This is a genomic window from Mannheimia glucosida, from assembly GCF_046267875.1.
GTDB classification, from domain to species: Bacteria; Pseudomonadota; Gammaproteobacteria; order Enterobacterales; family Pasteurellaceae; genus Mannheimia; species Mannheimia glucosida.
Window position 1 is genome coordinate 2,243,208 of record NZ_CP176502.1, and the last position, 57,671, is coordinate 2,300,878.

General features: G+C 40.4%; 57 protein-coding genes and 1 riboswitch (2 of these 58 cut by a window edge). Of the genes, 37 read left to right on the forward strand and 20 right to left on the reverse strand.

Translation table 11 applies throughout. The features are described 5' to 3' along the window. On the reverse strand, positions 1–164 hold the start of the coding sequence (gene rnt / locus ACJ7Z2_RS10795) for a ribonuclease T (RefSeq protein WP_409500296.1). It extends 484 nt beyond the left edge of the window; 164 of the gene's 648 nt are visible here — the first part of the coding sequence; the start codon lies at positions 162–164; the stop codon falls past the left edge of the window. Positions 165–248: 84 nt separating this feature from the next. Further along, positions 249–656 (reverse strand): lactoylglutathione lyase, encoded by a 408-nt coding sequence (gloA, locus tag ACJ7Z2_RS10800; RefSeq protein ID WP_006247971.1) that lies wholly within the window; start codon positions 654–656, stop codon positions 249–251. Positions 657–745: 89 nt separating this feature from the next. Here gloA and ACJ7Z2_RS10805 point away from each other — a divergent pair, with 89 nt between their 5' ends. From ACJ7Z2_RS10805 to ACJ7Z2_RS10815, 3 genes are read left to right on the forward strand one after another with little or no spacing between them, the layout of a single operon-like run. Next, positions 746–1,561 (forward strand): hypothetical protein, encoded by an 816-nt coding sequence (locus ACJ7Z2_RS10805; protein WP_126302582.1) that lies wholly within the window; start codon positions 746–748, stop codon positions 1,559–1,561. A 3-nt stretch (positions 1,562–1,564) separates the two neighbouring features. Next, positions 1,565–4,273 (forward strand): YdbH family protein, encoded by a 2,709-nt coding sequence (locus tag ACJ7Z2_RS10810; RefSeq protein ID WP_409500297.1) that lies wholly within the window; start codon positions 1,565–1,567, stop codon positions 4,271–4,273. A gap of 20 nt (positions 4,274–4,293) precedes the next feature. Then, on the forward strand, positions 4,294–4,488 hold the full coding sequence (locus ACJ7Z2_RS10815) for a YnbE family lipoprotein (RefSeq protein ID WP_154704634.1): 195 nt from the start codon (positions 4,294–4,296) through the stop codon (positions 4,486–4,488). Here ACJ7Z2_RS10815 and folK read toward each other — a convergent pair. The 4 genes from folK to thiB all read right to left on the reverse strand — a co-directional run bounded on the left by folK (position 4,485) and on the right by thiB (position 8,263). Further along, on the reverse strand, positions 4,485–4,958 hold the full coding sequence (gene folK / locus ACJ7Z2_RS10820; RefSeq protein WP_154704797.1) for a 2-amino-4-hydroxy-6-hydroxymethyldihydropteridine diphosphokinase: 474 nt from the start codon (positions 4,956–4,958) through the stop codon (positions 4,485–4,487). The two genes, ACJ7Z2_RS10815 and folK, sit on opposite strands and share 4 nt — an antisense overlap. A gap of 90 nt (positions 4,959–5,048) precedes the next feature. After that, the gene (gene pcnB / locus ACJ7Z2_RS10825; protein WP_409501146.1) at positions 5,049–6,446 is read right to left on the reverse strand and encodes a polynucleotide adenylyltransferase PcnB; all 1,398 of its coding nucleotides are present in this window, start codon (positions 6,444–6,446) and stop codon (positions 5,049–5,051) included. 178 nt (positions 6,447–6,624) lie between these two features. Further along, a complete protein-coding gene (gene dksA / locus ACJ7Z2_RS10830; RefSeq protein WP_126302583.1) occupies positions 6,625–7,074 on the reverse strand; it encodes an RNA polymerase-binding protein DksA in 450 nt (149 codons plus the stop codon). Positions 7,075–7,309: 235 nt separating this feature from the next. Continuing rightward, positions 7,310–8,263 (reverse strand): thiamine ABC transporter substrate binding subunit, encoded by a 954-nt coding sequence (gene thiB / locus ACJ7Z2_RS10835; protein ID WP_409500298.1) that lies wholly within the window; start codon positions 8,261–8,263, stop codon positions 7,310–7,312. Positions 8,264–8,307: 44 nt separating this feature from the next. Then, positions 8,308–8,451, reverse strand: a riboswitch (TPP riboswitch). Between the two features lie 265 nt (positions 8,452–8,716). On the opposite strand from thiB, the gene ACJ7Z2_RS10840 reads away from it, so the two are divergent. Then, entirely contained in the window at positions 8,717–9,703 is a 987-nt protein-coding gene (locus ACJ7Z2_RS10840) for an amidohydrolase family protein (protein WP_409500299.1), read from the forward strand. 54 nt (positions 9,704–9,757) lie between these two features. Here ACJ7Z2_RS10840 and ACJ7Z2_RS10845 read toward each other — a convergent pair whose 3' ends face one another. From ACJ7Z2_RS10845 to trxB, 3 genes are all read right to left on the reverse strand, one after another. Beyond that, entirely contained in the window at positions 9,758–10,177 is a 420-nt protein-coding gene (locus ACJ7Z2_RS10845; RefSeq protein WP_154704637.1) for a YidB family protein, read from the reverse strand. Between the two features lie 77 nt (positions 10,178–10,254). After that, positions 10,255–11,010: a 3-deoxy-manno-octulosonate cytidylyltransferase gene (kdsB, locus tag ACJ7Z2_RS10850; protein WP_409500300.1), complete on the reverse strand. Its 756-nt coding sequence runs from the start codon at positions 11,008–11,010 to the stop codon at positions 10,255–10,257. A 9-nt stretch (positions 11,011–11,019) separates the two neighbouring features. Further along, positions 11,020–11,973: a thioredoxin-disulfide reductase gene (trxB, locus tag ACJ7Z2_RS10855; RefSeq protein ID WP_409500301.1), complete on the reverse strand. Its 954-nt coding sequence runs from the start codon at positions 11,971–11,973 to the stop codon at positions 11,020–11,022. 166 nt (positions 11,974–12,139) lie between these two features. On the opposite strand from trxB, the gene dhaK reads away from it, so the two are divergent. Genes dhaK through dhaM form a run of 3 tightly spaced genes read left to right on the forward strand, consistent with a single transcriptional unit; the run spans position 12,140 to position 14,274 of the window. Beyond that, the gene (gene dhaK / locus ACJ7Z2_RS10860; RefSeq protein ID WP_409500302.1) at positions 12,140–13,210 is read left to right on the forward strand and encodes a dihydroxyacetone kinase subunit DhaK; all 1,071 of its coding nucleotides are present in this window, start codon (positions 12,140–12,142) and stop codon (positions 13,208–13,210) included. Between the two features lie 20 nt (positions 13,211–13,230). Further along, positions 13,231–13,857, forward strand: a complete 627-nt coding sequence (gene dhaL / locus ACJ7Z2_RS10865; RefSeq protein ID WP_409500303.1) for a dihydroxyacetone kinase subunit DhaL — start codon at positions 13,231–13,233, stop codon at positions 13,855–13,857. A gap of 9 nt (positions 13,858–13,866) precedes the next feature. Then, positions 13,867–14,274, forward strand: a complete 408-nt coding sequence (gene dhaM / locus ACJ7Z2_RS10870) for a dihydroxyacetone kinase phosphoryl donor subunit DhaM (protein WP_409500304.1) — start codon at positions 13,867–13,869, stop codon at positions 14,272–14,274. Positions 14,275–14,313: 39 nt separating this feature from the next. Here the strand turns inward: dhaM and ACJ7Z2_RS10875 are convergent, their stop codons facing one another. Beyond that, entirely contained in the window at positions 14,314–15,159 is an 846-nt protein-coding gene (locus tag ACJ7Z2_RS10875; RefSeq protein WP_006247986.1) for a co-chaperone YbbN, read from the reverse strand. A gap of 43 nt (positions 15,160–15,202) precedes the next feature. Beyond that, a complete protein-coding gene (gene glpE / locus ACJ7Z2_RS10880) occupies positions 15,203–15,529 on the reverse strand; it encodes a thiosulfate sulfurtransferase GlpE (protein ID WP_126302592.1) in 327 nt (108 codons plus the stop codon). A 150-nt stretch (positions 15,530–15,679) separates the two neighbouring features. Here glpE and exbB point away from each other — a divergent pair, with 150 nt between their 5' ends. The 3 genes from exbB to ACJ7Z2_RS10895 are packed head-to-tail and all read left to right on the forward strand — an operon-like array spanning position 15,680 to position 17,527. Further along, positions 15,680–16,138 (forward strand): TonB-system energizer ExbB, encoded by a 459-nt coding sequence (gene exbB / locus ACJ7Z2_RS10885; protein WP_126302593.1) that lies wholly within the window; start codon positions 15,680–15,682, stop codon positions 16,136–16,138. 36 nt (positions 16,139–16,174) lie between these two features. After that, on the forward strand, positions 16,175–16,612 hold the full coding sequence (exbD, locus tag ACJ7Z2_RS10890; RefSeq protein WP_409500305.1) for a TonB system transport protein ExbD: 438 nt from the start codon (positions 16,175–16,177) through the stop codon (positions 16,610–16,612). Between the two features lie 15 nt (positions 16,613–16,627). Then, positions 16,628–17,527: a TonB family protein gene (locus tag ACJ7Z2_RS10895; protein WP_409500306.1), complete on the forward strand. Its 900-nt coding sequence runs from the start codon at positions 16,628–16,630 to the stop codon at positions 17,525–17,527. Between the two features lie 68 nt (positions 17,528–17,595). Here ACJ7Z2_RS10895 and cysZ read toward each other — a convergent pair whose 3' ends face one another. Then, positions 17,596–18,477, reverse strand: coding sequence for a sulfate transporter CysZ (gene cysZ, locus ACJ7Z2_RS10900; protein WP_409500307.1), 882 nt, complete (start codon positions 18,475–18,477; stop codon positions 17,596–17,598). 111 nt (positions 18,478–18,588) lie between these two features. On the opposite strand from cysZ, the gene zipA reads away from it, so the two are divergent. After that, entirely contained in the window at positions 18,589–19,491 is a 903-nt protein-coding gene (zipA, locus tag ACJ7Z2_RS10905; RefSeq protein WP_409500308.1) for a cell division protein ZipA, read from the forward strand. Between the two features lie 64 nt (positions 19,492–19,555). Next, positions 19,556–21,613, forward strand: a complete 2,058-nt coding sequence (ligA, locus tag ACJ7Z2_RS10910; RefSeq protein ID WP_409500309.1) for an NAD-dependent DNA ligase LigA — start codon at positions 19,556–19,558, stop codon at positions 21,611–21,613. Between the two features lie 62 nt (positions 21,614–21,675). Here the strand turns inward: ligA and ACJ7Z2_RS10915 are convergent, their stop codons facing one another. From ACJ7Z2_RS10915 to fabB, 3 genes are all read right to left on the reverse strand, one after another. Further along, positions 21,676–22,944, reverse strand: coding sequence for an NRAMP family divalent metal transporter (locus ACJ7Z2_RS10915; protein WP_154704649.1), 1,269 nt, complete (start codon positions 22,942–22,944; stop codon positions 21,676–21,678). 323 nt (positions 22,945–23,267) lie between these two features. After that, complete coding sequence (locus ACJ7Z2_RS10920; RefSeq protein ID WP_232019673.1) at positions 23,268–24,158, reverse strand: DUF4189 domain-containing protein; 891 nt, start codon at positions 24,156–24,158, stop codon at positions 23,268–23,270. Between the two features lie 53 nt (positions 24,159–24,211). Next, positions 24,212–25,429, reverse strand: coding sequence for a beta-ketoacyl-ACP synthase I (gene fabB, locus ACJ7Z2_RS10925; protein WP_006247997.1), 1,218 nt, complete (start codon positions 25,427–25,429; stop codon positions 24,212–24,214). Between the two features lie 260 nt (positions 25,430–25,689). On the opposite strand from fabB, the gene ACJ7Z2_RS10930 reads away from it, so the two are divergent. After that, a complete protein-coding gene (locus ACJ7Z2_RS10930; RefSeq protein ID WP_154704651.1) occupies positions 25,690–28,227 on the forward strand; it encodes a class I adenylate cyclase in 2,538 nt (845 codons plus the stop codon). 33 nt (positions 28,228–28,260) lie between these two features. After that, positions 28,261–30,129 carry a monovalent cation:proton antiporter-2 (CPA2) family protein gene (locus ACJ7Z2_RS10935; protein WP_126302601.1) on the forward strand — a complete coding sequence of 623 codons (1,869 nt, stop codon included), beginning with the start codon at positions 28,261–28,263 and terminating at the stop codon, positions 30,127–30,129. Between the two features lie 319 nt (positions 30,130–30,448). On the opposite strand, the gene ACJ7Z2_RS10940 is transcribed toward ACJ7Z2_RS10935, so the two are convergent. After that, a complete protein-coding gene (locus ACJ7Z2_RS10940) occupies positions 30,449–32,110 on the reverse strand; it encodes a putative transporter (RefSeq protein WP_409500310.1) in 1,662 nt (553 codons plus the stop codon). Positions 32,111–32,327: 217 nt separating this feature from the next. Between ACJ7Z2_RS10940 and ACJ7Z2_RS10945 the strand changes: the two genes are divergently transcribed. From ACJ7Z2_RS10945 to ACJ7Z2_RS10990, 10 genes are all read left to right on the forward strand, one after another. Further along, positions 32,328–33,704: a Na+/H+ antiporter family protein gene (locus tag ACJ7Z2_RS10945; RefSeq protein ID WP_409500311.1), complete on the forward strand. Its 1,377-nt coding sequence runs from the start codon at positions 32,328–32,330 to the stop codon at positions 33,702–33,704. Between the two features lie 96 nt (positions 33,705–33,800). Further along, positions 33,801–34,604 (forward strand): exodeoxyribonuclease III, encoded by an 804-nt coding sequence (xthA, locus tag ACJ7Z2_RS10950; RefSeq protein ID WP_409500312.1) that lies wholly within the window; start codon positions 33,801–33,803, stop codon positions 34,602–34,604. Positions 34,605–34,757: 153 nt separating this feature from the next. After that, positions 34,758–35,342, forward strand: a complete 585-nt coding sequence (gene lptC, locus ACJ7Z2_RS10955) for an LPS export ABC transporter periplasmic protein LptC (protein WP_126302612.1) — start codon at positions 34,758–34,760, stop codon at positions 35,340–35,342. A 23-nt stretch (positions 35,343–35,365) separates the two neighbouring features. Next, positions 35,366–35,872 carry a lipopolysaccharide transport periplasmic protein LptA gene (lptA, locus tag ACJ7Z2_RS10960; RefSeq protein ID WP_006252151.1) on the forward strand — a complete coding sequence of 169 codons (507 nt, stop codon included), beginning with the start codon at positions 35,366–35,368 and terminating at the stop codon, positions 35,870–35,872. A gap of 11 nt (positions 35,873–35,883) precedes the next feature. Beyond that, positions 35,884–36,609 carry an LPS export ABC transporter ATP-binding protein gene (gene lptB, locus ACJ7Z2_RS10965; RefSeq protein WP_409500313.1) on the forward strand — a complete coding sequence of 242 codons (726 nt, stop codon included), beginning with the start codon at positions 35,884–35,886 and terminating at the stop codon, positions 36,607–36,609. Between the two features lie 41 nt (positions 36,610–36,650). After that, entirely contained in the window at positions 36,651–37,163 is a 513-nt protein-coding gene (locus ACJ7Z2_RS10970; protein ID WP_006249939.1) for a PTS sugar transporter subunit IIA, read from the forward strand. Between the two features lie 12 nt (positions 37,164–37,175). Beyond that, positions 37,176–38,042 carry an RNase adapter RapZ gene (gene rapZ, locus ACJ7Z2_RS10975; protein ID WP_154704665.1) on the forward strand — a complete coding sequence of 289 codons (867 nt, stop codon included), beginning with the start codon at positions 37,176–37,178 and terminating at the stop codon, positions 38,040–38,042. A gap of 86 nt (positions 38,043–38,128) precedes the next feature. Continuing rightward, on the forward strand, positions 38,129–39,313 hold the full coding sequence (locus tag ACJ7Z2_RS10980; RefSeq protein WP_409500314.1) for an FAD-dependent monooxygenase: 1,185 nt from the start codon (positions 38,129–38,131) through the stop codon (positions 39,311–39,313). 130 nt (positions 39,314–39,443) lie between these two features. Next, a complete protein-coding gene (locus tag ACJ7Z2_RS10985; RefSeq protein ID WP_006249936.1) occupies positions 39,444–40,028 on the forward strand; it encodes a hypothetical protein in 585 nt (194 codons plus the stop codon). A gap of 65 nt (positions 40,029–40,093) precedes the next feature. Beyond that, positions 40,094–40,672, forward strand: coding sequence for a lipoprotein Hlp (locus ACJ7Z2_RS10990; protein WP_409500315.1), 579 nt, complete (start codon positions 40,094–40,096; stop codon positions 40,670–40,672). A gap of 82 nt (positions 40,673–40,754) precedes the next feature. Here the strand turns inward: ACJ7Z2_RS10990 and ftsX are convergent, their stop codons facing one another. From ftsX to ftsY, 3 genes are read right to left on the reverse strand one after another with little or no spacing between them, the layout of a single operon-like run. Beyond that, entirely contained in the window at positions 40,755–41,690 is a 936-nt protein-coding gene (ftsX, locus tag ACJ7Z2_RS10995) for a permease-like cell division protein FtsX (protein ID WP_409500316.1), read from the reverse strand. 9 nt (positions 41,691–41,699) lie between these two features. Further along, a complete protein-coding gene (gene ftsE / locus ACJ7Z2_RS11000; protein WP_409500317.1) occupies positions 41,700–42,353 on the reverse strand; it encodes a cell division ATP-binding protein FtsE in 654 nt (217 codons plus the stop codon). Position 42,354: 1 nt separating this feature from the next. Next, entirely contained in the window at positions 42,355–43,872 is a 1,518-nt protein-coding gene (gene ftsY, locus ACJ7Z2_RS11005; protein WP_409500318.1) for a signal recognition particle-docking protein FtsY, read from the reverse strand. A 78-nt stretch (positions 43,873–43,950) separates the two neighbouring features. On the opposite strand from ftsY, the gene rsmD reads away from it, so the two are divergent. The 7 genes from rsmD (at position 43,951) to aspA (ending at position 49,561) form a co-directional block, all read left to right on the forward strand. Beyond that, entirely contained in the window at positions 43,951–44,541 is a 591-nt protein-coding gene (gene rsmD / locus ACJ7Z2_RS11010; RefSeq protein ID WP_409500319.1) for a 16S rRNA (guanine(966)-N(2))-methyltransferase RsmD, read from the forward strand. A gap of 83 nt (positions 44,542–44,624) precedes the next feature. Then, positions 44,625–44,936, forward strand: a complete 312-nt coding sequence (locus ACJ7Z2_RS11015; protein ID WP_409500320.1) for an HI1450 family dsDNA-mimic protein — start codon at positions 44,625–44,627, stop codon at positions 44,934–44,936. Between the two features lie 20 nt (positions 44,937–44,956). Then, positions 44,957–45,469, forward strand: a complete 513-nt coding sequence (gene hpaC, locus ACJ7Z2_RS11020; RefSeq protein WP_409500321.1) for a 4-hydroxyphenylacetate 3-monooxygenase, reductase component — start codon at positions 44,957–44,959, stop codon at positions 45,467–45,469. A 117-nt stretch (positions 45,470–45,586) separates the two neighbouring features. Beyond that, entirely contained in the window at positions 45,587–46,459 is an 873-nt protein-coding gene (gene tehB / locus ACJ7Z2_RS11025; RefSeq protein WP_409500322.1) for an SAM-dependent methyltransferase TehB, read from the forward strand. Between the two features lie 138 nt (positions 46,460–46,597). After that, positions 46,598–47,635, forward strand: a complete 1,038-nt coding sequence (gene purM, locus ACJ7Z2_RS11030; RefSeq protein WP_409500323.1) for a phosphoribosylformylglycinamidine cyclo-ligase — start codon at positions 46,598–46,600, stop codon at positions 47,633–47,635. A 77-nt stretch (positions 47,636–47,712) separates the two neighbouring features. Then, complete coding sequence (locus ACJ7Z2_RS11035) at positions 47,713–47,991, forward strand: DUF1294 domain-containing protein (protein ID WP_409500324.1); 279 nt, start codon at positions 47,713–47,715, stop codon at positions 47,989–47,991. Positions 47,992–48,133: 142 nt separating this feature from the next. Continuing rightward, a complete protein-coding gene (gene aspA, locus ACJ7Z2_RS11040) occupies positions 48,134–49,561 on the forward strand; it encodes an aspartate ammonia-lyase (protein WP_409500325.1) in 1,428 nt (475 codons plus the stop codon). 74 nt (positions 49,562–49,635) lie between these two features. On the opposite strand, the gene rep is transcribed toward aspA, so the two are convergent. After that, positions 49,636–51,654, reverse strand: coding sequence for a DNA helicase Rep (gene rep / locus ACJ7Z2_RS11045; RefSeq protein WP_409500326.1), 2,019 nt, complete (start codon positions 51,652–51,654; stop codon positions 49,636–49,638). 247 nt (positions 51,655–51,901) lie between these two features. On the opposite strand from rep, the gene potA reads away from it, so the two are divergent. From potA to ACJ7Z2_RS11075, 6 genes are all read left to right on the forward strand, one after another. Beyond that, positions 51,902–53,017: a spermidine/putrescine ABC transporter ATP-binding protein PotA gene (potA, locus tag ACJ7Z2_RS11050; RefSeq protein WP_154704676.1), complete on the forward strand. Its 1,116-nt coding sequence runs from the start codon at positions 51,902–51,904 to the stop codon at positions 53,015–53,017. After that, on the forward strand, positions 53,004–53,867 hold the full coding sequence (gene potB, locus ACJ7Z2_RS11055) for a spermidine/putrescine ABC transporter permease PotB (RefSeq protein ID WP_409500327.1): 864 nt from the start codon (positions 53,004–53,006) through the stop codon (positions 53,865–53,867). The genes potA and potB overlap by 14 nt, the downstream gene beginning before the upstream one ends. Beyond that, positions 53,867–54,634: a spermidine/putrescine ABC transporter permease PotC gene (potC, locus tag ACJ7Z2_RS11060; protein ID WP_126302623.1), complete on the forward strand. Its 768-nt coding sequence runs from the start codon at positions 53,867–53,869 to the stop codon at positions 54,632–54,634. The genes potB and potC overlap by 1 nt, the downstream gene beginning before the upstream one ends. A 197-nt stretch (positions 54,635–54,831) precedes the next feature. Next, on the forward strand, positions 54,832–55,755 hold the full coding sequence (oppB, locus tag ACJ7Z2_RS11065; protein ID WP_126302624.1) for an oligopeptide ABC transporter permease OppB: 924 nt from the start codon (positions 54,832–54,834) through the stop codon (positions 55,753–55,755). 14 nt (positions 55,756–55,769) lie between these two features. After that, the gene (oppC, locus tag ACJ7Z2_RS11070; protein WP_409500328.1) at positions 55,770–56,669 is read left to right on the forward strand and encodes an oligopeptide ABC transporter permease OppC; all 900 of its coding nucleotides are present in this window, start codon (positions 55,770–55,772) and stop codon (positions 56,667–56,669) included. A 9-nt stretch (positions 56,670–56,678) separates the two neighbouring features. Further along, positions 56,679–57,671, forward strand: partial view of an ABC transporter ATP-binding protein gene (locus ACJ7Z2_RS11075; RefSeq protein WP_409500329.1) — the 5' portion only. 603 nt of this gene lie beyond the right edge of the window; the window shows 993 of its 1,596 coding nt (coding positions 1–993); it begins with the start codon at positions 56,679–56,681; its stop codon lies off the right edge, out of view.

The window sequence follows — 57,671 nt, forward strand, 5'->3', positions numbered from 1 at the left end:
AGATAACCTTGCTCGTCCATTTTTAAAGTAATTGCCGCCAATTCCAATAAGGCATCAGTTTGGGCATTTAAGCCTGCTGTTTCCACATCAATCACAACCGGTAAATAGCCACGAAAACGATGCTTTAATAATTTATAATCTATTTGTTCCGTTGTCTGTTCCATTTATCTATCAACCTAAAATACAAGCGGTCTGATTTGCAAAATTTTTTACAAATCCGACCGCTTGAATATTCATATTCGCAAAAATTAGTTTCCTAACGCTGCTTTCGCATCTTTATTCTCAATAAATTCGATTTTATAACCGTCCGGATCTTCAGCAAAGGCAATCACAGTTGTTCCACCCAATACCGGGCCCGGCTCACGGGTAATTTTACCGCCGGCTGCACGCACGTCTTCAATGGTTTTGTAAATATCATCAACGCCTAACGCAATATGCCCATAAGCCGTACCGAGTTCATATTTATCCACACCCCAGTTATAAGTCAGCTCAATCACCGCACTTTCGCTTTCATCAGCATAGCCTAAAAAAGCGAGCGAGTATTTATACTGTTCGTTCTCACTTCTACGCAATAAGCGCATACCTAACACATCGGTATAAAACTTAATTGAGCGCTCTAAATCTCCAACTCGTAACATTGTATGTAAAATTCGCATATTTTCTTCCCCCTGAAGTTAAAAAACGACCCCTATTATGGCATAATCTTGGCTTAAAATCATTTTCTTTACACCTTTTGGGATTATTTATGGCTCACGATCACGATTCGCCGTCAAAACTTGAAATTTCAACCCACGCTGCACTGCCAATGGTATTAATGCTGTTTATTGAAATGGCTCTTAACTTCTACTCTGCACCGAAAAATTCAATTTTTATTTCTCCTTACTTATTGGCGTTTTTCGTGACCTCATTAATCAGCTTTTTAGTGCTATGGAAAGGCGAAATCTGCCGAGGACAAGCCAGCCGTTTAAGCTTTATTTTACCCTTTTTACTTATTTTCGCCGTAGGGAATTTCCTTTATTCCATAGGCTTTACGCCAAAGCATAACCCAATGGCGGTGGCAAGCATTGCTGCAGTTTTTGCCTGCTTAATCTACTTCCGCCTGCCGGAAGATCAAACCTTATATAACACATTGATGTATTGTGGTTTGGCTATATCAAGTATTGGTATTATCCAATATTTAGCCATTTATTGGTTTGAACTGCCTTCATTGTTTAACGGGATTCGAGCCAACAATTTCGCCCAAGTGCTGTTAGGCATTTTATTAGCCGGCTGGTATTTAATGTTAGCGAAAAGCCGTTTAGATGTTTTCCTCAAGCTATTAGTCAAAGCAGCCCTTGTAGTGCTAATCCTCAATTATTGCTGGACAGCTTTTGTGCTTTATCAACATCTACAAATTATGCCTGATATGCCATTGCTTTCATTTAGCATCTATTTTGCAGCACAATTTGTGATTTTATTGATGTTGGCGTGGTTATTACTTGGAAAAAACATCAAAAATCCGACCGCTTGGACAGTTGCTACGCTGTTAGCGATTTTATACCCTTTCGCTAATGTAGTCTGATTTATGAAACGGGCATTAAAATTTTTCGGCATTGCAACCGTTCTATCTGTTGCGGCAATCTACTATTTTTTAATGCCCAGCCACTATCTTGCCACGCCGATTAACTGGATTTTGCCGAAAGCGTGGAAAGTTCAACTCCCACAAGGCTTAAACCTGAATTGGCAAGGCTCATCACTTGCTCAATTTCAACTCTCTTATCGAGATTGCCCGCTACTAAGTGCCGATAAAACCGATTTGGGTTGGATTGAGAAAAACCATCTTTCTGTCGATAAATTGGATATTGATTACCGCTGCCTTGCCTTGTTTCCACAAAATGAACACAGCAATTCCGACACTTCACTCAACGCATTGCTGGCGGTCATTCCTGATGGCGAAGCGACTATCCACTCCCTTAACTGGAAAAATTTGCCTACCGATTTCAACCCAAGACTTCAGCGGCTTTTTGAGCAAACAGCTATTAAACTCTCACTTTCAAAAGGTGAAATTCAGGCAACTGCCGCTCAACAAGCGGTCAAATTTGCAGCAAATTTTGCAAATGGGCGGTTGAATGCCGATTTATCATATCAACCGAATGAAAAAGAACAGCATAATCTTAGGCTTTCAGCAGAAATTGAGGACAATTTTACCCAACTGCCGCCCACTATTTCCGCTGAATATGATTGGCAATTATCTGATGAAATCATCGCCAATAAAGCCTTGCAAAAAGGGCGTTCCACTCTCAATTGGCACAAAAATGCCGAACACAAATTGCAAGGCAGCTGGCAGGTTGAACTTGCCGAAAGTGAAAACAATAAACTGGATTTTCCGTTTCTGTTTGATCGCAAAAGCCTAGAAATTCAGCAAGGGTGGTTTGATTGGCACTTAACCAAACAATTTCCGCTTCACGGATTTGTTACAGCCAAATTAACGCCGCAGTCCTTTACCGATAAGCTGTTTTTTCCGCTCAAAACCGATATTCGTATCAGTTTGCTTTCCCAAAACAGTTGGGGTAAAGGCAATATTGTGATCTCTAATTCAGAGGGAGAAATCAGCGAAAAAGGGTTAAATTTACCGCTTCGTTTGACGGGTAATATTAAGCACGGCAATTTTATTCTTTACAGCAGTATTCCGCTGGATTTTCAAGGTAATTTTGACGATTTAAGCGTAAAATTTTTACCTAGCTCCCTACTTCGTTTGACAGGAAAAGAACGGTATTTAACTATTGAAGATTTACGTTTTCCGCTTGCCGGAATTAAAATCGACAAGCACGGAATTCACGGGCGATTACACGCTATTCTTCGAGGGCAAAGCCCAGATTTTAACAATATAGAGTTCCACTTAGACGGACAAGCACAAAATTTTAAAGCCGGGGCGTTAGATTTTTTCCAAGATCCGAAAGAGCCTAATGCAGTAAAAGACAGTTGGAAATGGCGAATTTGGGGAAGCTCCAATCTTAAAGCTTTTAACAGCAAGGTCAATTTAAGCGGACGGGGGCAATGGCATAAACATACCGTGCAACTTAACGAATTGAGGGGCGAGTTATCCTCGGTTCGGCTTGATGGCACAACCATTCCCAAAACAGAGCTAACCAACACCCAAGCAATTCAATTTAATATCAAAAAATTCACGCTTGCCGGAGCGATTCAGCTCAAATCCCCTGAAATTAAGTTTGATTACGGCGGGCTACTGCCAAAACCACAAGTAAAACTGGCTTTTAACGGCGAGTTAGAGAACCTGAATTTCAAAGGGACGGTGAATACTTCCGAACTCGGCCCGCTTAGATTATTTGCCCGCCGACAATTAACCGCAAATGCCAGCCAAATTATCGGCAAACTCTATTGGCTAGAGCAGTCTGCACAAGGCTTTCAGCCACTTTTTCCATTCCGTAGCCAATGGATAATTAATAACGGCACAATTCGTGGCGAAACGGCATTTACCGCCAGTGCAGAAAAAGGCTTAATTGCGGGAGGACATTTAGCCATTCGCAACGGCGGCTTATCCTTACCTAATGGCGAGGCAAAAGGGATTGAATTTTCGCTTCCCTACCGCTACCAAAACGGACGCTTTCATTTCGGAGCCAAAAAACCGCTTGATGTAAAAATTGCCCAAATCAAACTGGGGGATTTAGCATTAGATAACGCTTCAATGAAACTCAACGGTTACTACCCTTATACCAAGGCGAAGCCATTGAATTTAAATCAATTATCCTTTGATTTGTTTGGCGGTAAACTGAATGTAAAACGCTTTGCCTTACCACAAACCGAACTGGCTTACCTGAATTTAGAGCGGATTGACTTTGAGCAAATTTTGCAATTTATGCAATATCAGCAAATTGATCTCAAAGGCAAAGCCAACGCTATCTTGCCGTTTTGGTTAAGCGGAAAACCTTGCTATATTTGCGATGGCTTACTGACACAGGCGGAAACTTCCTATTTAACCTTTACCCCTGAATTGTTGTCAGAAATGCAGAAAAGTGGTTACACCGAGCAAATTTTGTTACATTTGGTAGATAAAAGCACGATTAATGATTTTCGCAGTCTGATTAATGTCGGGCCGAAAGGCGATTTAGTATTAGACGGAAAATTAAAATTATCTTCCAATCAAAATAAATCAAAAGTGAATTTAAACTATAATCACCGAGAAAATATGTTTGATTTGTGGCACTTAATTAACTATGGCTCACAATTTGAACAAAAATTAGAAAATTACCTCTATCAAAAACTGGATCGATAGCGATAAAGAATGGAATAAATATGAAACCGTCCACATTTTATTTTGCAATATTTTTACTGAATTTGACCGCTTGTACGCCGAAAGTACAGCTTGAAACGCCAAGTGAAGGCATTACGATTAATATGAATGTGGTCGTTGATCACCGCATTGATGTGAAGATGGACGAGAAATCCCGAGCGGTGATCACCAAAAGTGAAAACAAAACGAAGAATTAGCTGAAAATGACCATTTGATGATCTTTAAATTGTTGATAAATATCGGCTAATTTTTCCCCTGTCGGTAGTACTAAATCAGGCGTTAAATCAAACATTGGCACAATCACAAATTCCCGATTTTTCATCTCGATATGCGGCACGGTTAAACGCTCGGTTTGAATTTGCTGGTTGCCGTATAAAATAATATCCAGATCTAAGGTTCGCTCTCCCCAACGGCGTACACGCACCCTGCCCTGTTCGTTTTCAATGCTTTGCAATTTATCCAGTAATGCTGTGGGCGATAAGTCGGTGCTAAATTTCGCTACCGCATTGACATAATCAGGCTGATCTTGCGGCCCGACAGGCTTTGAGCCGTAAAATGGGCTGATTTCAAACTCATTTGCAAATTTTTTCAATTTTTCGACCGCTTGTTTAAGCTGTTCAAGCGGATTATCAAGGTTTGATCCTAAGGCGATATAGACTGTTTCCATCATTTTCCTTTCCTAAAAAGTAGGGGCTAAAAATCTTTCACCCTAAATAATATTTAAAATAAGGGCGAAAAATTTTTCGCCCCTACCATATTATTCTGCTTTCGCAGATTTTGATTTTTTCTTAAAGGTTCTGCGGCGACGTTTTTTCTTCGCTTCAGGTTGAACATTCGGTAAATGACGAACCGATTTCAGCAATTCAGTACGCTGACCGTCATTGCTAAATTGGTATTCGTGCCACCAAGCGGAAAGTTCGACCAAATCGCCGCCTTCAATTTCTGCACGCATCACTAATAAATCAAACCCTGCACGGAATTTGACGTGTTCAAGGGTTTGTTGCGGTCGGTTGCCACTTCGTTTCATCATCTGAAATTGCAATGCCCAAATATCTCGAATGACTGAAGTGTGTCTGCGGTGCAACGCAATCGCCTTGCAACTTTCCGCCAGCACATCATTTGCTGCCAGCATCATTGCATCGTGGCTGTTGAAGCCACCTTCGTTTTTAAGCTGCTCCATTTTCTCCCGGAGCGGATACCAAAGTAGTGCAGCAAATAAAAACGCAGGATTTACCGGTAATTTATCGGCAATTCGCTCATCAGTTGAATTTAACGCTTTGGTAATCATTCTTTCGGCATAGGAATCACCTTTGGCAGTAAAAAATGCCGGCAATACCGGAAACAAGAATTGCCATAGTTCATATTCACGCAAAAGCTGATAAGTTTTCAGCCCTGCACCGGTTTGTAATAATTTGAGTGATTCATCAAACAAACGGGCTGCCGGAATGTTGGTTAACAACACAGCCATATCCCGAATTGGGGAGGCAGTGGCTTTATCCAAGAACATATCCAACTTCGCCATAAAACGAACGGCTCGCAACATTCTCACCGGATCTTCTTGGTAACGAATAGTAGGCTCTCCGATAAGCGAAAGTTTACCTGCTCGTAAGTCTTCAATGCCGTTGAAGAAATCAAAAATAAGATTGCGTTTTATATCGTAATATAAGGCGTTTACGGTGAAATCACGGCGCTCTGCATCTTCACGGAGCGTACCGTAAACATTATCACGCAGTAGCATTCCTTCATCGCTGACTTTAGAAATTTTGTCATTGCGATGAGATTCGTGTCCAGCACGGAAAGTCGCCACTTCAAAAATTTCACGACCATACACAATATGTGCTAAGCGGAAACGACGACCAATTAAACGGCATTGTCTGCCAAAAATACGCTGAATTTCTTCAGGTCTCGCATTAGTCGCAATATCGAAATCTTTAGGCTTTTTCTCCAAGAGTAGATCTCGAATACAGCCACCTACAATATAAGCTTCATAACCGGCAATCTGCAATTTATCGACAATCGAAATTGCATTTTTAGGAAAATCCTTCGGGCTAATTCCATATTGGCTGGCATTTACTGCAAATTTCTTGTGTAACAAATGAGAAGGAGGATTATCTTGTTGTTTCTTCCCACTCTTGTGAAGTTTATTCTCTGTGATTTTAGGCTCTGAGCGTTTAGGACGATGATTTTTTAGCTCAGTCCTTTTTTCACTCACTACTTTTTCATTTTTCTGAGCCGACTTTTTAGGCTTCGAAAATAATGATTTAATATAATTAAAAATAATACACCTCTAAATAGTAAATGCCTCTTAAAAAAGAGGCACCCTGTAAAGTTGATTATAAGCCTAGCTGCTTTTCTCGAATTTCAGCTAAAGTTTTACAGTCAATACATAAATCAGCTGTTGGGCGTGCTTCTAAACGTTTAATCCCAATTTCTACACCACAAGTTTCGCAAAAACCGTAGTCATCTTCTTGAATTTTGTATAATGTTTGCTCAATCTTTTTCAGTAACTTACGCTCACGATCTCGATTACGTAGCTCTAAGCTAAATTCTTCTTCTTGGCTTGCGCGGTCATTTGGATCAGCAAAATTAGTCATATCTTCTTGAAGTTGGCTTTTTGTACGCTCCGCTTCTTCCATAATTTGGCTATGCCACGCTTTCAGAATTTTAGTGAAATGCTCACGTTGGGCTTCATTCATATATTCTTCATCTTTTTTCGGCTCATAAGGCTCAACGCCAGCTAATGCCAATAAACCAAGAGATGTGGTTTTAGCCACTTGAGTCATAGATCTACTCCTTGTTTGGAATTTTCATCGTTAAAATTATATCCGAATAAAACTAGCTTACTTTTAACTTACTTTTTTCGGGCTTTTTTGTAATGGCGGCTATAAATAACACGAAATGGAGTAACTAAGCAAATAAATTTGCAAAAATTTTGCATGCGAGTTGATTTATTTCGCAAAAAACAATAGCCAAATTAAGATTCGGCTATTTTTACAATGCTTTCTTTCTCCTTTATATCTACCAACTATTTGCCCAAGTAGCGAGCCATTTCTGAATAGTGTCGGAAGAAGGCGGATCAAAGCTTAATATTTTATAAGTAGGCATTTGGCTAAACGCAGGATCTGTCCCCTCAAGTAGCACAGGGTTCATCACATTATGGTATGAAATAATGTGCTGAGATTCAGGCTCGTGCAAAAATGCCAAAAATTGATTTGCTAGTACCTTTTGTTTGCTTGTTTTGAGAATAGCTGCATTTTCAACTTGGGTAAGATGCCCCTCCTCAAATGCTGCTGCCACATATTTATCGGTCTTATCATACCATTGATGATATAAAGGGGAAGTAGTATAACTTAGCACTACATCTGACTCCCCTTTTAAAAAGGCACCATAAGTTTCAGACCAGCCCTTTCCAACCGTTACCGTATGTTTAGCCAATGTTTTCCAAGCATTTTCTGCCTCATTACCATACACTTGATTCACCCATAATAGAAAACCTCGTCCAACACTACTGGTTCTCGGATCTTGATAAATCACTTTTAAATCTTGGCGTTCTACCAACTCTTTTAGGCTTTTAGGTGGATTAGCCAACTTTTCTTTATCATAAATAAAAGCATAAGATCCCATATCATACGGGAAGAAAATCTTATCTTTAATTTCCAATTTGGTTTTTGCCTCAAATTCGCTAAATAAACCTGATTTTTCAGCTTCCGGCTGTAAGAAATTATCAATACCGACCACGACATCGGCTTTTGTTTTTTTCCCTTCTAAACGTAAGCGGTTAAACATCGTCACACTATCGTCAAACGGCATAAATTTAAGATCACAGCCACACACCTTCTCAAAATTCTGTTCTAATTTAGCTGCCGGGCCATATTCCGATGCAAAAGAGCTATAGGTATAAACCGTTAAAGTTGGCTGATTAGCGAATGCGACTGTGCTTAATAAAGCAAATGAAGATAAAATGAATTTCATAAAGCGTCCTTCTAAATTAAATGAATAGAAGGATTTAAGAGTGGCAAATTTGCTATCTCAAATCCCTACGCTGATATTAATCAGATCAGGTTCTATGGGTATCTCTCAGCAACAAGCGGTTTGATTTGGTGAAAAATTTGCAAAGTTTCAATCAAAAACAACCGCTTGTAGCACCCCAATGAGAACGCTGTATTGTAGAAAGTTTACCTCTGAATTTCAACCATAAGCAAACGTTTGCTATTAAACCTGAAAATCATTATACTATCGCCCTAGTCCAAATAAGGAACTAGAAATGAATTGCACAACATCACATATCTCAAATTCCCAACAGCTACGCATCTTTGTTTGAGGCGTAGCTGTTTTTTTATTCATTTCTTAAGTTAATCACACAACGCCTCTCTAAAACATAGGCGTTTGTTGCATAAATTCACCATATCGAAAGGAACAGCATAAATGAGCCAACTGATTCGTACCCTAAAAGGTCATATCCGTGATGAAATCATCAAACAAGGCGGCTGGGTAAATGCACATGCACACGCAGACCGAGCCTTTACTATGACACCGGAAAAAATCACTGTTTACCAAAATGCGAATCTGCAACAAAAATGGGATTTAGTCGATGAAGTGAAACGTAATTCTACGGTGGAAGACTACTACCGCCGCTTTTCACAAGCGATTGAGTTAATGATTTCTCAAGGCGTGACTGCCTTCGGAACCTTTGTCGATATTGACCAAGTATGCGAAGACCGAGCCATCATTGCCGCACATAAAGCTCGTGAAGTCTATAAAAACGATATTATTCTGAAATTTGCCAACCAAACATTAAAAGGCGTGATTGAGCCAAATGCAAAAAAATGGTTTAATATTGGATCTGAAATGGTGGATATGATTGGTGGCTTGCCTTACCGTGACGAACTGGATTACGGCAAAGGCTTGGAAGCAATGGATATTTTAATGGATAAAGCCAAATCGCTCGGCAAAATGCTCCACGTCCACGTTGATCAATTTAACTCACCTAAAGAAAAAGAGACCGAACAACTGTGTGATAAATCGATTGAGCATGGTATGCAAGGGCGAGTGGTTGCCATTCACGGGATTTCCATTGGTTCGCACCCGAAAGAATATCGAAAAATGCTTTACCAAAAAATGCGTGATAGCCAAATGATGGTCATTGCCTGTCCGATGGCGTGGATTGATAGCGGACGTAAGGAAGATTTACAACCCTTCCATAACGCTTTAACCCCTGCTGATGAACTCATTCCTGAAGGCATTACCGTTGCTATCGGCACAGATAATATCTGTGATTATATGGTACCACTTTGCGAGGGCGATATGTGGCAAGAACTCAGCCTTTTATCAGCAGGCTGTCGTTTTACTAACCTAGAAGAAATGGCAAATATTGCCAGCATCAATGGTCGAAAAGTACTGGGTTTAGTCTAACCGAATAAATGAAAGGCGAACCCTTAGGTTCGCCTTTAATAACAGCATAACCGATTATTTAAACAAGTTACCCAAAATCCCTTTTGCCGCTTGAGCTAATAAGTCATTTGCATCAAAGTTTTTTAAGTCTTCAACATTACCATTCGGGGTTAGAGTATCCACGATTTTTGGCAAGAACTGGGCTAATAAATCGCTCGCATCAGCAGCATCAACACCCGCTTCCTGAGCGGCATTTTGAATGTTTTCTTGCCCGAACACATCACTGATTTGTTCGCCCGAAACAGGTGCATTATCTTCATCGCTGCTGATCCAAGTGCGTAACACATCATCTAATCCGCCTTGTTGGAATTTGGCAATCAGCCCTTCAATCCCACCTTGTGAGGCGAGTAAATTTTGAATTAATTGAGTTGCAGTTGATTGGTTATTGCCACTCAATACTGAAGAAGCCAATGAACCTAAAATATTTCCTAACATAATTTCTCCTATGCAAGCGGTACAATTTTGCGAAAATTTTGCAAAAAAACGGCAAAATTCAACCGCTTGTAATCACTTTAACGAGCTAAAATGGCTCGCACTCTTTCCAAATCTTCCGGCGTATCCACCCCCACTTGCGGGGCTTCTTTCGCCGGTTCGATATGAATTTTTTCACCGTACCATAAGGCTCTTAATTGCTCAAGAGACTCAAGCTGTTCTAATTGTGTCGGCTGCCACGCCACATATTGCTTCACAAAGCCGGCTCGATAAGCGTAAATGCCGATATGACGTAAATAACCTTGAGCGGCAACAAAATTGTCATCGCAATCAGGGAAACTGTCTCTGGCAAACGGAATACTGGCTCGGGAAAAATAGAGAGCCATTCCGTTTTTGTCTGCCACCGCTTTCACCGCATTGGGGTTAAATAGTTCTTCTCGGGTCTCTAATTTCACACCAAGGGTTGCCATATTGACTTGATAAGTGTCTAAATTGCGAGCAACTTGCTCAACAATTACCGGTGGAATCAGCGGTTCATCACCCTGAATATTCACAATAATTTCGCTGTCGGCAATCTGCATTTTTTCGATCACTTCCGCCAAACGTTCAGTGCCGGAATTGTGTTTCTCCGAAGTCATACACACTTCTGCCCCAAAAGATTGAGCAATAGCTTCAATTTCAGGGTGATCGGTTGCAATAATCACACGGCTTGCACCGGCAAGCTGAGCTTTTTCCCAAACGTGTTGAATCATCGGTTTGCCTGCAATATCCAACAACGGCTTACGAGGCAAACGGCTGGAAGCGTAACGAGCAGGAATAATTACAGTGAATTTCATAGGCTATCCTTATGCTTCTTGAGCATCTAAGAAACGTTCTGCATCAAGGGCTGCCATACAACCTGTGCCGGCAGAGGTAATCGCTTGGCGATAGTTGTGATCCATCACATCACCGGCAGCAAATACCCCTTCCACAGAAGTAGCGGTCGCATTGCCTTCCAAACCTGATTTTACTTTAATGTAGCCGTTTTCAAGTTCTAATTGCCCTTCAAACATTGCCGTATTCGGTGCGTGACCAATCGCCACAAAGAAACCATCAACCTTAATTTCTTCGCTCAATTCTTCTTTGGTCGATTTTAAACGCAAGCCGGTAACACCCATATTATCGCCTAACACCTCATCAACCGTGCGGTCGGTGTGCAGAATAATTTTGCCTTCTTCAATACGTTTTTGCAGACGACCAAGCAAGATTTTTTCAGCACGGAAGCTGTCACGGCGGTGAATTAAATGCACTTCGCTCGCCAAATTTGCCAAATAAAGGGCTTCTTCCACGGCAGTATTTCCGCCGCCAACCACAGCAACCGGTTTATTGCGATAGAAGAATCCATCACAAGTTGCACAAGCCGACACGCCTTTGCCTTTGAAATGCTCTTCAGAAGGCAAACCTAAGTATTTCGCCGAAGCACCGGTGGCAATAATTAACGCATCACAGGTGAAGGTGTATAAATCCCCTTTTAGCGTGAATGGGCGTTTAGATAAATCCACGGAATGAATATGATCAAACACGATTTCAGTTTCAAATTTTTCAGCGTGTTTGAGCATTTTATTCATTAGCTCGGTGCCGGTAATTTGCTCAAATTCCCCCGGCCAGTTCTCAATTTCATCGGTTGTGGTGAGCTGTCCGCCTTGTTGCATTCCGGTGACTAAAACCGGGTTTAAATTGGCACGGGCGGCATACACCGCTGCGGTATAACCGGCAGGCCCTGAGCCTAAAATTAAAAGTTTGGTATGTTTAGTGGTCATAATGAATCCTCTGAATAAATATTACTTCCTATTTTAGCCTAAATTTCAGCTCAACTCTATTTTCGTTTTCGCTCATCTTTTTTCGATTTTGTGACAAAGTTAACAGAAATCCGGCAAGTTTTCTTGTAAATTGTGACAGTCTAATTCATTTAAAAGGGGCAAGAAGATGAAAAAATTAATTAATTCAATAGAAACCGTCTTAGATGAGCAACTTTCCGGTTTTGTGAAAGCACATTCTGATTTAACACTTAATACAGAACCTGTCTATATTTACCGCACGCCTCCAAGTAATCAACCTAAAGTAGCCCTTATTTCCGGTGGTGGGAGCGGACACGAGCCAATGCACGCCGGTTTTATCGGTAAAGGAATGTTAGACGGAGCTTGCCCCGGAGCAATCTTTACATCTCCAACGCCAGATCAAATGTTTGAATGCGGTTTAGCGGTTGATCGTGGCGAGGGTGTGTTGCTCATCATTAAAAACTATACCGGCGATGTGCTGAATTTTGAAACGGCTACCGAGCTACTTGCAGATAGCGGTGTAAAAGTCGCAACCGTGTTGGTTGATGATGATGTGGCAGTAAAAGACAGCTTATATACTGCCGGTCGCCGTGGTGTTGCAAATACGGTATTGATTGAAAAACTGTTAGGCGCTGCGGCAGAGAGCGGTTATACCTTATCTGAATTAGCAAAATTAGGACATCAGTTAAATAATAACGGGCATTCTATCGGGATTGCTTTATCTGCTTGTACCGTGCCGGCTGCCGGTAAGCCATCATTTACTTTAGCTGAAAATGAGATGGAATTTGGGGTAGGTATTCACGGCGAGCCGGGCATTGAGCGTCGCCCTTTTGAAAATCTAGATAGCACCGTGAAACAAATGTTTGAAACCTTAATTGCTCACGGCGATTATCAACGTAAAATTCGCCATTGGAATACACAAACTCAACAATGGGACGAAATCGAAGAAAGCAAAGTGGCATTGAAAAAAGGTGATCGTGTTATTGCTTTAGTTAATAACTTAGGAGCAGTGCCACTCTCAGAACTTTACGCAGTCTATGATGCATTGGAAAAAGAGTGCCAAACTTTCGGCTTAAATATTGAACGCAGCCTTGTAGGATCATATTGCACCTCGCTGGATATGCAAGGTATCTCTATCACATTACTGAAAGTGGATGATGATATTCTCAAACTATGGGACGCTCCGGTAAATACACCGGCAATGCGTTGGGGTGAGTAATTAGATTGAAAGGATAAGTTATGACAATATCAAAACAACAGATCTTAAAATGGCTTGAAAATTGCCAACAGGTAATGACTGAAAAACGGGATTATTTAACTGAATTAGACACCGCTATTGGCGATGGCGATCACGGTTTGAATATGCAGCGTGGCTTTAGCAAAGCATTAGAAAAAGCCCATACCGTGCAAGATAAAGATATCGGCACTCTACTTAAAACCGTTGGAATGACATTGTTATCGCAAGTAGGTGGAGCAAGTGGTCCTCTCTATGGTTCATTTTTTATTAAAGCGGCTCAAGGTGCTACAGGCAAAGAGCAACTGAGTTTTACCGAGTTACTTGCACTGCTAGAGCAAGGGACAGAAGCGATTGTGCAACGTGGAAAAGCAGAAATTGGTGATAAAACAATGTGCGATCTGTGGTTGCCTTTGCTCGAAGAGCTAAAAAAAGCGGATACCTCTCTATCGATTGGCTCAATTTTGTTACAAGCGGTCGAAAAAGCAGAAAATTTTGCAAATCAAACCGCTCCATTAATTGCGAAAAAAGGGCGAGCCAGCTACTTAGGGGAACGTAGTATCGGGCATACCGATCCGGGAGCAACGTCTAGCTACTATATTTTTAAAGCCCTAGCTGAAGCGTTACAGTAGGAGGAATAAATGGTCAATTTAGTGATTGTTTCACATAGTGCTAAACTGGCAGAAGGTGTGGGGGAAATTTTGGCTCAAATGGCACAAGGGGGTTGCAAAATCGCCCTTGCCGGTGGCATAGATGATACCGAAAACCCTATCGGCACTGATGCGGTAAAAATAATGCAAGCGATTGAATCAGTATTTAGCCCTGACGGCGTGATTGTGTTTGTCGATTTAGGCAGTGCAATTTTAAGCACACAAACCGCCATTGATTTACTGGAGCCGGAGCTTGCTGAAAAAGTAGTCATTAGCTACGCTCCTTTAGTTGAAGGTGCTTTTGCTGCGGTAGTGGCAGCTTCCGCCGGTGACAGCTTAGAAGACGTATTAAACGAGGCTAATCAAGCCGCTGCTCTTAAGCAAGAACAAGCTAATTAGAAAAAATGCCGTATCGAAAAATACGGCATTTTAGTTTTATTAGTACAATAGTGAATAAAGCTGTCTTCTAAATTTCGGCACAATCGGGTCTGTACCCAGTGCAGATAAGATTGCCAGAAATTGGCTTTTTACCTCGCCGTTCGCTACATTTAAATCCGATTTTAACCAATCAAAAAGTAACGTGAGTGCTTCTTCATTTTTATGAGCTTGGTGTAGCTGATTTGCCAATTTAATCGCAATTTCAGGGGTTTTGCTGTTCGCATAATCCGCTTGAAGCTGTTGTAATTCGGGCGATTCGCTGGCTTGTTCCAATAATTCGATTTGGGCTTGCAAACCGTGCCAACGGCTGTCTCTGTCTTGAATCGGAATCGCTTTGAGGATTTCCCGAGCCTCTTCCACGCTTTTCATTGCGATGTAAGTTTCGGCATAGAGCAAAGCGAAATCGCTGTTTTTCTTATCGGTCATTTCCCACGCGGATTTCAGCAGCGGCAAGGCTTCGGTATAACGCTGATCTTGCAATAATTCCAACGCTTGTTGGAATTTCAGCTCTTCCTCTTTCGGTAAAATATTTGCCAGACGAATCCGTAATTCCTGCTCACTTACTGCACCTTGAATTGCATCAATCGGCTGACCGCCGGCAAACAAATAGAGCGTTGGAATTTGTTGAATGCGAAATTGAGCAGCCAATGCTTGTTGCTCATCACAATTTACCGTCGCCAATAAAAATTGGTTAGGGTTTTCATCCGAAATACGACGTAGTAAGGCATCCATTTCCAATGAAGCCACTTCCCTTGGCGAAATAAAATGAAACACCGTCGGCACTTGTGCCGCTGCTGCCCATACTTCACTAAAATTCTGCTCGTTTACATTTACAAAGTAGTCCATACAAAACCTTCTTAAGCTAAAAATTACTTTTTATATTGTAGCATTAATAAGAAGTTTCAATAGGTAGCCCGTTTCTCTCCCACGCTTCAAAACCACCTTTTACACTATAAACATTTTCAAACCCTTGTTCGATTAAAAACTGTGCTGTACTTTGGCTACTCACTCCGTGATAGCAAATCACAACCACCGGTTCGTCATAATCGACCTCATCTAAAAACTTACCATAACTCTGGTTGGTTAAATGAAACGCATCCTGTGGGTGGCTGTAAACATAACGGCGGGCATCACGTACATCAGCAAGTACTGCACCTTCATTTTCCATTAATTCCCAAGCCTGTTGCGGGCTAATTTCTTTAAATGTAGTTTCCATAATCAGTTTCCCTCAAAAAACGTGCAACTATACCATAAAATTCTAAAAAGAATGGCTATTATTCCAAGTTGAAAATTTGATGTTTGTCAGATATAATTGCGAACTATTTTCAAATGCACTGATTTAAAACTGCCACAGTTTGAGGATTTTATGGAGCAATTATTTCAATTTTTAGAACATTATACTGACTTTGTTATATTAGGATTACTAGGCTTATTAAGCGTAATCTGCCTTTGGAAAGCTATTGAACGTATTATGTTTTATTCCAAAGTAGATATTTCAAAATACGATACCCTCGAAGAATTAGAAATCGATTTAACTCACAATTTAACTACCATTTCGACTATCGGCTCTAATGCCCCTTATATCGGCTTATTAGGAACCGTTGTCGGTATTCTTTTAACTTTCTATCATTTAGGTCAATCAGGTGGTGATATTGATGCGGCCTCTATTATGGTAAACCTTTCTTTAGCTCTAAAAGCCACTGCTGTCGGTATCTTAGTGGCAATTATTGCAATGGTTTTCTACAATGGTTTTGGTCGTAAAGTGGAAGAAAACAAACTGAAATGGTTGGCATTACAATCAAAAAAGCCTCATCAAGCGGTGTGATTTAGTCCATTTTTTGCAAATTAATAAGGCAGAACAATGAAAAAATTCGATGAAATCAACATCATTCCATTTATTGATATTATGTTGGTATTACTGGCTATCGTGTTAGTTACCGCCTCTTTCATTTCTCAGGGCAAAATCCAAGTAAATGTACCGAAAGCAAGTACAACACAGCCAATGAAAGCAGACGATTTAGCGAAGCTTTTAACTATTACCGAAAATAATGAGTTTTTCTTTAATGATCAAGCAATAACTAAAGAGCAATTAATTGCTGAAGTTGCCACTTGGGATAAAAGCCAAAAAGTGTCACTCAAAGTTGATGGTGCGGTCGCCTTCGAAAAATTTGTGGAATTAACCGATATCCTTTCTGCAAATGAAATTAAAAATGTGGCAATCATTACTAAAAAAGAAACTGCTCCAGCACCTTCAAGCACACCTGATAGCCCTGCACAAGTGCCAGCAGCCGCACCTTAAATAGGGTAAACAGGTATGAAAAAAAAACATTCTCGTATCGGCTTAGTGGCATCTTTGGCTATTCACACTGCCTTAATTGGTGGCACTTTTGCTTGGTTACATAACCACAAAGTGGAAAAAATTGCCGAGCAAAACTCTCTTTCTATGGAAATGGTGGCAGCATTATTAGAGCAACCTCAGGTTGCCGTTGCTCCGGATCCTATTACCGAAGAGGTCAAAGAAATCGAACCGGAGAAGGCAGAAGTACCACCTGAACCTAAGCTTACTCCAGAGCCGGAGGCAATTCCAGATCCTACACTAAAGCCGAAAAAGGAAAAACCGAAAGAAGAAAAGCGTAAAGAGCGGCACCACCATAAACATAAGCATCGTCACAAAGAGAAAAGGGAAGAGCTACAAGAGCAAGAAAAGCCGAAAGATAAGCCTAAAGAGCGCCCGAAACATCATCACAAGCATATTAAAGCATTAGAGCGTGGGCCAGAGATAAAACAAGGTATTGTCGCCAAAGCGATTCCAAATGCGGCTGAAGGTGAAAAAGTGGTTGCTGGTGTGGTTGGAGGGCAAAAAAACGGTTCGTCAAATTCAACTTCAACTACAGGCTCTACAAATGGCGGAGCAAGTGGTGGTAACGCCAGTGAACTTGCTGCTTATAAAGTCGCATTACAGCGAGCATTACAGCGTAAGGCGAATAACTCTTACCCTCAGCGTGAAAAAATGATGCGGAAAACCGGTACAGTTACGATTAAATTTACCGTTACATCGTCCGGTTCAATTACAAATGTATCCGTACTCAATTCATCGGGAAATAGTAATTTAGATAACGCTGCGGTACGCAGTGCAGAAGGTTTGAGTATGCCTCCGCCACCGGCAGGCTTCCCTCCTACGGTAACAGTACCGGTAAGATTTGCCCTTGAATAAAAACAGCCCTCAAAAGCAATGTACTTTTGAGGGCTTTTTATTGCAAAAAATTGACTAAAAATGACCGCTTACTGCTTGCGAATATCGCCATTTCTCACATTCGGACTCACTTCACCCGTACGAGTTTCTGTGCTTAACGAGGTAGAATTTACTTTCGTAAAAGTATAATCCGCTTTGCTGAATTCACCTGTTTGATTATTTAAGAAGAAATTGCGGTACTCTTTTACCCATAATGCCGTTGCGCCACAAACTGCCACAGGCATAACTACTAAATTCACAAATGGAATCATCGTGAATAGGCTCACTAAAGCACCAAAGGTAAAATTTAAAGTGCGAGACTGCGACAACGCATTTCGCATACGCTGAAAACTGATTTTATGGTTATCAAACGGATAGTCACAATATTGAATGGCGATCAACCAAGCACCGAAGATAAAAGTCAGCACAGGTACTACGGTTTGCCCAACCACAGGCAAAAAGCCTAATACAAAAAGAGCAATCAGCCTTGGAATGCTATACATCATTTTTTGCCATTCTCGTTTCAGCATTCGAGGCACATCTTTTAACATTGCACCGAATGACATATCGCCCAAAGTCTCGCCGGTAAGTTGCAGCTCGACTTTTTCTGCTAATAACGCATTAAAGGGAGCAGCAACAAAGTTAGCCAAGGTAGTAAAAGCAAAATAAAATCCCACTAATATCATCAAAAAAATCAGTGGAATCAGTACAAAGCTAAGCCATTCCAGCCAGCTTGGCAGTAACATATCCAACAAGCCACCGATATTGGCAAAAAATCCCCAAATCAGCCCTACCATCAGCACGGTATTAATAAGAATTGGGAAAATCACAAAAGGCAAAAATTGGCGTTGTAACAATAACCGCCAGCCATATATAAAATAATGAAAGCCTAATCCGACTTGATTTTGCGGCTCAGAAAAAACTGAAGACATAATGATTCCTTATTTTCTATCAAAACTAATCAGAAATATGGTAAGCTACGCACATTATTTTCGCAAATATGAAAATACATTTTTTATTGATTATTTGATAAAGAGGACACAATGGAACTGCATATTATTTTCTTTATTCTTGCCGGGCTACTGATTGCTGTACTAATTGGATTTAGCCTTTGGTCCGCTCGTCGTGAAAAATCAAATATTTTTTCAAATACATTCTCGACTAGACCTATTGCTGTGCCACCACAGAATAATAAAATGAGCAATAGCATCCCAACCTCATTACAGCCACAAAATGAGGATTATCAAGCAATGTCTGTGCCGGAAGAAAATCCGCAACAGATACAACAGGAAGTTGAAAGCTCGCTGCAAAATATCAAAATCAGTTTGCCGGGCGGAAATCCTCAGCAACAGCCTGAGCAAATTCAGCCGATACAATCGGTAGCAGAACCAACGATTAGCACTTACGGTCAGAAAATTTCTAGTCAGCAACATATCCAATACAATACACCGGATTTTGTCACTCCAACAGCGAACACGGTGGTGGAAGAAGCTCCTCAAGCGGTAGCTATCGAACCTCAACAAGCACCAGCGGCAGTGGAAGAAAACCCGTTTGTGACCCTTTATATTTACGCTCCGCAACATCAGCCTTTCCGTGGTGATATTGTAGTCCATTATTTAGAAGAAGTTGGGCTACGTTTTGGCGAACACCAAATTTTCCACCGTCATCAACACATTGATGATTCACTCAGCCCGATTATTTTCAGTGCGGCAAATTTAATGAACCCAGGAACCTTTGATTTAAATAATATCTCAAACTTTGCAACAGCTGGTTTAGTGCTATTTATGCAACTTCCAACCGAAGGTAATGATGTGGCTAATATGAAATTATTAATCAGAAACGCAGAACACTTAGCAGCATCGTTAGGAGGATTCTTATATGACGATAACCAACAGCCTTTTGGCGAAGAATCCCGCCAACGTTATATGCAACGTGTGATGCACTAATTGCAAAAAAATTGATAAATCCGACCGCTTGTACAAGCGGTCTTTTTTGTAGAGAATTTTACCAATGTCTTTATTTAACCAAGCCTCTTTATTTGAAGAGAATGCTACGCCCGAGTTAGTCGAGAAAATCGAAGCCCTTCGCCAAACATTACGTCAATACGAGTATGAATATCACGTTTTAGATAACCCAAGCGTACCCGATGCCGAATACGACCGTTTAATGAACGAGTTGAAAAATCTGGAATGGCAGCACCCAGAACTGATTACCGCTGACTCGCCAACTCAACGGGTTGGAGCAAAACCGCTGGCAGGCTTTGCCCAAGTCACCCACGAAATGCCTATGCTTTCGTTGGATAATGCCTTCTCTGATGAAGACTTAGACGGCTTTTTACGCCGAATGGAAAGCTATATCACCGCCTCTCCCTCGCAACTGGAATTTTGTTGCGAGCCTAAATTAGACGGCTTGGCAGTGAGTATTTTATACGAAAACGGCATACTTACCCGAGCCGCAACCCGTGGCGATGGCACAACCGGCGAAGAGATTACCGCTAATATCCGCACCATTCGCAATATTCCGTTAAAGCTCAACACGACTAATCCACCTGCTCGATTAGAGGTGCGAGGCGAAGTCTTTATGCCACAATCAGGCTTTAATGAGCTGAATGAGAAAGCCTTAGCTAAAGGCGAAAAAACCTTTGCCAACCCTCGCAATGCCGCAGCAGGTTCGCTTCGCCAGTTAGATCCGAAAATCACCCGTCAGCGTCCATTAGTGCTGAATGCCTACGGCATTGGGGTGTATGAAAGCGATGACGAACTGCCAGCCACCCATTTCGAGCGTTTGCAATGGCTGAAATCGCTTGGCATTCCTGTCAATAATGAAATCCGCTTGGCTCAAGGCAAAGCTGCTCTCTTGGCTTATTATGCGGAGATTCAGACTAAACGCCCAACATTAGGCTACGATATTGACGGTACAGTGTTGAAAGTCAATGACATTGCCCTACAAGAGCAACTCGGTTTTATCTCTCGCTCCCCACGTTGGGCGATTGCGTATAAATTTCCGGCTCAAGAAGAAATGACCATCTTGAAAGAAGTGGATTTCCAAGTGGGAAGAACAGGGGCAATCACGCCTGTGGCGAAATTAGAGCCTGTTTTTGTCGCAGGCGTAACAGTAAGTAACGCAACGCTACACAACGGTGATGAAATCGAGCGACTTGGCATTGTGATTGGCGATACGGTAATTATTCGCCGAGCGGGCGATGTAATTCCGCAAATTACAGGCGTGGTGTTAGACCGCCGCCCTGAACATGCAAAAAAAATTGAATTTCCGACCGCTTGTCCTATCTGTCACTCCGCCGTTATTCGGGTAGAAGGCGAGGCGGTGGCACGTTGTACCGGTGGTCTATTCTGTGGAGCTCAGCGTAAAGAAGCCTTGAAACATTTCGTCTCACGCAAAGCGATGGATATTGACGGTGTAGGCGAAAAATTAATTGAACAGCTGATGGATCGTGAGTTAATTAAAACTCCTGCCGATCTGTTCAAGCTCGATCACACAACTTTAATGCAATTAGAACGAATGGGGGAAAAATCCGCCCAAAATGCGTTAAACAGCATCGAAAAAGCGAAAAATACTACCCTTCCTCGCTTTTTATTCTCATTAGGCATTCGAGAAGTGGGTGAAGCAACCGCTCTCAACCTGGCGAACCACTTTGGTAGCTTAGAGGCAATTCGCCAAGCCACTTTTGAGCAATTAAAAGAGGTGCAAGATGTGGGCGAAGTGGTAGCGAACCGTATTGTTAGCTTCTGGCAAGAATCGCATAACGTGGAAGTGGTGGAAGATTTGATCGCTCAAGGCGTACGCTGGGAAAACGTTGTGAAAGCCGAAATCGCAGATAACCCGTTAAAAGATAAAAATGTGGTCTTAACCGGCACCCTAACCCAACTTACCCGTGATGAAGCCAAAGCCCTATTACAAAGTTTGGGCTGTAAAGTCTCCGGCTCGGTTTCCAGCAAAACCGATTACTTAATCGCCGGTGAAAAAGCCGGTTCTAAGCTGGCAAAAGCTCAAGAGTTGGGAATTCAGATTTTAAGCGAGCAACAATTTATTGAGCTTACTCAACATTAACAAGCAAAGGGGCAGATGATTGAAATCTGCCCCTTATTCTATCTATTGAATGCTTAAAAGCATTAACCAATCAATTTAAACTGCTGAGCTAAAAACAGTAACGTAAAGCTAGTTAAGTAAATTAAGCCGATAACTGCCAACCAAAATAACCAGCCTTTTGCACGATGCTCACCTTTTAGCACTAAAGAGAAATTTAACCACGCAAAAACAGGGGTAGAAACAAATGATGAAATCATTGCAAATTGTAACATTTTCGCCACATCACTCATAAATTGGCTAATAATTAAAATGCCGATGAGTGCAGTTACCGTCATCCAAATACTTAATTCTGTTTGTGAATGTTGCTTACGCCCGCTAATTAAACGTAACGCTTCTGCATTCGCTCGTGAATATCCATCAATAACAGTGATCGTTGTGCCGAACATACACATAAATGCAATAAATGCGATTAAAAGCTTAGACCAGTCGCCAATCGCAAAAGCATACATTTTAATTAATTGAGCAATATAGGCAACACCGGCTTGTTCTACTTTTTCACCTGAACCGTACTGTACTAACGCACCCAATGCTAAAAAGACAATCGCCAAAATTGCCGTGCCGATATAGCCCACATTAAAATCAAAAATACCGTCCTCATAATTCACTTTACTTAAACGTTTTTTCGCAATAACCCACATTGAGTTAATGGCAGAAATTTCAATTGGTGCAGGCATCCAGCCCATTAATGCAACGATGAACGCAAGTGCTGCTAAATTCCACGGCGAAGGCTCTACGAAATCTGGAGCAATTTCAACGCCACCTTTTAAAGCAGCAATGATCACGGCAGATACCGTAGAGATGGTTAAAGCAATCATAATCCATTTAGATAATGTATCTAAGAATTTATATTGCCCTAGAAGTAAAATACCCCAAGTGATCACAATCACAATAGTTCCTGCCATTGGAATGCTTAAATCTAACGGAATACCTAAAGCAGAAAAAATAAATTTTAGAATCGCTGCTGAAACAATCGCCACCGCAGCTGTGTTAATCATTGCAGCAAAAACGTTAAGGATAAAGAAAATAATAAGATAAAACTTTCCTTTTTCTTTGTAGCCTTCCAATAAAGTTTTACCGCTAGCTAAGGTATATTGCACACCAAAGCGGAAAAACGGATATTTAAATAAATTGGCTAACAGAATAATAATCGCCAGCTGCCAGCCATAAATCGCACCAGATTGTGTAGAGGCAATAATATGCGAACCACCCACTGCCGCAGATGCCATCAAAATCCCCGGCCCCATTGCAGCAAATTTACTTTGCCAAGTTGAATGTTCTATTTGTTGTGTCATATAGCTTTCCTTATCACATTACTATCAAAACAAGATGGTTTCATTCTACTTATAAAAACCAAATAAAAACACTCCTCTAGAAAAGATGTTCATAAAATAATACAGATATTATGCTGAATAGAGAGTATGAAATGATAAGAAAGCATTTATAAAAATGATTTAATAAGAATTAAAAACTAAGATAGAGTATAAAAATGGTTTTAAATAAAATTTAAAATAAATTGTAAATTTTTATTTACCAAGATTTTTAGCAAAGTTTTCACTAAAAATGACCGCTTGCAGGCAATAAAAAAGTGCGTTTCCGCACTTTTTACTAAAATGATTTAATTACTCAACCAATGCTCACCGTTGCCATTAGCTGGTGGATTAATCGGTTGGTTATTATTCTTACCTGGAATAATAATTTGAGGCTGATCGTACATACATTTGTTGTTCGACAATATATCACAGGGAATAGCACATACAGCAGGGGCAGAAAGGCGACAACTTGAACCACCTTTTTGATTACAATTCTCTAATGCATTTTCTTCAGCAAGACTACTAACGATACTATACCCAAAATCATCGAAGCCTTGACCATCTTTATAACCTTGTGCAAAAGCAAGGCACATATTACTAAACGAGAAGATCATTTGGCAATTACGACCACCGTTCTTTTCACACTGTTTAAACGCATCTTGCTTCGCATTTTCTAAATTTTTAGACGGATTATCAGTCACCCACATCATATTTTGTTCAGGTGACATATAAATTGATGACCATAAACGAGGCTGTGTTTTACGCTTTGCTAAGTCCTCTTTACTGGCAATGGTTACTGCTTCTTTATATTCACCACATTTAAACTCTTTTTCGACATCACCAAAACCACTCATTTCACGAACAGAGGTGATTTTATTATCAGCATCAGCAAAAAGATATGTCCAAGTCGATCCACCTGTATAAACCTTATCTGTTGTCATAAATATAGTGGTTGCATTACGACCAACTTCATAAGTTTGCAAATCATACAAAGCTAGTTGATAACCATAAACATAGCTTAATTCATTATCTTTTACGCATTGAACCGCTGTATCAGGTAAACGTTTACGTGCAAAAAATTCAGATACATCTTTACCACGCCAATAAACACTATCTAGTGGCTTAATCATTGTAGAACAAGCGGTCAAAAATAATGACGAAATAACAAATAGCAAAGAGCTTATTTTGAAATTCATAATAATTACCTTTAAAAGAAAAAAGAGCAAGCTTTCACTTACTCTTTTTTATATTACTTAGAATAGCGTTGGAACACTAAACACGCATTCGTACCACCAAAGCCGAAGCTGTTAGACATCACGGTAGTTAATGCTTTGTCTTGACGTTCGGTTACAATATTCATACCTTGAGCTTGCTCATCAAGGGTTTCAATATTAATGCTTGGTGCAATAAAATTGTTATCTAACATTAATAATGAGTAAATTGCCTCGTGCGCACCTGCTGCACCTAATGAGTGTCCGGTCATTGATTTGGTTGATGAAATTGCTGGCGTTTTATCACCAAAGACATTACGGATCGCCCCTAACTCTTTTACATCACCCACTGGAGTAGAAGTGCCGTGTACGTTAATATACTCGATTTCACCATTTACAGTTGCCATCGCCTGTCTCATACAACGCTCTGCACCTTCACCACTTGGCGCTACCATATCGTAACCGTCTGAGGTTGCACCATAGCCCACAATTTCAGCATAGATTTTTGCGCCACGAGCAAGAGCGTGTTCTAACTCTTCCACCACAACCACTGCACCACCACCGGCAATCACAAAACCATCACGATTAGCATCATAAGCACGGCTAGCTTTTGTTGGTGTTTCATTATATTTAGTTGAAACAGCACCCATTGCATCAAACTCGGTTGCACATTCCCAAGAAAGTTCTTCTGCACCACCTGCAAACACCACATCTTGTTTACCTAATTGGATTAACTCCATCGCGTGTCCGATACAGTGAGCAGAAGTCGCACAAGCTGAGCTGATTGAATAGTTTACACCACGAATTTTATAAGGTGTTGCCAAGCATGCTGACACACTTGATGCCATTGTTTTGGTTACTGCGTAAGGCCCAACAGCTTTCACACCACGTGGACCACGTACTGCATCACAAGCTACAAGTTGACTGTGCGCCGAGCCTGTACCTGCTCCGATCACCAAACCGGTACGATCGTTTGAAACTTGTTCTTCGGTTAAGCCTGAGTCTTCGATTGCTTCTTTCATTGAAAGATAAGCGTAAGCCGCAGCATCTCCCATAAAACGATAGATTTTACGGTCAATTAACTCAGCCGGATTTAATTTAATAGTACCTGCCACTTGGCTACGCATACCCACTTCAGCAAACTCAGGCACAAATTCAATGCCTGATTTACCTGCTTTTAGTGATTCCAACACTTCTTCTTTGTTGTTACCGATACTGGAAATTACACCTAATCCTGTAATAACGACTCTTTTCATTTTGTTTCCTTCATCATTTTGATCTGAAAAATACTTGATTCAGCTTACACTTGTTCACTCAAATAAGCTACTAAAACTTGATTATTTTACACAATTTCATTACTGGTCTGAACTCTTTCTATCAAGATAGCGGTTGAATTTCAGACATTTTTTGCAAAATAGGGAATGAAATTTAATTTCCCGATTTTTTACCCTATTACATAATAATCACTTTTCCGCTAAAATGCTAAACAGTTCACACTTTAGTAAGGAAAGCTGACGTGAAAACATTAACCCTGACAGCCAACAAAATAACAGCCGTAGAAGGCGCTGCCATTGGGGCGAACCAGGGGAGCTTCGCCCAAAAATTAAACTCTACTAAAGCACGAATTGATCAACTTAATGCATACCGAATAGAACGAGCTATCAATGCTAATAATCATCATTTTATGCATGTTTTCTCTCTCATTCCATTGCTTATTCATCTTAATCACCCTGTGTTACCGGCTTATGTTGAAAATGCACCACAAGGGATTTGGCATTTTCAACTCTCTGATTATCAAAAACAATTTCTGGTTTCTTACCGTTTTGATGAAGCAATCTCTGCCGATCATTTGGGCCCCCATCCCAGCTTTGATGCTCTTTATTCGATGGGTAGCACCGGTACTATTACCCAAACAAGCTGTTCTGATTTAGATTTATGGCTATGCTATCCGAACCATTTTACAATTGAACAATATAAGTTAATGGAGCTTAAAATTAATAAATTGCAAGAATGGGCAAAGACATTCCAAATCGACATCAATATTTATTTAATGAACCCAGAACAATTTAAGAGCCAAACTTATAACAGTAGCGTAACCGATGAACACAGTGGTTCAGCACAGCATTTTTTTCTATTAGATGAATTTTATCGTTCAGCTATTTTACTTGCCGGTAAGCGTTTACTCTGGTTGCATTTGCATAAAAATGAATACCAAAATGTTCACAATAACCCTGAAATTGACTTAACGGAATGGGTTGATTTCGGCGATTTTTCCAGCCTTTCAACCAGTGAATTTTTTGGTGCAAGCTTATGGCAGCTCTACAAAGGAATTAATAACCCTTATAAATCGGCAATTAAAATTTTATTGCTCGAATGCTACGCTCACACTTACCCTAAAACAAAGCTCATCTCCAAAGAATTTAAGAAAAAACTACTAAGTGACAATGCATTGGAATACCACTTTGATCCCTACTTAGCCATGCTTGAATTGGTAACAGAACACTTAAGATCACGCAAAGAGTGGGTGAAATTAGACCGCTTGCGAGTCTGTTTTTATGCAAAAGCGGTTGAGGGAGAAATAAATAACAACTGGAGAAGTCGTGATTTAGACGAGCTGGTTAACCAATGGTCTTGGTCAGAAAAACAAATTCAATTACTTCAAAACCGTCAACATTGGAAAATTAAGCAAGTGATGAATCATGAGAATATGCTGATTGATCATTTACTACAAAGTTATCGAAATTTAATTCATTTTGCTCGAAAATTTCATATTAATCCGAGCATTATGACAAATGATACTGATATTTTAATGCGAAAACTTTATTCTGTATTTGAAGCACTTCCAGGAAAAATATCGTTAATTAATCCTAAAATATCGTCCAATTTAGCAGAAAAAGCAATTACATTTATTGAAGCTAAAGTTGGATCTGCGTTACAACCCGGTTGGTATTTAGTTAATCAGGCACCTAAAAGTCGTTATGACTCTGAAAATCGTTATGTCCATTATAATAAAAGCCCGATTAAGCTTATTGCTTGGGGGTATTTTAACGGCATTATTAACGCAGCAACTAATTTACATACTGTTAGCCCTAATTTAGATATCGAGAAATTGCGACAATTTATCACCGACTTGCGCTTATCTTTCCCAATTCAAGCGCCGGAAGTGACCAATGATGACATGCATCACCCTAATGAAATTCGCAATTTGGTTATAGCGCTTAATTTAGTGCAAGACCCAACCGAACATATCGATGAACTACCAAAAAAAGTTTATCCAAGCGATCTGTTTAATTTTGGTAAGGCACAAAAAACGTTAGTTGGTAGTGTGAGCATTATTTATCGAAATGTATGGAATGAAATTCGAACTCAACATTTTGACGGTGAAGATGCTATTTTAAAAGCACTAAAATTGGTATCCAATCGAATTTATCAAGGAAATTCTTCACCTCAATCAGTTAATGTTTTTTGCTATAGTAAATATCTACGTAGTGAGTTACGTGATTTTGTGGCGGATTTAGTTCATAAATGTATTACAATTCAGACTGGTTGTTTACTGCAAGAGAATGAATTTAGCACTTTAAAAGTAGCAGGAAAAACCTGGCAGTTTCTTTTTCATAAAAAAACATTTAGCATTAAACAAATTGATGAACAACAAGCGGTTGAAAATTTAAATTCTTTTGCAAAAACCAAGCAAAATGCTAAAAGCGAAAATGAAAAGAAAAAAGAATTTCCGCAACAAATTAGTGAATTTGCCAGTGAAGGCTTTTTACAGTTTTTCTTTGAAGACAATGTCGATAATAGTTTTAATGTATATGTTGTAGATGAACGTAATAATGTCGAAAGTTACTATAACTGTTTAGGAAATAAAGAAGAGAAAATCAGGAAAATCAATAAATTACAAAATGAAAAACAATTAAAAACAGAAACGCCAGCATCATTTGGAAGCTTTAACCATCCACAATTTTATCAACTTATTTCACCGAATGGTGAACTATGTATTGTGCCGTTTCAAAGTCGCCAACATTTAGATTATTTAGCACAGAAAAGTTATTAATAATATTATTTATATCATACAGGTGGGAACTATATGTCAGGATTGGTTAGTCCGGAATTAATTAAAACAGTCGCATTACTTGCAACAAGCATCACAATTGTACCACTTTTTAAACGTATTGGTTTAGGAAGCGTATTGGGTTATTTAGTCGCAGGGTGTTTAATCGGGCCATCTGGAATTGGATTATTCCAAGACCCTGCCGCTGTTGTGCATATGGCAGAGCTTGGTGTAGTAATGTTTTTGTTTATTATTGGTTTGGAAATGCACCCGGAACTGCTTTGGGCGATGCGTAAAGCCATTTTCGGGCGAGGTTTCTTACAAGTTGCAATTTGCGGTATTTTATTAACCTTATCCGGTATTTACTTATTAGGTTTTTCCAAAGAAGTAGCGTTTATTGCTGGTATGGGGTTTACGCTATCTTCTACCGCCATTGTAATGCAAGTGCTGGAAGATAAAGGGATAAGCTCCACACCAAAAGGACAACGCATTGTTGCAACTTTACTGTTTGAAGATTTAGCGATTGTGCCATTATTAGCCTCAGTTGCCTTTCTTGCCCCTAACCAAGTAGATGCTGAATCCAGCACTAATTGGTCTGCGATTGGACTGAGTCTTGTCGCAGTGCTAATTTTAATAGCCAGTGGAAAATGGCTGATGAACCCTATTTTCCGTGTTATTTCTAAAGCAAAAGTACGAGAAATGATGACAGCTGCCGCCTTGCTGGTAGTATTAGGCTCTGCCCTTTTAATGGAAATTAGTGGGCTTTCAATGGCTATGGGCGCATTCCTTGCTGGCGTAATGCTTTCGGAATCTTCTTTCCGCCATCAACTAGAAGCTGATATTGAACCCTTCCGAGGTTTACTTTTAGGCTTATTCTTTATGGGCGTCGGAATGTCATTAGACCTGAGCCTAGTCCTCAATAATTGGTTATGGTTATTGGTGATTGTAGCAGTTTATGTTATCGGCAAAGGGCTTGGAATCTTTATTGCTGCCTCTATTACCCGATTAACACTGAATGAATCTATTGTGCGTACTACCATTATGGCTCACGGTGGTGAGTTTGCCTTTGTGCTATTCTCCGCCGCCGCAACCGCAGGGATTTTAAGCCCAGATACTCACGCCACCTTAACCGCTGCGGTGATTGTATCAATGTTACTTTCCCCACTTCTTATTTTAATCAAGCAAGGGGTGAGAAAGAAAAAAGCAAAAAATGAATCCACTAATATGGCCGGAGTTGAATTACCAGAAGATTTAGAAGCCAATGTATTAGTCATCGGTTTTGGGCGCTTTAATCAAATAGTCTGTCAAGCCTTATTAGCCAAAGGACTAAGTGTATCGGTTATTGATTCAAATACTGATCATATTCGTGCTGCAGCTCGTTTTGGTTTTAAACTTTACTATGGTGACGGAGCGAGACTAGATGTACTTCGGGCATCTGGCATCGCCAATGCAAGCTGCGTAATTGTTGGCGTAGGCAATCCGGAAAGAACAGAGAAAATCGTAGAGCTAATTAAATCGGAATATCCCTTAGTACCGGTATTCGCAAGAACTTACGATAGACAAAGTGCGGTTGATTTAGTTAAAAAACACCACGTTGATTATCACATCCGAGAAACCTTTGAATCAGCCCTCGCATTGAGCCAAGCCACCATTGAACGCTTAGGTTCTAGTGAGGAAGAGGCAAAACAAATTATCAGTTATGTTCGCCGATTAGATGCAGAACGCTTTAATGAGGAATTATTACACGGTTTCTCCGCAGAAGTTATCCGCAAATATTGGGTACCAACACCTTGGGTAAATCCACAACACGAAGGTAGCGCACTTAATGAAGAAACGGCTGATATTTTAGAAGAGCTTGGTGAGACAGTAGAAGTTATAAAAGTGGATATCACTGATAAAAATTAAAGAATTTATACTTTGAATCCTTATTCAAGTATAAGTCTTCCTATACATATCGCATAATCACTCGTAAAAAAGCACCCTATCGGCATAATCTGATAGGGTGTCGATGGTAATAAACCATCGTACGATGACAAGGAAAATATCTATAAAAATTTTTAAAATAGGTGGCAGCTGAATGTTAACCTCGAGGAGATCTTCACAGATAAAGATATTCAAGCCTTATTAAAAGAAGTTAATTTAATCCGTAAAAATCAATAAAAGTTAGATAAGAAAAAAGGCGACTTTCCGTCGCCTTTTGGGCTTATATGCTTGATGTCTATCTTTATCCACCTGAAACCCACAACATAATCGCTAGCACTTGAGGTAGCATAATACGCAAAAACATTACTAGTGGGTAAACAGTTGCATAGGATAACGCTGCAGCACCATTTCCCTCTTTAATTTCATTGGCAAAAGCAAGCGCTGGAGGATCAGTCATTGAGCCGGCAAGTAATCCACAAATCGTTAAATAGTTTACTTTGTTATACATTCTGGCAATCAATCCTGCTATCATCAATGGAACAAAAGTAATAATCGCCCCATAGCATATCCACTCAACGCCCTCACTGCTTAATAGCGTTTCAAGAAATCTACCGCCAGATTTTAAACCAACTACCGCTAAAAACAGTACAATACCGATTTCACGCAATGCAAGATTGGCACTTGGTGGCATAAACCAGTAGAGTTTACGGAAACTACCAATTCTTGCAAGAATAAGAGCAACCACCAGTGGTCCACCAGCCAAGCCCAGCTTTAACGCAACAGGGAAACCCGGTAAATAAATCGGTACAGAACCAAGTAATACTCCCAAACCGATCCCGATAAATATTGGCAACATTTGGACTTGTTGCAACTTTGAGTGCGCATTGCCGATAATCGTCATTACCATTTCAATATCAGCTTGCCGCCCTACTAAATTGAGAACATCACCAAATTGTAACGTCATATCACCTGTTGGTACTAATTCTACACCGGCTCGATTTAAACGAGAAATGACAACATCGTATTTGCCTTTAAGCATTAGCTGACGAATTTGTTTCCCGAAGACTTTTTCATTCGTCACTACAGCACGTTCAGAACGGTAAATCGTGCCTTTGGTTGAGACAGATACATCTACTGCCTCACCTAAAATAATCTGCATTTTTCGTAATGAGGATTCTTCACCTACTAAATGTAAAATATCACCTATCTGTAAAACCGTATCTACACGAGGAATAGAAAGCTCATCTCCCCGTTTTAAGCGTGAATAAGCTACTTCGTGCAAATTAAAATCAGGGATTTGTTTCAGTGTTAAACCGTGAATATTTGGATTTGTCAGACGGACATTTAAGGTACTAAGTTGATCTTTACCTCTATTTTGCTGTTTGTTAAAAGCCTCTGCTTCCGCCTCAATATTGATTCGAAATAAAATCCGAATCAGCCACATTGAAAGTAGAATTCCGATAATGCCGAACGGGTAAGCAATCGCATAACTCATTCCCATAATTTCAGTTACACTCTCAGCGCTTAACTCAGCCAATACCTGTTGACCTGCTCCTAAAGAAGGGGTATTGGTTACAGCCCCGGAGAAAATGCCTAAAATCACAGGCAAAGGAACATTGAAAAATTTATGAATAAGAATAACTAAAATACCGCTAATCAGTACAATCAGTACCGCAAAACCATTGAGTTTTAAGCCAGAATGTTTTAGTGAGGCAAAGAATCCAGGTCCTACTTGAATTCCAATTGAATAAACAAATAAAATCAGCCCGAACTCTTGAATAAAATGAAGTGTATGGGCATCGAGCTTCACATCGAATTGCGCCATAAAATGGGAGACAAACAGCCCACCAAATAACACTCCCCCTATACCTAGCCCCACGCCTCTGATTTTAATATGGCCAATCCATAAGCCTAGAACGGCCACTAAAGATAATAAACTGACAGTAAGTGCAATTTCGCTCATTACAGCCTCTCTTTAATATGAAATACCTCAAAAATGGTATCCAATTCTACCAAATCTCAAAAACGAAAAATGAGATCTATGTCAAAAAAATAAAATATTGATAGTATTACTCCAAGATGAACTTCAAAAAAGTTCCTGAATTTAAAAAAAATTCTCGACAATACTTTTTTTTACAGTAAATTAAACAATTATTTAAATAACCTAAGGATCAAACACAATGTTATCAAACGAAGTCTTTATTTCGATTATCTTACTGTTAATCCTAAGCTTGCTTAGAATTAATGTAGTAATCGCACTTATTATTTCTGCCCTTACTTGCGGTCTAATCGGTAATCTTGGTGTAGAAGGGGCTGGATTTCCCGAAGCGTTGGAAAAAACAATAAAAAGTTTTACTGGTGGTTTAGGTGGGGGTGCGGAAACTGCTATGAACTATGCCGTTCTTGGTGCGTTTGCCGTAGCTCTATCAAAATCAGGCGTGACCGATTTATTAGCCTATAAAGTGATCAAATCCTTTGGTCACAGCCCGTCAGGTCGCTCCGTTACTTGGTTTAAATACATTGTATTATTTGTGTTAGTGGCATTTGCAATGTCATCTCAAAACCTAATTCCAATTCATATTGCCTTTATTCCGATTTTAATTCCACCGCTATTAAGCGTAATGAATAAATTGCAAATTGACCGCCGTGCGGTAGCTTGTGCTTTAACCTTTGGTTTAACCGCCACTTATATGTTAATTCCGGCAGGTTTCGGTCAGATCTTTATTGAAAGCATCTTAGTTAAAAATATCAACCAAGCAGGTGAACCGTTCCAATTAGTGACTACCACAGCGGAAATGACCAAAGCGATGTTAATTCCTGTTTCCGGTATGATTTTAGGCTTACTGTTTGCATTCTTTGTGTCATACCGTAAACCGCGTGTGTATATTGAAAATATGCCTGAACCAACCGCAGATGATATTGAAGCCCGTGTTGCAAACGTTAAGCCCTTCCATATCGGCATTAGTATTGTGGCGATTATCGCGACCTGTTCGGTGCAATTAGCAACAAATTCGACTATTATCGGCGGCTTAGTCGGTCTGGTTATTTTCGCCTTAGGCGGTGTATTTAGACTGAAAGAGAGTAACGATGTCTTCCAAGCTGGCTTACGTTTAATGGCGATGATTGGCTTTGTGATGATTGCCGCCTCCGGTTTTGCCGGCGTGGTCAATTCAACAGGCGGTGTGCCGGCATTGGTAGAAAGCCTGCGTGATGTGATTTCATCAAAAGAAATGGCAGCATTGCTAATGTTAGTCGTTGGCTTATTTATTACGATGGGTATCGGCTCTTCATTCTCGACTGTGCCGATCATTACCTCAATTTATGTGCCGCTTTGTATCTCATTTGGCTTCTCGCCACTGGCGACAATGGCGATTGTCGGTGTTGCTGCTGCACTCGGTGATGCAGGTTCTCCGGCATCAGATTCCACACTTGGTCCAACCTCCGGCTTGAATGCTGACGGTAAACACGACCACATTTGGGATTCTGTTGTACCAACTTTTATCCACTTTAACATTCCATTATTAGTGTTCGGCTGGATTGCAGCAATGACACTTTAAGCTATAATATGCAAAATTTTTGCTAAAAATGACCGCTTGTGCCATTACAAGCGGTCTATTTTCTTCTTTATTTTGCAAACCACATTAGGATCACCAATGAAATTTATCTCTTTTAATATCAACGGATTACGAGCCAGACCACATCAGCTCGAAGCGATTATCGAAAAACACCAGCCCGATGTACTCGGCTTACAAGAAATCAAAGTTGCCGATGAAGATTTTCCTTACGATTTAGTCAATCACTTAGGCTACCACGTTTTCCACCACGGGCAGAAAGGTCATTACGGCGTGGCATTACTGACTAAAAAAGAGCCTATAGCGGTGCGTAAAGGCTTCCCGACAGATGTGCTTGATGCCCAAAAACGAATGATTATGGCGGATATCGAAACCGACTTTGGCGTGCTAACCGTATTAAACGGCTATTTCCCACAAGGAGAAAATCGTGCCCACGAAACCAAATTCCCGGCAAAACAAAAATTCTATGCGGATTTACAACACTATTTAGAAACCGAATTAAAGCCAGAAAATCCGATTATCATTATGGGCGATATGAACATCAGTCCGACTGATTTAGATATTGGTATCGGCGAAGTAAACCGCAAACGCTGGCTGCGTGACGGTAAATGTTCGTTTTTACCTGAAGAGCGTGAATGGCTAGATCGCTTACACAGCTATGGTTTAGTGGATACTTTCCGTGTCGCCAACCCGGATGTAAACGATAAATTCTCTTGGTTTGACTACCGCTCAAAAGGCTTTGATGATAACCGTGGGCTGCGGATCGACTTAATTTTAGCCTCGAAAATGCTTGCCGAACGTTGTGTCGAAACCGGCATTGATTTAGAGATTCGAGCAATGGAAAAACCGTCTGACCACTCCCCTGTTTGGGCAACCTTTAAATAAAGTTGCAAAAAAATCTGAGTTTTCAACCGCTTGTCAGTTTTTAGCCCTACAAGCGGTTATTTTTTCTCACTTTTTTGCACTTTTTACGCTGTACTATATCCCTATTCAAATCTGTGATACAATCAAACACTATTTTTAGATTATTTTTGGATTATGAACAAACGTTTAACCGTTATTTTACTGATTATTGTTGCCGTACTTGGTGGCTGGTATTACAGCTTACAAGAGAAAGAGAATACGGGGCTTGATCAGCTTATTAAAAAGGAAGGACAGCCTGAATATGTGGGGAATAAAATGTCCACCACGGTCTATGATCTAAAAGGAAACCCACAATATTTCGCTCAAGCTACTGAAATTAAACGCTATGAGTCTACTGAGCGTACTGAGTTTTTTAAACCTTTTATTGAGCTTTTTGCCAAAGAGTCGACGCAAAAACAGTGGAAAGTCAGTGCCGATTATGCAGAAATTACCAAAGAAAAAATGTTAAATTTAAAAGGTAATATCAAACTTGTTGCATTAGATCCTGCATCACGTTTGCAACAAATCACTACCGATACGTTAACTGTTGATTTAAATACACAGGATATTTTTACCGAAAGTACGGTCAAATCGATAGGTTCCGGTTTTACTACAACGGGGGTTGGATTAAAAGGTAACTTAAAACAACAAGTTGCGACTTTGCAAAAAGATGTAAAATCTTACATTGAACCGACCATTATTAAAGAAACCAAAGAATAATTTGCTTGGAACAAGGAATAACAATGAAATTAATGTTTAAATCTATTTTAGTGAGCGTGTTACTGGGTAGCAGCTTTTCCGCTTATGCTCTAAAAGGCGATACCGATCAGCCGATTAATATTGATTCAGGTAGCCAATCGTTAGATATGACTAACAATATCGTGACCTTTAGCGATAATGTCGTTATCACTCAAGGGTCGATTAAAGTGACCGCAGCAAACGTCAAAATTACCCGTCAAGAAGGTAAAAAAGAAACTATTGACGCTACAGGCTCGCCTGTTACTTTCCAGCAAACATTGGACAACGGCAAACCGGTAAATGGTAAAGGCAACAGCGTTCATTATGATTTAAACTCTGAATTTTTAACGCTGATTGGTAATGCGGAACTCAAACAACAAGGTAGCTTTATTAAAGCCAATAAAATTACCTATGATGTGAAAAAACAACAACTTAAAGCTACCAGTGGCGGTAAAACCCGAGTGAAAACCGTGCTAATTCCAAATGAACTTCAAGATAACAAGAAAAAATAAGGTTAAATGATATGTCTGTGCTTTATGCCGAACATTTAGCAAAAAGCTATAAACAACGCGAAGTGGTAAAAGACGTCAGCCTGAATGTCAAATCAGGTGAAATCGTGGGCTTGCTCGGTCCGAACGGCGCAGGTAAAACCACCACTTTCTATATGGTTGTGGGTTTGGTTCGCCACGACCACGGCACAATTCGTATTGACGACCAAGATATCAGCACACTACCAATGCACGACAGAGCAAAACAAGGGATTGGCTATCTACCGCAAGAAGCATCTATTTTCCGCCGTTTAAGTGTGTACGATAACTTAATGTCGGTATTACAAGTGCGTAAAGATATCAATGATAAACAGCGTAAAGAGCGTGCCGAAGAGCTGATTACAGAATTCCATATTGAGCATATTCGCAATAGTTTAGGTCAATCACTTTCAGGTGGTGAACGCCGCCGTGTGGAAATTGCCCGAGCATTAGCAGCGAACCCGAAATTTATTCTGTTAGATGAACCTTTTGCTGGGGTTGACCCAATCTCGGTAATTGATATTAAAAAAATTATCGTCAATTTAAAAGAGCGTGGTTTAGGGGTATTGATTACCGACCATAACGTACGTGAAACTCTAGATGTATGTGAAAGAGCCTACATTGTCGGTAGCGGCGAAATGATTGCCAGCGGCACACCACAGCAAGTGCTTGAAAACCCTGATGTAAAACGTGTTTATTTAGGCGATCAATTCAAACTCTAAAAAATCCCCTCTTTGGGGATTTCATCTTTAGATGAAAAATTATGACAAAACTAACCGAATTTCTAAGCCCTGAAAATGTTCGCCAAGGTGTACTGATTTCAAGTAAAAAACGAGCGTTAGAACTCGTGGGTAAAATCGTGGCTGAATCAATCAACCAAACCGAACAGCAATCTGAAGCACTCTGCCCTATTGAATGCTTTGGCAATTTATTTAAACGTGAAAAGTTAGGCACAACCGGCTTAAATCAAGGCATTGCACTTCCTCATGCAAAATTGCCCGCTTGCGGTGATATTGAGCTGACTAAACCGATTGCGGTCTTTTTACAGCTGGAAGAAGCGATTGACTACGAAGCCCAAGACAACAAAGAAGTGGATTTAATTTATGCAATGATGTTTCCGGAAAATAGCTGCGAACAGTATAAAAGTTGCCTACCTGCAATTGCACAGAAACTTACCGATAAATCGTTATTAAAACAGCTCCGAGCAGCTGAATCCGCAGAAGATATTTGGCAAATTTTGGTGTATGCTGATAATCACCTAAAAGATGAAGAATAATACTGAGGAAATATGGAATTAATCATTATAAGCGGACGCTCAGGCTCTGGTAAATCGGTAGCATTAAGAGCATTAGAAGATGCAGGTTATTACTGCGTGGATAATATCCCTTTACCTTTAATTCCAACCTTAACCTACTACCTTACTCAAGAAAATCGTTCGGCAGTCATCAGCTTAGATATTCGTAATTTACCGAATACGCCTAATGCGATTGAAGAATTGCTTACCCAGCTTGAGCCTTTAAATGCTAAGCTGATTTTTTTAGATTGCGAACGCAATACCTTAATTCGCCGTTATAGCGATTCCCGCCGAATCCACCCGCTTTCCACTCAAGATGATCTCTCGTTGGAAGGAGCATTGGATCTGGAGCAAAAATTGCTTGAGCCTTTGGTGCAAAATGCAAACTATATTATTGACACCAGCCACCTTTCTTCGCACGAATTAGCGGAAAATCTTCGCCAAATACTGCAAGGCTCAACCGAAAAAGAACTTAAAATTATTTTCCAATCGTTCGGTTTTAAATACGGCTTACCTGCCGATTCCGATTACGTTTTTGATGTCCGCTTTTTACCGAACCCGCATTGGAATCCAGAACTTCGTCCAATGACAGGATTAGAGCAACCGGTGATTGATTTCTTAGAACGCCAAACCGAAGTGCATAATTTTATTTACCAAACCCGCAATTATTTAGAAATGTGGCTACCGATGTTGGAACAAAACAACCGCAGCTATCTCACGATTGCGATTGGTTGCACCGGCGGAAAGCACCGTTCTGTATTTATTGCCGAGCAACTGGCAAAATATTTCCAAGCCAAAGGCAAAAATGTGCAAGTCCGCCACAAAAGTTTGGAAAAACACCACAAGAAAAATGCTAATTAGTTAAACAACAAGCGGTCGAATTTTAGTTATAAATTGCAATTTATCGAGAAAATCTAACCGCTTGTTAATTGATAAAACAATCGCTTATGAAATCTGCAGATATTGTTATTATTGGCGGCGGTATGGTTGGGCTGGCTCTTGCCGGACTGCTCAAAGATGCCGACTGCCAAATTAAAATTATTGAGAAAACCACGCCTAAATTTGATGCTGATACCATTTATCATCGAGTAAGTGCCATTAATGCCTCAAGCCAAAAAATATTGGAACAAATCGGTGCTTTTCAGCAAATTCCGCCCCAACGCCTTTCCCCTTACACCGAAATGCGGGTGTGGGAAAAAGACAGCTTTGCCCATATTCATTTTGATAATAACGCTAATGAAATCAAGCAATTAGGGCTTTCACAGCTCGGCTTTATTTTAGAAAACGCGGTAATTCAACACACATTGTGGCAACAGGTTTCTCAACAAGCTAATGTCGAATATATTATCGCGTCTCCTCAAACATTAGGCGTTAGCGAAAACGGGGCATTTTTAACCTTAGATAATGGCGAAATGGTATCTACTAAATTAGTTGTCGGGGCGGACGGGGCAAATTCTTGGGTGCGTAACCAAATGAAAATGCCGCTTACCAGTAAAGATTATCAACATACCGCCTTAGTCTGTAATGTCAAAACAACCGAAAAGCACGGCAAAACCGCTCGTCAAATCTTTGCTGAAGATAGCATTTTAGCTTTTCTGCCAATGGCAGATGAGCATCTCTGCTCGATTGTTTGGTCGCTCCCACCCAATAAAGCCGATGAATTAAAAAATGCGAGCGAAGCGGAATTTAATAAAGCCTTAACCATTGCGTTCGATAATCAGCTGGGCTTGTGCGAAGTGCAAAGTTTGCGTGAAATTTACCCGCTTGTGGCACGCTTCTGCCGTGACTTTGCCCAACCTCGTATTGCGTTGATTGGCGATGCAGCTCACACCATTCACCCATTGGCAGGGCTGGGTGTCAATTTAGGCTTTGCCGATGCGAGAACGCTAGCGAACGAAATCCAAAAACAATTGGCAAACAACCAAGATATTGGCGAATACCGCCATTTACGCCAATTTGAACGTGAGCGTAAAGCCCAAGCAATGAAATTATTAGCCACAATGGAAGGGCTAAAACAGCTGTTTGATGGCAATAATCCGCTTAAAAAGTTATTCAGAGGAATTGGTTTAAGCCTAACCAACCAGCTGCCTTTTGTGAAAAAGCAGCTTATTCAGCAAGCTATTTACTTATAAAATGTAAATTTTTTCGAAATAACGTAAAGATGAACGATTTTATGAACTAACACGGAGATTACTTGTCTATTTATTGGTACAATAACCGCCTTTATTGGCTTTTATTTTTATATTCTTGAGGAATTTTTTAATGAACAAATTAACAAAAATCAGTGCAACCGCTTTAGTCGCATTATTCTTAGCAGCTTGTGATAAACCAGCAGAAAAAGCACCGGCGACAGAACCTACAAAAACAACTGAAGCTGCACCAACTACAACAGCTCCTGCTGCAGAAGCAGCCAAACCTGCTGAAACAGCTGTAGCCGCTCCAAGCGAAGCTGCAAAAGCAGATTACCAAAAATTAGTTGATTGGAATACGGCACAAGAAAGCACAATGGCAACAGCACAAGCAGAACTACAAAAGAAATTAGCTACACAAGATCCTAAACAAATTCAAGAAGGATTAAGTGCATTTAATAAAAAAGTAGAAGAAACTGTAAAAAGCTTAGATGCGATTGAAGTATCTGATGCACAAATCAAAACATTTAAAGAAAAAACAAAATCAGTTTTAACACTTTCAAGTGAAGTGATTTCTGAACAAGTAAAAACGATCTCTACACCAAATGACCAAGCAGCATTACAAGCCGTACAACAAAAAGCTCAGTCTTTAATCGAAGCTGGTAATGAGTTACAAAAATTAAACGTAGAATTACAGCAAAGATTCTCAGCTAAATAATTTACCATTCAATGAAAAGCTAGAGTATTTTGCTCTAGCTTTTTTTGCAATTACTAAGGATTACTATGAACACGCTCGCTAAAATTAGCCTATCTGCATTATTTACCCTTTTTTTAACCGCTTGTGAACAACCTAATTCTACCAAAACACAGAGCTTAGCAGAATCGCCAGTTCAAGTGAAAGAAGACCCAAAAGAAGAGGTTAAACCTGCTGATACCGGCGCTCAAGATTATAAAATGTTGCGGGAATGGCAAGATACTCAAGAAAAGGCCCTAAATGATGCAATTCAAGCTGCAACAGACAACCTTACTGATAAACAAAAAGCCGATTCTGCCTTAATGCAAGAAACCGTTAATAATGCATTATTGGCTCAAATTGATCATATTAAGGTAAGTGCTGAAACCCTGAATATTCAAAATAATGAAGTGAGAGCACTAAAAGACAAAACCTTAGAAGTGCTAACGTTAGGCGCCCAGATGATCGTAGAAGGTGCTAAAATGGAGAAAAATCCTACACCGGAAGCACATAAAGCATTTGGCGAGTTACAAACAAAATTGAATCAATTAGCTGAAGAAGGGCAACAGTTAGAAAATATATTAAGAGCTAAATATGATCCAGCTCCAGCTCCAGCTCCACAGCAATAGTTATATCGCTTATAGTAAAAAAACCAGTTCCCTAGGAACTGGTTTTTATCTGCAATTATTTCTCTAAAAACAACAGCTTGTATTAGCCTCTACTACCAATACGGAAAATATTTCGCATTGTTGCAATTTTTGCCGACAGCCAGCCGATAAACACACAAAGCACTACTAAGAAAAAGGCTTCGCTGAAATCCAGCCCATTCAGTTCAAATTGTACGGTAAACATATCAGTCACATATTTCACTACACTGGTAAAATAGCTAATCGTTACCGCACTAAACAGCACCGCTAACAAGCTGCCAAACAAGCCGTAAATCATACCAGTGTACAAAAACGGACGGGCAATAAAATGATCGGTCGCCCCTAAAATTTGTTGGACTTCAATCGCTGCTTTGCTATTGGCAACATCAGTTCGCACACTGTTTCCAATCACTAAAAAAACTGCCAACAGCATTAATAAGGTACACACCACCGCAATACGAGCAATCAGCCAAGTTAGAGCAGTTAATTTTTCCAGCCAGCCGTTATCTAAACGAACTTCCTGCACCCCTTTAATTTGTTGCAAACCGTTGCGTAGCTCCACCATCGTATCAGCATTATTAAAATTTGCTTTCGGTTTTAAGGTAACGACCGCAGGCAACGGGTTTTCATCTAAAATATCTAACGCTTCACCAAAGCCTGACCAAGAACGAAATTCGTCTAAACTTTGTTGGCGGGAAATATAGTTAAATGACTCAATTTTATCCGTCTCAAAAGCACGAATGCGATCAACAACGGTATTCACATCGTGTTCTGCCAAATTTTTGTGCAGATAAACGGTTAATTGTGGCTCAGGGTAAAATTGTGTTGCTGCCTCGTGGGTATTTTTCCAAAGTAAATAACTCACGGTTGGAATCGTAAGCGAGACCGCAATCACCAGCACCGTCAGAAAAGTGCCGAGCTTGCGTTGCATTAAATCTTGCCAAACCGCTCTTAAAGAGTAGTTGGTTTGAGCACCTAATTTACTAAATGAACGAATCATAATATTTCCTTAAAATTTAAGATGCCCTTGCTCCAGCACTAAACACGGCTTTGGACGCTTTGAAATAATATTGGTATCGTGGGTGGCAATTAGCACCGTTGTGCCGGCTTGGTTAAATTCCTCAAATAAACGGAAAATTTCAAACGAGAGCTTTTCATCTAAATTACCGGTTGGCTCATCGGCTAATAACAACGTTGGGCGATGAACAATAGCTCTGGCAATATCGACACGTTGTTGCTCACCGCCGGAAAGGTGCAACGGCAAATAGTTCGCTTTATCCGCTAAACCGACACGCTCAAGGGCAATGCGGGCTTCACGCTCCACAATCGATTGGTTCATTCCTAAAATAATCAATGGCAGTGCGACATTATCCAAAATGGTTCGGTCGGTTAATAAACGATAATCTTGATGCACCATCCCGATTTGGCGGCGTAAAAACGGCAATTCGTGGTGAGCCAGTCGGGTAATATCGTGCCCGTTAAACAAAATTTGCCCACCATTAGCACGCTCAATCCCCATAATTAATTTTAATAACGTGCTTTTCCCCGCACCGGAATGCCCGGTAATATATGCCATTCCACCGGCAGGTAGGTGGAAATCAATGCCCTGTAAAGCAGGCTTTCCGCCCTTATAAACCTTGTTCACATTAGTGAATTTAATCATTCTATTCGTCCTCGTGGCTAAATAAGGCTTCAATAAATTCTTCGGCATTAAACGGACGCAGATCTTCAATTTTCTCGCCCACCCCAATAAATCGGATCGGAATATTGAATTGATCGGCAATCGCAAAAATCACGCCACCTTTTGCCGTGCCGTCTAATTTGGTTAAAGTGATACCAGTTAAACCTACTGCCTCATTAAACAATTTTGCTTGGCTGATTGCATTTTGTCCGGTGCCGGCATCAAGCGTGAGCATAATTTCGTGCGGTGCGGATTCATCATATTTTTTCATTACCCGCACAATTTTCTTCAACTCGTCCATTAGGTTATTTTTGTTTTGCAAACGCCCCGCGGTATCGGCAATTAGCACATCAATCCCTTTTGCCGCAGCGGATTGCATTGCATCAAAAATCACCGAGGCGGAATCTGAACCGGTGCTTTGTGCCACCACCGGAATGTTATTTCGCTCGCCCCAAACCTGTAGTTGTTCAACTGCTGCCGCACGGAAAGTGTCTCCTGCTGCCAACATTACCGATTTACCTTCTTGTTGGAATTTACGGGCAAGTTTACCAATGGTAGTGGTTTTCCCCACACCATTCACTCCAACCATTAAAATAACATACGGTTTTTTCGCTTCCAACACTAACGGTTGAGCCACCGGTTTTAGCACTTCACCCAGTTCCACTTTCAACTGTTGATACAACAAATCTGCATCTTTTAATTGTTGCTTGGTCGCGTGTTGCGTTAAATTGTTGATGATTTTTTGTGTGGTCGGCATACCTAAATCCGCCACAAGTAACTGTTCTTCCAGCTCTTCAAATAACTCATCATCAATTTTCTTGCCACGGAAGAAATTACGGAAACCTGAGCCAATATTTTGCTTGGTTTTAATCAAGCCTTGAATTAAGCGGCTAAAGAATCCACCCTTACTTGGTTTTTCTTGGTATTCATCTTGAAAAGCAGGCTCTTCTACCAATGCTTCAACAACTGTTGTGGTTCCAAACTCATTTTCCTGCTCTAATGTTTCCCCAATTTGGTGAGTAACTTGCTCCTGCTCATTGAGTTCAATTTGCTCATTTGCAATATTTTGTAGATTTTCGACCGCTTGCTGTGCCGTTTCTTCTTCAAAAGTGTGTTCCACTTTTTCTTCAACTTCATCAAAGAACTCTTTTACATCTTCAACTTTTTCTTCAACAAATTCTTTGAAGTCTTCTACTTTTTGTTCAATCTTATCTTCTACTTGCTCGGCAAATTGCTCAACTTGTTCTTCTTTTTGTTCAAAATAATCTTCTAACTGATCCGTTTTCTGCTCCAGTTTTTCTTCGAGATCTGCTATTTTTTCCTCGAATGAACACTCCTGTTCTTGTTCAACAATAGGCGTATCAATAACCGGTTCAGCTATCGTGGGTTCAACATGATTAGGTTCAACAGCAGGTTCATCTTGCAATACCTGCTCTTGTTGTGGCTCTTCTTTTTTACCAAACCCAAGCCAAGACCAAAACCCTTTTTTCTTCTCTGACATATTTTTCTCTCATTTCTCGTGAAAATAGACTAAACTTACATAGTCTATCAAAAAATCCCTTATTTTCCTTTAGTGAGTATGAAAAAAAATCGAAATTCTCCGCAATCTGTTCAGCAAATGGGCGAAGTACGGGTTATCGCCGGGCTATGGCGAGGCAGAAAGTTACCCGTATTAAATGCCGAAGGGCTTCGCCCAACGACTGATAGAGTAAAAGAAACACTGTTTAACTGGTTAATGCACGACATTGCTCACTCACGCTGTCTCGATTGCTTTGCCGGCAGTGGCTCACTAGGCATTGAGGCTCTTTCCCGCCAAGCACAAGCGGTCGTTTTTTTAGAAAAATTTGCAAATGCTGCGAATCAGTTAAAGAAAAACCTTCAAGCATTAAAATCGGAACAAGGTAGCGTTATCCACACTGACACCCTCGCCTATTTAGCACAAAAAAATAACGGAGAACCGTTTGACATCGTGTTTATCGACCCACCTTTTCACCAAGGGTTTGTACCTCAAGTGATTAGCTTACTGGCAGAAAATAACTGGCTTGCTCCGAATGCGATTTTGTATGTGGAAACCGAGAAAAATCACCCGCCGTTAGAGCTGCCGCAAGGCTGGCAAATTTTAAAAGAGAAAACCGCCGGAATGGTGGTAAGCCGCCTGATTCAGCTATAATATTTTTGTTTTTTATAACTAAAAAATATAAAATAAAACTTATCTATCTAACATTTTATTAACACTCAAATTAGAATAACGAAATGAAAAAATTAACCCCTGACGAAGCAATTGATATTGCCTACGATATTTTCTTAGAAATGGCAGGTGAGAATTTAGATCCTGCCGATATTTTACTGTTCAACCTCCAATTTGAAGAACGTGGTGCAGTAGAAATGGTTGAAACTTCCGAAGAGTGGGATCAAGAAATCGGCACTTTAATTGACCCTGATGCCTTTGCCGAAGTTTGGGTTGGCTTAGTCAATGAACAAGATGAAATGGACGATGTATTCGCCCGTTTCTTAATTTCCCACGATGAAGAAAACCGTGAATATCACGTTGTTTGGAAAGAATAATAAGAATAAAAGGAGAAAAAATGGCTAATATCGACACTAATCAGCCAATCGAAGCCTCGCTTAAATTCCGTGAAGCAATGGCTCACTTATCTTCTGCGGTGAGCATTGTGACAACCAATGGCATTGCAGGCAAAGCAGGGCTGACGGTTTCATCTGTTTGTTCAGTCACCGATTCCCCTCCAACGCTCTTATTTTGCATTAATAAAAACAGCCACGTTCACGATATTATCCAACAAAACGGCAAAGTATGCGTTAATGTGTTAAGCCACGAACAAGAAGACTTGGCAAAACATTTTGCTGCTATTTTAGAGAGCACGATGGAAGAGCGTTTTAGTTGGGATATTTGGAACAACGGCTTTGACAATCAACCCGTTTTACGCAGTGCAATTTCCGCTTTGCAAGGCAATATTGTTGATGCCCACGCAGTTGGCACACACACCATTTTTGTGGTAGAAGTGAGTCATATTGATGTAGAACCGAACCATAGCCTTGTCTATTTTGGTCGCCAATTTAGAAGCGTCAGCATTGACTAACAATATATTTAACAGAAATTTGATCAAATCCGACTTTTTTAGTCGGATTTTTATTTCCTGTTTTTAAAACAGTGCTAAAATTTTCCCGTTTATGTTTGACTGACAAAAGGAAACAAAATGGAAAATTTAATTTGCTACAAACAAATGCCGGTGTGGACAAAAGCAACCTTACCACAAATGTTCCAAGAAAAACACAACACCAAAGTCGGAACTTGGGCAAAACTCACCATTCTCAAAGGTTCTCTCAAATATTATGAATTAACCGAAGAGGGAGAAATCATCAAGGAAGATATTTTCGATGTAAACCACCAACGCCCAATGGTTGAGCCTCAACTTTGGCATAAGGTTGAAGCTCTCTCTGACGATTTAGAATGCCAGTTGGCTTTCTATTGCAAGCCGGAAGATTATTTTGCTAAAAAATATAATCTGACCGCTACCCATTCAGAAGTGCTAAATGCCGTCAATTACATCAAAGGTGGCAAAGCGTTAGATTTAGGTTGCGGGCGAGGACGCAATGCACTTTATCTGAATTTACTGGGTTTTGATGTCACTGCTGTTGATCATAATCAGGAAAGCATTGATTTTCTCAACTATATGATCGAAAAAGAACAAGCTCAAAACATTACCACCGCTGTTTATGATATTAATGAGGCGACTATCGGCTCGCAAAACGGTGAATATGACCTGATTATTTCCACTGTTGTAATGATGTTCTTAAACCGTGAACGCATTCCTGCGATTATTAAGAATATGCAGAAAAACACTAAAGTCGGCGGTTATAACTTAATCGTATGTGCAATGAGTACCGATGACTACCCTTGCCCGATGCCGTTCTCCTTTACCTTCAAAGAAAGCGAACTCGCCGATTATTATCAAGGTTGGGAATTGGTCAAATATAACGAAGATTTAGGCCATTTACACAAAACCGATGAAAACGGCAACCGCATTCAACTACGTTTTGCGACAATGTTGGCGAAAAAAATCGGCTAAAATTAACCGCTTGTAAGGGGAATCGCCCTTCCCCTTCATTCATCGAATCCATTCTATTTATTTTCAATTTTCCATTCCGCAAACGTTTGCTTATGCTATAATACCTCCGTTTTTTAGTCATTTACTGTTGAGGTTAAAGTGAGCAACACACAACTAAGTTACAAAGATGCCGGCGTTGATATTCACGCAGGAAACGAGTTAGTCGAACGAATCAAGTCTGATGTTAAACGCACCCGTCGCGCTGAAGTAATGGGCGGATTAGGTGGTTTTGGTGCGTTATGTGCTTTACCAACCAAATATAAAGAGCCGATTTTAGTTTCCGGCACCGACGGCGTGGGTACGAAATTGCGTTTAGCCATTGACTTAAACAAACACGATACTATCGGACAAGATTTAGTGGCGATGTGTGTGAACGACCTTGTAGTGCAAGGGGCTGAACCGCTTTTCTTCTTAGATTATTACGCTACCGGTGAATTAGAGGTTGATGTAGCGGCTGATGTTGTACGTGGTATCGCAGACGGTTGCGTGATTTCAGGCTGTGCTTTAGTGGGTGGTGAAACGGCTGAAATGCCGGGAATGTACCACGAAGGCGATTACGATTTAGCCGGTTTCTGTGTCGGCGTAGTAGAAAAATCTAAAATCATTGACGGTTCAACGGTGAAAACTGGCGATGCCTTAATTGCATTAGCGTCTAGTGGCCCGCATTCCAACGGGTATTCGTTAATTCGTAAAGTATTGGAAGTCAGCCAATCGAACCCTGCAACCGATTTATTGGAAGACAAACCCTTAAGCGAACACTTATTAGCCCCAACTAAAATTTATGTAAAATCAATCCTAAAATTAGTTGAAGAAGTTGATGTTCACGCTATCGCTCACTTAACCGGTGGCGGTTTCTGGGAAAATATTCCACGCGTATTGCCGGAATCTGCCAAAGCAGTGATTGATGAATCGAGCTGGCAATGGCCGGCGATATTTAGCTGGTTACAGGAAAAAGGCAATATCAGCCGCTATGAAATGTACCGTACTTTCAACTGCGGTGTTGGAATGGTGATTTCCTTACCTGAAGCAGATGTCGAGAAAGCCCTTACGCTTCTCAAAGAAAGTGGAGAAAATGCGTGGGTCATCGGTAAAATTGAAGACTTAGGCACCGGTAGCGAGCAAGTTGAAATCCGCTAATTTGCAAAATAAATGCTAAAATTGACCGCTTGTAGTAACTGCTCTGCAAGCGGTTAAATTTTTATTGAGGAATGCAAATGCAACTATTTTGGCCTATCTACTTTGTCTTAATGAACCTAAGTGCCTTATATTTAATGTATAGCGACAAACAAAAAGCCATCAAAAAAGAATGGCGAGTACCAGAAATTACGCTCCTCTCTTTTTGCCTCTTAGGTGGGGCTATCGGTATTTATCTAGGTATGAAATACTTTCGCCATAAAACCCAACGTTGGTATTTCCACGCCGCTGTTGTGCTTTCTACTTTTGCTTGGCTGATTGGCTTGCCTTACTTTTATTTAGCTTTGTCATCACATTAATTCATCATTAATTTTTCTAATCTGAAAGCCCAATTTATATCCTAGTCCGCTCACAAAAAATTTGATTTAGATCGCATTATTTGTCTATTAAAATCGTTATTATCTACCAAAATCGATTGTTATTTATTTTAAGGAGATGAATATGTCTGATGTGCGTATTGAACACGATTTACTTGGTGAAAGAGAAGTACCTAATAGTGCTTATTGGGGCATTCATACATTAAGAGCGATTGAGAATTTTAATATCTCGAACGTTACTATTTCTGATGTGCCTGAATTTGTGCGTGGAATGGTCATGGTGAAGAAAGCCACTGCGCTGGCAAACGGGGAACTTGGTGCAATCCCGAAAAAAATTGCCAAAGCTATTGTGGCAGCTTGTGATGAAGTGCTAGTGAAAGGACGCTGTCTCGATCAATTCCCTTCTGATGTTTATCAAGGTGGTGCCGGCACATCGGTGAATATGAATACCAATGAAGTGATTGCCAACCTTGCATTAGAAATTTTAGGCGAGGAAAAAGGTAAATATGAGATTGTCAATCCAATGGATCACGTTAATGCAAGCCAATCCACCAATGATGCCTATCCAACCGGTTTCCGCATCGCAGTTTATAACAGTATCACTAAATTAATCAATAAAATCACTTACCTACAAACTGCATTTGAAAATAAAGCTACTGAGTTTTCCGATGTGCTAAAAATGGGAAGAACGCAGTTACAAGATGCCGTGCCAATGACACTCGGTCAGGAATTTAAAGCTTTTGCCGTATTATTAGATGAAGAGGTTCGTAACCTTAAACGGACGGCAGAATTGCTTCTTGAAGTGAATTTAGGCGCAACCGCTATCGGTACTGGTCTGAATACGCCAGAGGGTTACTCTACTCTTGCAGTCAAATATTTAGCCGAAGTCACGCAACTACCTTGCTCACTATCTGAAAATCTCATTGAGGCAACATCTGACTGTGGTGCCTATGTAATGGTTCACGGTGCATTAAAACGCACCGCCGTCAAACTTTCTAAAGTGTGTAATGACTTACGATTACTTTCATCAGGCCCACGTGCCGGCTTAAATGAAATTAATCTTCCGGAATTACAAGCCGGCTCATCTATTATGCCGGCAAAAGTAAACCCTGTTGTACCTGAAGTCGTAAACCAAGTGTGCTTTAAAGTGATTGGTAACGACACCACCGTTACTTTTGCAGCAGAGGCCGGTCAATTACAGCTTAACGTAATGGAGCCGGTTATCGGGCAAGCAATGTTTGAATCGATCGAGCTGCTTTCCAATGCGTGTATTAATTTACGAGACAAATGTATTGACGGAATTACCGCCAACCGTGACATCTGCCAAAACTATGTGTTTAGCTCAATCGGTATTGTGACCTACCTCAATCCATTTATCGGCCACCATAATGGTGATATTGTCGGCAAAATTTGTGCGACCACCGGCAAAAGTGTACGAGAAGTTGTGCTTGAGCGAGGCTTACTCACCGAAGAACAACTCGATGATATTCTCTCGATTGAGAACTTAATGAATCCGACTTATAAAGCCAAACGCTTTACCGAAGAGGAATAATCATTGTTTACAAGCGGTCTGATTTTGGCAAAAAATTGCAAATTTTTACCAAAATCAGACCGCTTGTTATCCCATTATTTCTTATTTGCTTTCAGCATCGCCATTAAATTTGCAATATTTGCAGAAGATTTTGCCTCTTTTTCCTGTTCGGTCATTCTTGGCTTTTCACTTTCCCACTCCAAATCATCTTGTGGCAATTCCAGTAAAAACCGGCTCGGCTCAGGTTTGATGATTTCGCCATATTGGTGGCGTTCTTTACACAGTGAAAACGTGAGCGTTTGTTGGGCTCGGGTAATGCCGACATAAGCCAAACGCCGCTCTTCTTCCACATTGTCCTCATCAAGGCTGGTTTGGTGCGGTAAAATCCCCTCTTCCATACCGATTAAGAAAACGTGCGGAAATTCCAACCCTTTCGAGGCGTGAAGAGTCATTAGTTGGACTTGGTCTGCCTCATCGTCCTCTTCACCACGTTCAAGCATATCTCGCAAGGTTAAACGGTTTACCACTTGCACCAAATTCATCGGAGGCTCTATTTCATCGCCCTCTAACATCGCTTGCACCCATTCAAACAAGGTCTGCACATTACGGCTTTGCATTTCCGCTACTTTTGGGTTCGCCGCCATTTCATACAAATAGGCTTCATACTGAATTTTCGCCAATAGATCTTTTACTGCTTCAATCGGATCGGATCTATCGGCTTGATCGGCAATTTCCACAATCCAGCGGGCAAAATCCTGCAAGGCTTGATAAGGCTTTGGCGTGAGGCGTTGCATTAATTCAAAATCAAAAATCGCCTCAAACAAACTGACCTGCTTTTCGTTAGCGAGTATGCCTAATTTTTCCAGCGTTGCCGCCCCAATTTCCCGTTTCGGCGTATTCACAATACGCAAGAAAGCCGCATCATCGTCTTGATTCACTACCAACCGCAGATATGCCATCATATCTTTGATTTCCGCTCGAGCAAAAAATGACGTACCACCCGAAATTTTATACGGAATGCGGTTTTGCATTAGCAATTTTTCCAACAAGCGGGATTGATGGTTGCCTCGATACAAAATTGCATAATCTTTGTATTTGGTCTTTTTCGAGAAACGATGGGCAATCAGCTCGCCCACAATGCGTTCCGCTTCGTGTTCCTCATTTTTTGCCTCGATGACCTGTAATTTTTCACCCTGCCCCAGCTCTGAAAACAACCGCTTGCTAAACAAGTGGTCGTTGTTATCAATCAGAATATTGGCACAGTGTAAAATCCGTTGGCTGGAACGGTAATTCTGCTCAAGCTTAATCACCTTTAAGTCAAAATCTTCCCGTAACCGTTGCATATTTTCAGGCTTCGCCCCTCGCCACGAATAAATGGATTGGTCATCATCGCCTACTACTGTGAAGTTTGGCTCATTGCCGACAATCAGCTTAATTAACTCATATTGACTGGTATTGGTGTCTTGATATTCATCAACCAACAAATAGCGAATTTTCTGTTGCCAACGAGCTTTGGCCTCGGGAAATTGGCGAAACAGCAACACCGGTAACATAATCAAATCATCAAAATCCAACGCATTATAAGCCTTAAGCTGATTTTGGTAGAGTTGATAAAAATGCGAAAACACCCGCTCACGTTCATCACGCACTCGAGTAAGCACCATTTCAGGTGAAAGCAAATCGTTTTTCCAATTAGAAATAGTGGCAATTAAGGCTTTCAGCAGATCTTTATCTTCCGCCACATTTTCAGGCAATAAATGTTTCAGTAAGGCGATTTGATCCTGCTCATCAAACAAGGTCATACCCGATTTAAAACCGAGTAATTTATATTCCCGTTTTAAAATTTCAAACCCAAGGGTGTGAAAGGTTGAAATCGTTAGGCCTTTGCTGTTTTCTTTGCCGATAGAATGAGCCACCCGCTCACGCATTTCACGGGCGGCTTTATTGGTAAAAGTTACCGCCGCAATCTGCTTTGGCGAATAGCCACAATGTGCAATTAAATGTGCGATTTTATTAATAATCACCCGAGTCTTACCCGAACCGGCACCTGCCAGCACGAGACAAGCCCCTTGAGTGTATTCCACCGCTTGTTGTTGTTGAGAGTTGAGTTTCATTGAATCTATTCAAAAGTAATTTTTACAACTATTTTAACGGAAAGAAAACAAGCGGTCGAATTTTCAGGAAATTTTGCAAAAAACTTTGAAAATCCGACCGCTTGTTCATCAGAGAAAAATCCCTAAAATCTAAATTTTTCCTTTCCATCTTGCCCCTTTAGCTATATCATTATAAGTTGATTTTTTGGGGGCAAATGCCTGATTTTATAACTCCTTTTCTTTTTAATTTAAGGGAAAAAAACAGTAGATGGAAAAAGTAGAACAGAAAGCTATCATTGAGCTTAAAAATGTAACAAAAAGCTACGGTAGTAAAACGATTCTTAAAAATTTAAATTTAACCATTAACGATGGTGAATTTTTAACAATTTTAGGCCCTTCCGGTTGTGGTAAAACAACTGCGTTACGTTTAATTGCCGGTTTTGAAGATTTAACTGAAGGTTCAATTATTCTTGATGGGCAAGATGTTTCTAACGTTCCGGCGGAGCAACGCCCGGTAAACACCGTATTCCAAAGCTATGCCCTTTTCCCACATATGACGATTTTTGAAAACGTGGCTTTCGGGCTGCGTATGCAAAAAGTGCCAAATGCTGAAATTGAGCCACGTGTGATGGAAGCATTACGAATGGTGCGTTTAGAAGACCGCGCTCAACAAAAACCGGCTCAGCTTTCCGGTGGTCAGCAACAACGTATTGCAATTGCCCGTGCGGTGGTAAATAAACCGAAAGTATTGTTGTTAGACGAATCGCTTTCTGCGTTAGATTATAAATTGCGTAAAGAGATGCAAAATGAATTAAAAGCATTGCAACGTCAATTAGGCATTACCTTTATTTTTGTGACTCACGATCAGGAAGAAGCCTTAACCATGTCTGATCGTATTATCGTAATGAACGCTGGTAAAATCGCTCAAGACGGTACACCACGTGAGATTTACGAAGAGCCAAGTAACTTATTTGTAGCTCGTTTCATCGGCGAAATTAACGTTTTTGATGCAACTGTAATTGAGCGTGTTGATGCAACTAATGTAAAAGCGAACGTAGAAGGTCGCATTTGCAATATCAAAGTGGAAGATTTAGAGGTTCAGCCGAACCAAAAATTGAAAGTATTGTTACGCCCTGAAGATATTGTGATTGAGGAGTTAGACGAAAACGAAAGCTCGAAAGCAATTATCGGTCATATTATCGACCGTAACTACAAAGGTATGACATTAGAGTCTAGCGTGAGATTAGATCATAACGGTATGAATGTATTGGTTAGCGAGTTCTTCAATGAAGATGATCCGAACATTGACCACGAAGTGGGGCAAAAAGTCGCACTGACTTGGTATGAAGGCTGGGAGGTTGTGTTAGACGATGAAGGCGAATAACAAATTCCAAAATGGTGCGGTCGCAACTATTTTCGGTTGGTTATTACTTTTCGTATTAGTGCCGAACGTACTCGTTTTAATCATCAGCTTCTTAACAGAAAATCGCCAAAGCCAATACTTTGTTGATTTTACGTTTAGTCTTGATGCTTATAAATCATTATTTAATGATACTTACGCAACTGTGTTGTGGAACTCGCTTTATATGGCGGGTGTTGCAACCTTTTTCTGTTTGATCATCGGTTATCCGTTTGCATTTTTTATTGCAAAAATGCCGGCAAAATTACGTCCGTTTTTACTGTTTTTAGTAGTTCTACCGTTTTGGACTAACTCACTGATTCGTATTTATGGCATTAAGATTTTCTTAGGCGTAAAAGGCTTTTTAAATGAAAGCTTGATGGCTTTAGGTATCATCAGCGAGCCAATGCGTTTATTAAACTCAGAAATCGCGATTATCATTGGTTTAGTTTACATTCTATTACCTTTTATGATTCTGCCACTTTATTCATCAATCGAGAAAATTGATAACCGCTTATTAGAAGCTGCAAAAGACTTAGGTGCGAATGCTTTCCAGCGTTTTATTAAAGTGACTATTCCATTAACAATGCCGGGCATTGTCGCTGGTTGTTTATTAGTATTACTTCCGGCAATGGGTATGTTCTATGTGGCAGATTTATTAGGTGGAGGTAAAACACCGTTAGTAGGTAACATTATTAAGAGCTTGTTCTTAAATACCAACCAATTTGCTTTAGGTTCAGCAGTAAGTATCGCATTGACTATCTTAATGGCATTAATGCTTTATGTTTACTATCGTGCAAATAAATTATTAAATAAAAAGGTGGAGCTTGAATAATGAAAAAGATGTTTAGAAACCTTTTTATGTTGGTTGTTTTTGCATACCTCTATATTCCAATTATCATTTTAGTGATCAATTCCTTTAATGAAGACCGCTTTGGCTTAAATTGGAAAGGCTTTACTTGGAACTGGTATGAGCGTTTATTCAGTAATGATACGCTTGTACAAGCAACAGTGAACTCATTAACTATTGCGTTCTTTGCAGCAACATTTTCAACCATTTTAGGGGCATTAACCTCTATTGCGCTTTACCGTTACCGTTTCCGTGGTAAAAAGCTAGTGGGTGGAATGTTATTCGTGGTAATGATGTCACCTGATATTGTAATGGCGGTATCAATGTTAGTGCTATTTATGATTTTAGGCATTAAATTAGGCTTTATTTCGCTGTTAATTGCACATATTACTTTCTGTTTGCCTTATGTGGTAATTGCAATTTCATCACGCTTAAGCGATTTTGACGGAAAAATGCTAGAAGCAGCAAAAGACCTAGGTGCAAGTGAAGTAACCATTTTGCGTAAAATTATTTTACCATTAGCATTGCCTTCGATTATTTCAGGCTGGTTGTTGAGCTTTACGATTTCGTTAGATGACGTTATTGTTTCATCTTTCGTGACAAGCCCAAGTTATGAAGTTTTACCATTGAAAATCTTCTCATTGGTTAAAACAGGGGTAACACCTGAAGTGAATGCACTTGCAACTATTATGATTATTTTCTCATTAACATTGGTGGTATTAAGCCAATTAGTAGTGAAGAAAAAAGTCTAAAAATCACTAAAAAGCATATAATAAATCGGCACTTTAAATAGCATTAAAGTGCCGATTTTTTACAAAAATAAGCTAAAAAAACAACCGCTTAAGAATAATGAATTATTATAAAAATAGCCATAACTAATCAATATCTTTACAAAGCCCTTAATTTACGCTATTAATTGGCTACCAATATAACTAAAAAGAGTGGTACTATGCTGAAGTTTATTTTTAAACGTCTTCTTGAGGCGATTCCAACCCTACTAATTCTGATTACCTTTTCCTTTTTCCTGATGCGGCTTGCCCCCGGTAGCCCTTTTACCAGTGAGAAAGCCTACCCGCCGGAAGTAATGGCAAATATCGAGGCAAAATATCACCTGAATGAACCGCTTTATAAGCAGTATTTTCTGTATATGGAAAATCTGTCAAAAGGTGATTTCGGGCCGTCTTTTAAATATAAAGATCAATCGGTTAATGACCTGATTGCCTCTGCTTTTCCTGTTTCGATCAAACTGGGCATTACTGCCTTTATTTTTGCAGTGCTTATCGGTTTAACCGCTGGCACGATTGCTGCCCTTAAGCAAAATAGCAAATGGGACTATTTGGTGATGGGCTTTTCAATGACGGGCATTATTATCCCTAGCTTTGTATTCGCTCCACTTTTGGTACTCGTGTTTGCGATTTATCTCAAATGGTTGCCTGCCGGTGGTTGGAACGGTGGTCAGCTCTATTATATGGTTTTACCGGTTCTCTCTTTAACCATTAGCTATGTTGCCGGCATTGCCCGTATCACGCGTGGTTCAATGATTGAAGTATTGCACTCTAACTTTATTCGTACTGCAAAGGCAAAAGGCTTGCCAATGCGTAAAATTATTTTCAAACACGCTTTGCGTCCTGCACTGTTGCCTGTGATCACTTATTTAGGCCCGGCTTTTGTTGGGATTATTACCGGTTCAATGGTAATTGAAAGTGTGTTCGGCTTACCGGGGATCGGGCAGTTATTCGTAAACGGAGCATTAAATCGTGACTATTCATTAGTGTTAAGCCTAACCATTTTGGTAGGTACGCTCACCATTTTATTTAATGCGATTGTCGATATTTTATATGCGGTCATCGACCCGAAAATTCGTTATTCATAGGAGTAAAGCGGAAAATGCAAAATTCTTCAAAAAATCAACCGCTTGTTGAGGTTACTTCAACCATTCAAGGACGAAGTTTATGGCAAGATGCACGCCGCCGTTTTTTTCGCAATAAAGCGGCAGTTGCCAGCCTTATCATTCTACTTTGTATTTTATTGTTTATTACCTTTGCCCCAATGCTAATGCCGTTTAGCTATGAAGATACCGATTGGAATATGATGGGTATGGCCCCGGATTTTGAATCTCAACACTATTTCGGTACTGACTCTTCCGGGCGGGACTTATTGGTTCGAGTTGCAATTGGCGGGCGTATTTCGTTAATGGTAGGGATTGCCGGTGCATTAATTGCGGTGCTTATCGGCACAATCTATGGGGCAATTTCCGGCTATTTCGGCGGTAAAGTCGATATGGTGATGATGCGTTTTTTAGAAATTCTCAGCTCATTCCCATTTATGTTCTTCGTGATTTTGCTGGTGACTTTCTTCGGACAAAATATTTTCCTGATTTTCATTGCAATCGGTATGGTGGCGTGGCTGAACCTTGCCCGTATTGTGCGTGGTCAAACCCTTTCGCTTAAAAATAAAGAGTTTGTAGAAGCGGCGATTGTATGTGGTGTTTCCCGCCGTCAAATTATTTGGCGACACATTGTGCCTAACGTCTTAGGCTTAGTGGTGGTTTATGCCTCCCTTGAAGTGCCGTCTCTGATTTTGTTTGAATCGTTTTTAAGTTTCTTAGGGCTTGGTACACAAGAGCCAATGAGCAGTTGGGGAGCATTATTAAGCGATGGTGCTGCACAAATGGAAACCTCACCTTGGCTACTGGCTTTCCCTGCTTTTTTCTTATGTTTAACGCTGTTTTGTTTTAATTTTATTGGTGATGGCTTGCGTGATGCCCTCGATCCAAAAGATAAATAGAGGTTTAGAATGGAATTATTAGCAGTAAATAATCTCGATGTTTATTTAAAAACGGACGAAGAATTAGTTCACGCAGTGCGTAATGTCTCGTTTTCGATTGAAAAAGGGCAAACTCTTGCGATTGTGGGGGAATCCGGCTCGGGTAAATCCGTTACTTCAATGGCAATTATGCAGTTATTGCCTAAAAATATCGTCTCATTCGGTGAACGTTCAAGCATCATTTTTGAAGAGCAAAACCTGCTTACGCTGTCTGAAAAAGCAATGCAAGCAGTTCGAGGCGATCGCATCGGTATGATTTTCCAAGAGCCAATGACCTCGCTGAACCCTTATATGCCGATTGGCAAGCAGGTTGCCGAGGCGGTTCAAACCCATAATCCGCAAATCAGCAATACCGAAGCGGAAAAAATGGTATTGGAAACTTTGCAAAAAGTAAAAATTCCCGATGCGGAAAAGAAAATGATCTGCTATCCGCACGAATTTTCCGGAGGTCAGCTCCAACGAATTATGATTGCTATGGCAATTATCAATAAACCCGATTTGTTGATTGCCGATGAGCCAACCACTGCCCTTGATGTGACAACCCAAGCAGAAATTTTGGATTTAATGCACGACTTACAGCGTGATATGGGAATGGCGATTATCTTAATTTCCCACGATTTACGCTTGGTGCATAAATACAGTGACTTAGTCTGCGTAATGCAAAACGGCGAAATTATTGAACGTGGCGAAACAGAAAGCGTGTTCACGAATCCACAGCACCCTTATACGATGGAGCTACTTACCCCGATTCCGACCAACCTAAAAGGGGAATTACCGCCAAATGCGCCAACCTTGATTCAAGGCGAAAACATTGAGGTGGATTATATTTTAAAACGCTCGCTATTCGGCAAGCCGAAAAAGGTGTTTAATGCGTTAAAAGATATTTCATTGCACTTGAAAACCGGCGAAACGCTCGGCATTGTAGGCGAATCCGGTTCAGGAAAATCTACCCTTGGGCGTGCG

Excerpts from the sequence above, each read along its gene's own strand:
- gloA (WP_006247971.1), bottom strand. The coding sequence starts at position 656 with ATGCGAATTTTACATACAATGTTACGAGTTGGAGATTTAGAGCGCTCA.
- ACJ7Z2_RS10805 (WP_126302582.1), top strand. The coding sequence starts at position 746 with ATGGCTCACGATCACGATTCGCCGTCAAAACTTGAAATTTCAACCCAC.
- ACJ7Z2_RS10810 (WP_409500297.1), top strand. The coding sequence starts at position 1,565 with ATGAAACGGGCATTAAAATTTTTCGGCATTGCAACCGTTCTATCTGTT.
- ACJ7Z2_RS10815 (WP_154704634.1), top strand. The coding sequence starts at position 4,294 with ATGAAACCGTCCACATTTTATTTTGCAATATTTTTACTGAATTTGACC.
- folK (WP_154704797.1), bottom strand. The coding sequence starts at position 4,958 with ATGGAAACAGTCTATATCGCCTTAGGATCAAACCTTGATAATCCGCTT.
- dksA (WP_126302583.1), bottom strand. The coding sequence starts at position 7,074 with ATGACTCAAGTGGCTAAAACCACATCTCTTGGTTTATTGGCATTAGCT.
- thiB (WP_409500298.1), bottom strand. The coding sequence starts at position 8,263 with ATGAAATTCATTTTATCTTCATTTGCTTTATTAAGCACAGTCGCATTC.
- ACJ7Z2_RS10840 (WP_409500299.1), top strand. The coding sequence starts at position 8,717 with ATGAGCCAACTGATTCGTACCCTAAAAGGTCATATCCGTGATGAAATC.
- ACJ7Z2_RS10845 (WP_154704637.1), bottom strand. The coding sequence starts at position 10,177 with ATGTTAGGAAATATTTTAGGTTCATTGGCTTCTTCAGTATTGAGTGGC.
- kdsB (WP_409500300.1), bottom strand. The coding sequence starts at position 11,010 with ATGAAATTCACTGTAATTATTCCTGCTCGTTACGCTTCCAGCCGTTTG.
- trxB (WP_409500301.1), bottom strand. The coding sequence starts at position 11,973 with ATGACCACTAAACATACCAAACTTTTAATTTTAGGCTCAGGGCCTGCC.
- dhaK (WP_409500302.1), top strand. The coding sequence starts at position 12,140 with ATGAAAAAATTAATTAATTCAATAGAAACCGTCTTAGATGAGCAACTT.
- dhaL (WP_409500303.1), top strand. The coding sequence starts at position 13,231 with ATGACAATATCAAAACAACAGATCTTAAAATGGCTTGAAAATTGCCAA.
- dhaM (WP_409500304.1), top strand. The coding sequence starts at position 13,867 with ATGGTCAATTTAGTGATTGTTTCACATAGTGCTAAACTGGCAGAAGGT.
- ACJ7Z2_RS10875 (WP_006247986.1), bottom strand. The coding sequence starts at position 15,159 with ATGGACTACTTTGTAAATGTAAACGAGCAGAATTTTAGTGAAGTATGG.
- glpE (WP_126302592.1), bottom strand. The coding sequence starts at position 15,529 with ATGGAAACTACATTTAAAGAAATTAGCCCGCAACAGGCTTGGGAATTA.
- exbB (WP_126302593.1), top strand. The coding sequence starts at position 15,680 with ATGGAGCAATTATTTCAATTTTTAGAACATTATACTGACTTTGTTATA.
- exbD (WP_409500305.1), top strand. The coding sequence starts at position 16,175 with ATGAAAAAATTCGATGAAATCAACATCATTCCATTTATTGATATTATG.
- ACJ7Z2_RS10895 (WP_409500306.1), top strand. The coding sequence starts at position 16,628 with ATGAAAAAAAAACATTCTCGTATCGGCTTAGTGGCATCTTTGGCTATT.
- cysZ (WP_409500307.1), bottom strand. The coding sequence starts at position 18,477 with ATGTCTTCAGTTTTTTCTGAGCCGCAAAATCAAGTCGGATTAGGCTTT.
- zipA (WP_409500308.1), top strand. The coding sequence starts at position 18,589 with ATGGAACTGCATATTATTTTCTTTATTCTTGCCGGGCTACTGATTGCT.
- ligA (WP_409500309.1), top strand. The coding sequence starts at position 19,556 with ATGTCTTTATTTAACCAAGCCTCTTTATTTGAAGAGAATGCTACGCCC.
- ACJ7Z2_RS10915 (WP_154704649.1), bottom strand. The coding sequence starts at position 22,944 with ATGACACAACAAATAGAACATTCAACTTGGCAAAGTAAATTTGCTGCA.
- ACJ7Z2_RS10920 (WP_232019673.1), bottom strand. The coding sequence starts at position 24,158 with ATGAATTTCAAAATAAGCTCTTTGCTATTTGTTATTTCGTCATTATTT.
- fabB (WP_006247997.1), bottom strand. The coding sequence starts at position 25,429 with ATGAAAAGAGTCGTTATTACAGGATTAGGTGTAATTTCCAGTATCGGT.
- ACJ7Z2_RS10935 (WP_126302601.1), top strand. The coding sequence starts at position 28,261 with ATGTCAGGATTGGTTAGTCCGGAATTAATTAAAACAGTCGCATTACTT.
- ACJ7Z2_RS10940 (WP_409500310.1), bottom strand. The coding sequence starts at position 32,110 with ATGAGCGAAATTGCACTTACTGTCAGTTTATTATCTTTAGTGGCCGTT.
- ACJ7Z2_RS10945 (WP_409500311.1), top strand. The coding sequence starts at position 32,328 with ATGTTATCAAACGAAGTCTTTATTTCGATTATCTTACTGTTAATCCTA.
- xthA (WP_409500312.1), top strand. The coding sequence starts at position 33,801 with ATGAAATTTATCTCTTTTAATATCAACGGATTACGAGCCAGACCACAT.
- lptC (WP_126302612.1), top strand. The coding sequence starts at position 34,758 with ATGAACAAACGTTTAACCGTTATTTTACTGATTATTGTTGCCGTACTT.
- lptA (WP_006252151.1), top strand. The coding sequence starts at position 35,366 with ATGAAATTAATGTTTAAATCTATTTTAGTGAGCGTGTTACTGGGTAGC.
- lptB (WP_409500313.1), top strand. The coding sequence starts at position 35,884 with ATGTCTGTGCTTTATGCCGAACATTTAGCAAAAAGCTATAAACAACGC.
- ACJ7Z2_RS10970 (WP_006249939.1), top strand. The coding sequence starts at position 36,651 with ATGACAAAACTAACCGAATTTCTAAGCCCTGAAAATGTTCGCCAAGGT.
- rapZ (WP_154704665.1), top strand. The coding sequence starts at position 37,176 with ATGGAATTAATCATTATAAGCGGACGCTCAGGCTCTGGTAAATCGGTA.
- ACJ7Z2_RS10980 (WP_409500314.1), top strand. The coding sequence starts at position 38,129 with ATGAAATCTGCAGATATTGTTATTATTGGCGGCGGTATGGTTGGGCTG.
- ACJ7Z2_RS10985 (WP_006249936.1), top strand. The coding sequence starts at position 39,444 with ATGAACAAATTAACAAAAATCAGTGCAACCGCTTTAGTCGCATTATTC.
- ACJ7Z2_RS10990 (WP_409500315.1), top strand. The coding sequence starts at position 40,094 with ATGAACACGCTCGCTAAAATTAGCCTATCTGCATTATTTACCCTTTTT.
- ftsX (WP_409500316.1), bottom strand. The coding sequence starts at position 41,690 with ATGATTCGTTCATTTAGTAAATTAGGTGCTCAAACCAACTACTCTTTA.
- ftsE (WP_409500317.1), bottom strand. The coding sequence starts at position 42,353 with ATGATTAAATTCACTAATGTGAACAAGGTTTATAAGGGCGGAAAGCCT.
- ftsY (WP_409500318.1), bottom strand. The coding sequence starts at position 43,872 with ATGTCAGAGAAGAAAAAAGGGTTTTGGTCTTGGCTTGGGTTTGGTAAA.
- rsmD (WP_409500319.1), top strand. The coding sequence starts at position 43,951 with ATGAAAAAAAATCGAAATTCTCCGCAATCTGTTCAGCAAATGGGCGAA.
- ACJ7Z2_RS11015 (WP_409500320.1), top strand. The coding sequence starts at position 44,625 with ATGAAAAAATTAACCCCTGACGAAGCAATTGATATTGCCTACGATATT.
- hpaC (WP_409500321.1), top strand. The coding sequence starts at position 44,957 with ATGGCTAATATCGACACTAATCAGCCAATCGAAGCCTCGCTTAAATTC.
- tehB (WP_409500322.1), top strand. The coding sequence starts at position 45,587 with ATGGAAAATTTAATTTGCTACAAACAAATGCCGGTGTGGACAAAAGCA.
- ACJ7Z2_RS11035 (WP_409500324.1), top strand. The coding sequence starts at position 47,713 with ATGCAACTATTTTGGCCTATCTACTTTGTCTTAATGAACCTAAGTGCC.
- aspA (WP_409500325.1), top strand. The coding sequence starts at position 48,134 with ATGTCTGATGTGCGTATTGAACACGATTTACTTGGTGAAAGAGAAGTA.
- rep (WP_409500326.1), bottom strand. The coding sequence starts at position 51,654 with ATGAAACTCAACTCTCAACAACAACAAGCGGTGGAATACACTCAAGGG.
- potA (WP_154704676.1), top strand. The coding sequence starts at position 51,902 with ATGGAAAAAGTAGAACAGAAAGCTATCATTGAGCTTAAAAATGTAACA.
- potB (WP_409500327.1), top strand. The coding sequence starts at position 53,004 with ATGAAGGCGAATAACAAATTCCAAAATGGTGCGGTCGCAACTATTTTC.
- potC (WP_126302623.1), top strand. The coding sequence starts at position 53,867 with ATGAAAAAGATGTTTAGAAACCTTTTTATGTTGGTTGTTTTTGCATAC.
- oppB (WP_126302624.1), top strand. The coding sequence starts at position 54,832 with ATGCTGAAGTTTATTTTTAAACGTCTTCTTGAGGCGATTCCAACCCTA.
- oppC (WP_409500328.1), top strand. The coding sequence starts at position 55,770 with ATGCAAAATTCTTCAAAAAATCAACCGCTTGTTGAGGTTACTTCAACC.